At 72.8% G+C, this 48,074-nt stretch carries 49 protein-coding genes, 1 tRNA gene and 4 pseudogenes (1 of these 54 cut by a window edge); 25 read left to right on the forward strand and 29 right to left on the reverse strand.

Translation table 11 applies throughout. The features are described 5' to 3' along the window. From ACGFYY_RS21480 to ACGFYY_RS21500, 5 genes and pseudogenes are all read right to left on the reverse strand, one after another. Positions 1-12, reverse strand: partial view of a DUF4440 domain-containing protein gene (locus ACGFYY_RS21480; RefSeq protein ID WP_365273729.1) — the start only. Its footprint begins 393 nt before the window's first position; only the first 12 of its 405 coding nucleotides appear in the window; its start codon is at positions 10-12; the stop codon falls past the left edge of the window. Between the two features lie 52 nt (positions 13-64). Next, on the reverse strand, positions 65-856 hold the full coding sequence (locus ACGFYY_RS21485) for a class I SAM-dependent methyltransferase (protein WP_393711531.1): 792 nt from the start codon (positions 854-856) through the stop codon (positions 65-67). Positions 857-918: 62 nt separating this feature from the next. Then, positions 919-1,443: a GNAT family N-acetyltransferase gene (locus ACGFYY_RS21490; RefSeq protein WP_393711391.1), complete on the reverse strand. Its 525-nt coding sequence runs from the start codon at positions 1,441-1,443 to the stop codon at positions 919-921. A 241-nt stretch (positions 1,444-1,684) separates the two neighbouring features. Then, positions 1,685-1,870, reverse strand: a pseudogene (locus tag ACGFYY_RS21495) (methyltransferase domain-containing protein); the annotation flags it as partial. Positions 1,871-1,907: 37 nt separating this feature from the next. After that, complete coding sequence (locus ACGFYY_RS21500; RefSeq protein ID WP_393711392.1) at positions 1,908-4,007, reverse strand: SpoIIE family protein phosphatase; 2,100 nt, start codon at positions 4,005-4,007, stop codon at positions 1,908-1,910. A gap of 272 nt (positions 4,008-4,279) precedes the next feature. On the opposite strand from ACGFYY_RS21500, the pseudogene ACGFYY_RS21505 reads away from it, so the two are divergent. Then, positions 4,280-4,912, forward strand: a pseudogene (locus ACGFYY_RS21505) (phosphatase PAP2 family protein); the annotation flags it as partial. Positions 4,913-4,960: 48 nt separating this feature from the next. Here the strand turns inward: ACGFYY_RS21505 and ACGFYY_RS21510 are convergent. Together ACGFYY_RS21510 and ACGFYY_RS21515 are read right to left on the reverse strand one after the other, a co-directional pair. Then, positions 4,961-5,659, reverse strand: coding sequence for a response regulator (locus tag ACGFYY_RS21510; RefSeq protein ID WP_393711394.1), 699 nt, complete (start codon positions 5,657-5,659; stop codon positions 4,961-4,963). Continuing rightward, entirely contained in the window at positions 5,656-7,179 is a 1,524-nt protein-coding gene (locus tag ACGFYY_RS21515) for a sensor histidine kinase (protein WP_393711533.1), read from the reverse strand. Before ACGFYY_RS21515 ends, ACGFYY_RS21510 begins: the two co-directional genes overlap by 4 nt. A 154-nt stretch (positions 7,180-7,333) precedes the next feature. Between ACGFYY_RS21515 and ACGFYY_RS21520 the strand changes: the two genes are divergently transcribed. Beyond that, positions 7,334-7,954 (forward strand): L-threonylcarbamoyladenylate synthase, encoded by a 621-nt coding sequence (locus ACGFYY_RS21520; protein WP_365275912.1) that lies wholly within the window; start codon positions 7,334-7,336, stop codon positions 7,952-7,954. A 42-nt stretch (positions 7,955-7,996) separates the two neighbouring features. Here the strand turns inward: ACGFYY_RS21520 and ACGFYY_RS21525 are convergent, their stop codons facing one another. The 4 genes from ACGFYY_RS21525 to ACGFYY_RS21540 form a co-directional block, all read right to left on the reverse strand. Continuing rightward, complete coding sequence (locus ACGFYY_RS21525) at positions 7,997-10,150, reverse strand: bifunctional serine/threonine-protein kinase/ABC transporter substrate-binding protein (RefSeq protein WP_393711397.1); 2,154 nt, start codon at positions 10,148-10,150, stop codon at positions 7,997-7,999. Between the two features lie 6 nt (positions 10,151-10,156). After that, positions 10,157-12,319: a bifunctional serine/threonine-protein kinase/ABC transporter substrate-binding protein gene (locus tag ACGFYY_RS21530; protein ID WP_393711399.1), complete on the reverse strand. Its 2,163-nt coding sequence runs from the start codon at positions 12,317-12,319 to the stop codon at positions 10,157-10,159. Next, complete coding sequence (locus tag ACGFYY_RS21535; protein ID WP_393711401.1) at positions 12,319-13,197, reverse strand: hypothetical protein; 879 nt, start codon at positions 13,195-13,197, stop codon at positions 12,319-12,321. Before ACGFYY_RS21535 ends, ACGFYY_RS21530 begins: the two co-directional genes overlap by 1 nt. 73 nt (positions 13,198-13,270) lie before the next feature. After that, positions 13,271-13,678, reverse strand: coding sequence for a GNAT family N-acetyltransferase (locus ACGFYY_RS21540; RefSeq protein ID WP_365275923.1), 408 nt, complete (start codon positions 13,676-13,678; stop codon positions 13,271-13,273). A gap of 286 nt (positions 13,679-13,964) precedes the next feature. Here ACGFYY_RS21540 and ACGFYY_RS21545 point away from each other — a divergent pair, with 286 nt between their 5' ends. After that, positions 13,965-14,621, forward strand: a complete 657-nt coding sequence (locus ACGFYY_RS21545; protein WP_393711535.1) for a beta-glucanase — start codon at positions 13,965-13,967, stop codon at positions 14,619-14,621. Positions 14,622-14,796: 175 nt separating this feature from the next. Here the strand turns inward: ACGFYY_RS21545 and ACGFYY_RS21550 are convergent, their stop codons facing one another. Further along, the gene (locus ACGFYY_RS21550) at positions 14,797-15,498 is read right to left on the reverse strand and encodes a ribonuclease H (RefSeq protein WP_393711403.1); all 702 of its coding nucleotides are present in this window, start codon (positions 15,496-15,498) and stop codon (positions 14,797-14,799) included. 39 nt (positions 15,499-15,537) lie between these two features. Further along, positions 15,538-16,944, reverse strand: a complete 1,407-nt coding sequence (locus ACGFYY_RS21555) for a sensor histidine kinase (protein WP_393711405.1) — start codon at positions 16,942-16,944, stop codon at positions 15,538-15,540. Between ACGFYY_RS21555 and ACGFYY_RS21560 the strand changes: the two are divergent. Continuing rightward, positions 16,938-17,138, forward strand: a pseudogene (locus tag ACGFYY_RS21560) (response regulator transcription factor); the annotation flags it as partial. The gene ACGFYY_RS21555 and the pseudogene ACGFYY_RS21560 overlap by 7 nt on opposite strands. 59 nt (positions 17,139-17,197) lie before the next feature. On the opposite strand, the gene ACGFYY_RS21565 reads toward ACGFYY_RS21560, so the two are convergent. Further along, entirely contained in the window at positions 17,198-17,590 is a 393-nt protein-coding gene (locus ACGFYY_RS21565) for a MerR family transcriptional regulator (protein WP_365275937.1), read from the reverse strand. Between the two features lie 50 nt (positions 17,591-17,640). Here ACGFYY_RS21565 and ACGFYY_RS21570 point away from each other — a divergent pair, with 50 nt between their 5' ends. After that, positions 17,641-18,963 carry an MFS transporter gene (locus ACGFYY_RS21570; RefSeq protein ID WP_393711407.1) on the forward strand — a complete coding sequence of 441 codons (1,323 nt, stop codon included), beginning with the start codon at positions 17,641-17,643 and terminating at the stop codon, positions 18,961-18,963. 140 nt (positions 18,964-19,103) lie between these two features. Here the strand turns inward: ACGFYY_RS21570 and ACGFYY_RS21575 are convergent, their stop codons facing one another. Then, a complete protein-coding gene (locus ACGFYY_RS21575; protein ID WP_030384970.1) occupies positions 19,104-19,307 on the reverse strand; it encodes a cold-shock protein in 204 nt (67 codons plus the stop codon). A gap of 287 nt (positions 19,308-19,594) precedes the next feature. Between ACGFYY_RS21575 and ACGFYY_RS21580 the strand changes: the two genes are divergently transcribed. The 5 genes from ACGFYY_RS21580 (at position 19,595) to ACGFYY_RS21600 (ending at position 23,661) form a co-directional block, all read left to right on the forward strand. Then, a tRNA-Met gene (locus ACGFYY_RS21580) sits at positions 19,595-19,668 on the forward strand. Between the two features lie 333 nt (positions 19,669-20,001). Next, positions 20,002-20,499, forward strand: coding sequence for a SigE family RNA polymerase sigma factor (locus tag ACGFYY_RS21585; RefSeq protein ID WP_393711410.1), 498 nt, complete (start codon positions 20,002-20,004; stop codon positions 20,497-20,499). After that, positions 20,492-20,935 carry a hypothetical protein gene (locus ACGFYY_RS21590; RefSeq protein WP_393711412.1) on the forward strand — a complete coding sequence of 148 codons (444 nt, stop codon included), beginning with the start codon at positions 20,492-20,494 and terminating at the stop codon, positions 20,933-20,935. The genes ACGFYY_RS21585 and ACGFYY_RS21590 overlap by 8 nt, the downstream gene beginning before the upstream one ends. Positions 20,936-21,072: 137 nt before the next feature. Then, positions 21,073-22,311, forward strand: a complete 1,239-nt coding sequence (locus ACGFYY_RS21595) for a mannosyltransferase family protein (protein ID WP_393711414.1) — start codon at positions 21,073-21,075, stop codon at positions 22,309-22,311. A gap of 120 nt (positions 22,312-22,431) precedes the next feature. Next, positions 22,432-23,661, forward strand: a complete 1,230-nt coding sequence (locus tag ACGFYY_RS21600; RefSeq protein ID WP_393711416.1) for a serine hydrolase domain-containing protein — start codon at positions 22,432-22,434, stop codon at positions 23,659-23,661. A gap of 57 nt (positions 23,662-23,718) precedes the next feature. Here the strand turns inward: ACGFYY_RS21600 and ACGFYY_RS21605 are convergent, their stop codons facing one another. Next, positions 23,719-24,201 (reverse strand): barstar family protein, encoded by a 483-nt coding sequence (locus ACGFYY_RS21605; RefSeq protein WP_393711418.1) that lies wholly within the window; start codon positions 24,199-24,201, stop codon positions 23,719-23,721. A 196-nt stretch (positions 24,202-24,397) separates the two neighbouring features. On the opposite strand from ACGFYY_RS21605, the gene ACGFYY_RS21610 reads away from it, so the two are divergent. The 4 genes from ACGFYY_RS21610 to ACGFYY_RS21625 all read left to right on the forward strand — a co-directional run bounded on the left by ACGFYY_RS21610 (position 24,398) and on the right by ACGFYY_RS21625 (position 26,514). Beyond that, positions 24,398-24,706, forward strand: a complete 309-nt coding sequence (locus ACGFYY_RS21610) for a hypothetical protein (RefSeq protein ID WP_393711420.1) — start codon at positions 24,398-24,400, stop codon at positions 24,704-24,706. 83 nt (positions 24,707-24,789) lie between these two features. Then, positions 24,790-25,245 carry a hypothetical protein gene (locus ACGFYY_RS21615; protein WP_393711422.1) on the forward strand — a complete coding sequence of 152 codons (456 nt, stop codon included), beginning with the start codon at positions 24,790-24,792 and terminating at the stop codon, positions 25,243-25,245. Positions 25,246-25,356: 111 nt separating this feature from the next. Continuing rightward, on the forward strand, positions 25,357-25,587 hold the full coding sequence (locus ACGFYY_RS21620; RefSeq protein WP_365275958.1) for an antitoxin MazE7: 231 nt from the start codon (positions 25,357-25,359) through the stop codon (positions 25,585-25,587). 96 nt (positions 25,588-25,683) lie between these two features. Further along, entirely contained in the window at positions 25,684-26,514 is an 831-nt protein-coding gene (locus ACGFYY_RS21625; protein WP_365275961.1) for a class I SAM-dependent methyltransferase, read from the forward strand. 4 nt (positions 26,515-26,518) lie between these two features. Here ACGFYY_RS21625 and ACGFYY_RS21630 read toward each other — a convergent pair whose 3' ends face one another. Next, positions 26,519-27,478, reverse strand: coding sequence for a LysR family transcriptional regulator (locus tag ACGFYY_RS21630; protein WP_393711425.1), 960 nt, complete (start codon positions 27,476-27,478; stop codon positions 26,519-26,521). Between the two features lie 177 nt (positions 27,479-27,655). Between ACGFYY_RS21630 and ACGFYY_RS21635 the strand changes: the two genes are divergently transcribed. Beyond that, the gene (locus tag ACGFYY_RS21635) at positions 27,656-31,129 is read left to right on the forward strand and encodes a M28 family peptidase (RefSeq protein ID WP_393711537.1); all 3,474 of its coding nucleotides are present in this window, start codon (positions 27,656-27,658) and stop codon (positions 31,127-31,129) included. Positions 31,130-31,209: 80 nt separating this feature from the next. Here the strand turns inward: ACGFYY_RS21635 and ACGFYY_RS21640 are convergent, their stop codons facing one another. Together ACGFYY_RS21640 and ACGFYY_RS21645 are read right to left on the reverse strand one after the other, a co-directional pair. Next, positions 31,210-31,674 (reverse strand): hypothetical protein, encoded by a 465-nt coding sequence (locus tag ACGFYY_RS21640; RefSeq protein ID WP_393711427.1) that lies wholly within the window; start codon positions 31,672-31,674, stop codon positions 31,210-31,212. Between the two features lie 110 nt (positions 31,675-31,784). After that, positions 31,785-32,063 (reverse strand): hypothetical protein, encoded by a 279-nt coding sequence (locus tag ACGFYY_RS21645; RefSeq protein WP_365278196.1) that lies wholly within the window; start codon positions 32,061-32,063, stop codon positions 31,785-31,787. A 95-nt stretch (positions 32,064-32,158) separates the two neighbouring features. Between ACGFYY_RS21645 and ACGFYY_RS21650 the strand changes: the two genes are divergently transcribed. Both ACGFYY_RS21650 and ACGFYY_RS21655 read left to right on the forward strand, forming a co-directional pair. Then, a complete protein-coding gene (locus ACGFYY_RS21650) occupies positions 32,159-32,548 on the forward strand; it encodes a PleD family two-component system response regulator (RefSeq protein WP_393711429.1) in 390 nt (129 codons plus the stop codon). A 302-nt stretch (positions 32,549-32,850) separates the two neighbouring features. After that, complete coding sequence (locus ACGFYY_RS21655) at positions 32,851-33,501, forward strand: DUF4360 domain-containing protein (RefSeq protein WP_365278201.1); 651 nt, start codon at positions 32,851-32,853, stop codon at positions 33,499-33,501. On the opposite strand, the gene cynR is transcribed toward ACGFYY_RS21655, so the two are convergent. Beyond that, positions 33,468-34,436, reverse strand: coding sequence for a transcriptional regulator CynR (gene cynR / locus ACGFYY_RS21660; protein ID WP_393711432.1), 969 nt, complete (start codon positions 34,434-34,436; stop codon positions 33,468-33,470). The two genes, ACGFYY_RS21655 and cynR, sit on opposite strands and share 34 nt — an antisense overlap. Positions 34,437-34,562: 126 nt before the next feature. Between cynR and ACGFYY_RS21665 the strand changes: the two genes are divergently transcribed. Both ACGFYY_RS21665 and cynS read left to right on the forward strand, forming a co-directional pair. Then, on the forward strand, positions 34,563-35,183 hold the full coding sequence (locus ACGFYY_RS21665; RefSeq protein WP_393711434.1) for a carbonic anhydrase: 621 nt from the start codon (positions 34,563-34,565) through the stop codon (positions 35,181-35,183). Between the two features lie 76 nt (positions 35,184-35,259). Then, a complete protein-coding gene (gene cynS / locus ACGFYY_RS21670; protein ID WP_393711436.1) occupies positions 35,260-35,730 on the forward strand; it encodes a cyanase in 471 nt (156 codons plus the stop codon). A gap of 13 nt (positions 35,731-35,743) precedes the next feature. On the opposite strand, the gene ACGFYY_RS21675 is transcribed toward cynS, so the two are convergent. From ACGFYY_RS21675 to ACGFYY_RS21685, 3 genes are all read right to left on the reverse strand, one after another. Continuing rightward, the gene (locus ACGFYY_RS21675) at positions 35,744-37,003 is read right to left on the reverse strand and encodes a tryptophan 2,3-dioxygenase family protein (RefSeq protein ID WP_393711438.1); all 1,260 of its coding nucleotides are present in this window, start codon (positions 37,001-37,003) and stop codon (positions 35,744-35,746) included. 328 nt (positions 37,004-37,331) lie between these two features. After that, positions 37,332-37,745, reverse strand: a complete 414-nt coding sequence (locus tag ACGFYY_RS21680; protein WP_393711440.1) for a rodlin — start codon at positions 37,743-37,745, stop codon at positions 37,332-37,334. Between the two features lie 111 nt (positions 37,746-37,856). Continuing rightward, on the reverse strand, positions 37,857-38,603 hold the full coding sequence (locus ACGFYY_RS21685; protein ID WP_393711442.1) for a class I SAM-dependent methyltransferase: 747 nt from the start codon (positions 38,601-38,603) through the stop codon (positions 37,857-37,859). Positions 38,604-38,651: 48 nt separating this feature from the next. Here ACGFYY_RS21685 and ACGFYY_RS21690 point away from each other — a divergent pair, with 48 nt between their 5' ends. After that, positions 38,652-40,160, forward strand: a complete 1,509-nt coding sequence (locus ACGFYY_RS21690; RefSeq protein WP_393711444.1) for an AMP-binding protein — start codon at positions 38,652-38,654, stop codon at positions 40,158-40,160. 12 nt (positions 40,161-40,172) lie between these two features. Here the strand turns inward: ACGFYY_RS21690 and ACGFYY_RS21695 are convergent, their stop codons facing one another. The 4 genes from ACGFYY_RS21695 to ACGFYY_RS21710 form a co-directional block, all read right to left on the reverse strand. Continuing rightward, complete coding sequence (locus tag ACGFYY_RS21695) at positions 40,173-41,330, reverse strand: serine hydrolase domain-containing protein (RefSeq protein WP_393711446.1); 1,158 nt, start codon at positions 41,328-41,330, stop codon at positions 40,173-40,175. 122 nt (positions 41,331-41,452) lie between these two features. Then, the gene (locus tag ACGFYY_RS21700) at positions 41,453-41,608 is read right to left on the reverse strand and encodes a hypothetical protein (RefSeq protein ID WP_365278226.1); all 156 of its coding nucleotides are present in this window, start codon (positions 41,606-41,608) and stop codon (positions 41,453-41,455) included. A 108-nt stretch (positions 41,609-41,716) separates the two neighbouring features. Then, positions 41,717-43,066 (reverse strand): RNA polymerase sigma factor, encoded by a 1,350-nt coding sequence (locus ACGFYY_RS21705; protein ID WP_393711449.1) that lies wholly within the window; start codon positions 43,064-43,066, stop codon positions 41,717-41,719. Further along, complete coding sequence (locus ACGFYY_RS21710) at positions 43,060-43,479, reverse strand: YciI family protein (protein ID WP_393711451.1); 420 nt, start codon at positions 43,477-43,479, stop codon at positions 43,060-43,062. Before ACGFYY_RS21710 ends, ACGFYY_RS21705 begins: the two co-directional genes overlap by 7 nt. A gap of 166 nt (positions 43,480-43,645) precedes the next feature. Between ACGFYY_RS21710 and ACGFYY_RS21715 the strand changes: the two genes are divergently transcribed. The 4 genes from ACGFYY_RS21715 to ACGFYY_RS21730 all read left to right on the forward strand — a co-directional run bounded on the left by ACGFYY_RS21715 (position 43,646) and on the right by ACGFYY_RS21730 (position 46,326). Further along, complete coding sequence (locus ACGFYY_RS21715) at positions 43,646-44,077, forward strand: GNAT family N-acetyltransferase (protein WP_393711453.1); 432 nt, start codon at positions 43,646-43,648, stop codon at positions 44,075-44,077. A 45-nt stretch (positions 44,078-44,122) separates the two neighbouring features. Then, positions 44,123-44,476: a VOC family protein gene (locus ACGFYY_RS21720; protein ID WP_393711455.1), complete on the forward strand. Its 354-nt coding sequence runs from the start codon at positions 44,123-44,125 to the stop codon at positions 44,474-44,476. A 111-nt stretch (positions 44,477-44,587) separates the two neighbouring features. Continuing rightward, positions 44,588-45,490: a PhzF family phenazine biosynthesis protein gene (locus tag ACGFYY_RS21725; RefSeq protein ID WP_393711457.1), complete on the forward strand. Its 903-nt coding sequence runs from the start codon at positions 44,588-44,590 to the stop codon at positions 45,488-45,490. A gap of 116 nt (positions 45,491-45,606) precedes the next feature. Further along, on the forward strand, positions 45,607-46,326 hold the full coding sequence (locus ACGFYY_RS21730; RefSeq protein ID WP_393711459.1) for a hypothetical protein: 720 nt from the start codon (positions 45,607-45,609) through the stop codon (positions 46,324-46,326). Positions 46,327-46,332: 6 nt separating this feature from the next. Here the strand turns inward: ACGFYY_RS21730 and ACGFYY_RS21735 are convergent, their stop codons facing one another. Further along, entirely contained in the window at positions 46,333-46,572 is a 240-nt protein-coding gene (locus ACGFYY_RS21735; protein ID WP_393711461.1) for a hypothetical protein, read from the reverse strand. Between the two features lie 115 nt (positions 46,573-46,687). Further along, a complete protein-coding gene (locus ACGFYY_RS21740; RefSeq protein WP_393711463.1) occupies positions 46,688-47,350 on the reverse strand; it encodes a lysophospholipid acyltransferase family protein in 663 nt (220 codons plus the stop codon). Positions 47,351-47,580: 230 nt separating this feature from the next. Here ACGFYY_RS21740 and ACGFYY_RS21745 point away from each other — a divergent pair. Further along, positions 47,581-48,074: pseudogene (locus tag ACGFYY_RS21745) on the forward strand (hypothetical protein); the annotation flags it as partial.

Raw genomic sequence — 48,074 nt, forward strand, 5'->3', positions numbered from 1 at the left:
CTTGGACGACATGGCGCGACAGTAACACCGAGGCCCTTCACGGCGTGCCGCCGAGGGTGTCGGATCAGGCCGCGAGCGCTGTCGTGATCACCAGGGGTGGGGCGGCGCGCTCGGCCGACCACGCGCGGCCGGCGGCGAGGTCCGCGTCCGCCACGGTCAGGGCCTCGTCGACGGTGGGACGGTGCTGGACGACGTCCCGGAATCCCGCGCGTTCCAACAGGGGCGGGAGGAAGCCGACGGGCCACGCGTGGTTGCGTGCCTCCTGCCAGGAGCCGTCCGTGCGCCGTAGCCGTACGGTCAGCTCGTCGCCCGGCGCGTACACCTCGCCGGGGTCACCGATCCGCAGGGAGGCGTACTCGGTGCCGCTGCGGTCGGGATCGGTGACCAGCAGGACGAACGGGGCGCCCGGTCGGAGCAGTCGGCGGATCTCGGTGAACACCCCGAGCACGGCCGCCTCGGTCGGCAGGGAGGCCAGTACGTGGTTGCACATCACCGCGTCCGCGCAGGCGTCCGGCAGAGTGGTGACGCGGCCGTCCTCGACCAGGTGGTACTCGGCCACCGCGGTCGTCGAGCCGCGGGCCAGGGCCAACATCTCCGGGGAGGTGTCCACCCCCAGCACCCGCGCCCCCAGCCGCCCGGCCGCCTCGTCGGCCACCTTGCCCGGACCGCATCCGTAGTCCACGAGGACGTCACCGGCGCCGATCCGGCGGGCCAGGGCCCGGAAGACGAACGGATACCCGAGTAGCCGGTCCGTGGCCGCCTCCACCGCCGCGAACGCCCGCGCTCCGTCCCGTCCCGACCAGGCGGTGCCGTCCTCGGCTTCGCCCTGCCGGGGTCCTTCCGACCTGTCGCTCACCACCCCACTATCGACCCACCGCGGCCGTACCGCGGCGGACCGACACGTCCGAAAGAGACGGCCTAGAGGTCGATCCAGTAGCGCCGCTTGGGCCCGATCAGGGTGTCGCGGACGTCCTCCAGCCGACCGCCGTTGCCCTCGATCGTGCGGACCGATGCCTCGTTGTCCGGGTCGCAGGTCAGCAGCACCCGGTCCATGCCCAGGACGCGTGCCTCGTGCAGGACGGCTCCCAGGGCCCAGGTGGCCAGGCCCCGGCGACGTGCCGAGGGCCTCACGCTGTAGCCGATGTGGCCTCCCGCGTCGAGGAGGAAGCCGTTCAGGTAGTGCCGCAGGTCGATCGCGCCCAGGTAGGTGTCGCCGTCGGCGATCCACCAGTACGTGGCGTGGACCCGGCCGTGGTCGACCGGCAGGGTGCGGTCCGAGCAGCGGCGCAGCCGGTCCACCCAGGCCGCGAAGCCCTCCGAGGTGTCCACCTCGTCGTCGGAGCCGAGCCCACCGCCGTCCATGTGGGCGTCCGCCCCCCATTCCCGCTGCGCGTCGAGCCAGGAAGAGTGCAGGTGGGGGCTGGGGGCTATGAGCTCGGGCATATCCCGGACGATAACAGTCGGCCGGTCGGGTCGACGGTCTCCGCCCGCCGGAGGGCGCCGTGCCCAGGCGCGCGTGGAGCGCTGGAACGTGGCGCGGAATCCGCCGGACTCCGAGAGCTCCCGCTGTTCGCGGAGCAGGGCCTCGGCGCGCCCGCGCGCGAGCGGGCCGCCGGTCCACGCCGCGTGTACCGCCCGTTCCAAGGAGATGACGTGGGACAGCTCCGTGATGGACGAGCCTCCCGTCGGGTGCGAGGACCCGGCGCGCCTCCGCCAGGACGGCGGCGGGGTCGTCCAGGTGCTGGAGGAGCCGTTCGATCCGGCAGCCGTCGAAGGATGCCTCGGCGTACGGCAGCCGGTGGGCGTCGGCGCGCACGAGCCGGACCGGCAGTCCGAGGGCCTCCGACCGTCGCCGGCCGGCGTCCGGCATCGCCCGATCTCATCCGACAAGATCCGAAAGGGACGATCTAGGCGGAGCCGGTCGGGAGGGTGCGGGCGCGGGCGATGACCAGGGCGACGTCGTCGTGGTCGTCCGTGCGGCGCAGGGAGTCCAGGAGGCGGTCGCAGGTCTCCTCGAGCGGGCGTCCGGTGTCGGCGAGCAGGGTCAGCAGGAGGTCGAGGCGTTCGTCGATGGGTTGGTCGCGGGTTTCGACGAGGCCGTCGGTGTAGAGGACGAGTTGGTCTCCGGGGTCCATGGCGATGGCCGTGGATTCGAAGGGGATGCCACCCACGCCGAGCGGTGCGCCGGTGGGCAGGTCCAGGAGCCGGGGCCGGTGGCCGGCGCGGATGAGGACGGGGGGCAGGTGTCCGGCGAGGGCGACCCGGCACTCGGCGGCGTGCGGGTCGTAGACGACGTAGACGCACGTGGCGATGGTCTCCTCCAGTGCGGCGGTGGTGTGGTCCAGCTGGTGGAGCACCTGGGGCGGGTCGAGCGCGAGTTCGGCGAGGGTGCGGGTGGCCGTGCGCAGCTGTCCCATGCTGGCGGCGGCGTTGATGCCGCTGCCCATGACGTCCCCGACCACGAGGACGGTGGTGTCGTCCGGTCCGGCGATGGCGTCGAACCAGTCGCCCCCGATCTCGCTGCTGGCCGCGGCGGGCCGGTAGCGGTAGGCCACCTCCAGGCCGGGGGTGGGCGGCGGGTGGTGGGGCAGGAGGTGGTGCTGGAGGGCGAGGGCGGTGTGGTGCGCGTTGCGGTACCAGCGGGCGTTGTCGATGCACACGGCGGCGCGGGCGGCGAGTTCGCCGGCCAGCACGATGTCGTCGTCGTTGAACGGCAGCGGGTTGCGGGTGCGTTTGAGGTCGAGGGCGCCCAGGACCTCGCCGCGGGCGATGAGCGGCACGGCCAGGTAGGAGCGGAGCCCGGCACGGCTCAGGAGGTTGGCGGCGGTGCTGTCGCGGGCGATGCGTGAGATGTCCTGGGCCTGTACGTGGGCGACGAGCACGGGGTGGCCGGTCGTCACGGACTGGGTGACCAGCCGGTCCGCGGCGTAGCGGGCGATGTCGCCGGGCGGGTCGGCGGCGCGTACGGCGTCGCTGGGGTAGGCGGCCGCGAGGGCCAGGGCGCGGAACACCGCGGGCTCGTGGGCGGAGGACCGCAGGGTCGGCCGGCCTTCGAGGACGGAGTCGAGGATGTCGACGGCGGCGATGTCGGCGAGTTCGGGTACGACGACGTCGGCGAGCTCGCGGGCGGTCTGGTCGAGGTCGAGGGTGGTGCCGATGCGGACGGTGGCGTCCGCGATGAGGGCGAGGCGGCGGCGGCTGCGGGCGATCTCGATGGCCGCACGGTGACTCTGGGTGACGTCGACCACGGAGGTGGCGAGGCCCAGGACCCGGCCGGTGGCGTCCTCCAGCCGGTAGTACGACACCGACCAGGCGTGCTCGGTGCGGTCTCCGCCGTGGGTACGGCCGGCCGTGAACTGTTCGAGCAGCGGCGTGCCGGTGGCCAGGACCTGGCGCATCGCCGATTCGGCGGCCTCGGCGTCGTCGAGGAAGGCCAGGGCCTCGCGGACGCCTCGGCCGATGTGCTGTTCGGCGGGGAGACCGTTGATGCGCTCTAGGGTCGGGTTGACGAGCACGTACCGCAGCTCGGTGTCCAGGACGGCGAGGCCGATCGGGGACTGGGCCACCAGGCGCGCGGACAGGGCCAGGTCGCGCTCCAGCTGGCGCAGCCGGGTGCGGTCGGTCGCGATGCCCAGGGCGTACATGTCGCCGTGCTCGTCGAGCAGCCGCATGTTGCGGAACTCCACCAGGCGCGTGGTGCCGTCCCTGCGGCGTACCGGGAAGGCGCCCGCCCAGTCGCCCGCGCCGCCCATGACGCGTGCGAACAGTTCCGTGACCAGGCCCACGTGCTCCTTGGCGGCCAGCAGCCGGGCAGCGGGTTGTCCCAGTGCCTCCGCGGCCGTCCAGCCGAACAACTGCTCGGCCTGCGGGCTCCAGAGGGCGACCCGCCCTTCGGAGTCGAGGACGACCGCCGCGACGTTCAGGACGTCGAGCAATCCGCTCGGTGGGGTGACCCCGGCCATGCCGGGCCTGAGCCCACCGGTCCCCGGCCCGTCGATCGCTCCCATCGGCGACGCTCCTTCCGGCATCGTCGGCCCGACGCCGTCCGCCGCCACCCGCCCTGGGGCGGCCCGAGGCGTACGGCTTCCTCTCATCGTGCCCCCGAACCCGCCCGGCAGCGTCCGGAGCGTCCGCGCCGGGACCGCCGGGCGCCCGCCGCGGGCCGGCCACGCGCTCGCAGGCACGGAACGACGGACCTCGCAACCCTGACCTTCGGCGGGGTCCGGGGCAGCCGTTCGACCGGGGCGGAGAGGCCCCCGGCGTTTCTACGGTCGCCCCCATGGAATCGAACACCCGATACGGATGGGCCCGCCGGCTGTCGCTCGCCGCTGCGACGGCCGGGGCGGGCACGACTGCCGTCACCTGGGCCGCGCCCGGCGGCGCGCTGGGCACGAACGAGCCGGTACACGTCACGCGGGGCGTCTCGGCGACGGCCTACCGGTCGCTCGCCGGAAGCGTGGCGGGCGACCGGCCGACCTGGGTCGGGACGGCTCTGGAGGCGGCGAGCGAAGGCACCCTGGTGCTCCTGGGCCTGCTGCTGCTCCTGGCGGGCCTGTCCGCCCTGCGGCGCCGTAATGCGCCGGGTCTGGCCGGGGTGGCCCTGGCGGCCGCCGGGACCGTGACCGCCTACGTGCTCAGCGAGGCGTTGAAGCTCCTGGTCGACGAGGAACGGCCGTGCCGGGCCGTGGCCGGGGCTCTGGCGGTCGCGCCGTGTCCCGCGCCGGGTGACTGGTCGTTCCCGAGCAATCACGCCACTCTCGCCGCCGCGCTGGCGATCGGGGTGACCGTCCTACGCCCCCGGCTCGCGGCCCTGGCGCTGCCGGTGTGCGCGGCGGCCGCCCTGCTGCGGGTCCTGGTGGGCGTCCACTACCCGCACGACGTCCTCGCGGGCGCGGCGCTCGGGGCGAGCGCCGTGGTGACCGTACGGATCCTCCTGCTGCCCGTGGCCGCGCGCGCGGGGTCAGCTCTCCTGACGCGGCTCCCGGTCCCCGGACGGCACCGGGACCGCTCCGGCCTCGTGGGCCACGACCGCCGCGGCGGCCCGGTTGTCGACGTCGAGGCGGGCGAGGATCGAGCTGACGTGGGCCTTCACCGTTCCTTCGGCCAGGTGGAGCCGTCGCGCGATCTGCCCGTTGGACAGTCCGGCACCGAGGAGGCCCAGGACGTCGCGTTCGCGCGGGGTCAGGGCGTCGACGCGGGTCCGGGCGGCGTGGCGGCGGCCCGCCCGGGCACCCGCGCCGTCGGCCGCGAGATGGGCGACGACGCGGGCGGCGACCTTCGGTGACAGGTAGGCGGCGCCGTCGGCGACCGCCCGCACCCCGGCCTGCAGTTCCTCCGGATCGCCGGACTTCACGAGGAAGCCGGTGGCGCCCTCGCCGAGCGCGCGCAGGATGTAGTCGTCCTCGCCGAAGGTCGTCAGCATCACGACTCCCGTCGCCGGTACGGTCCTTCGTATCTCGGCGGCTGCCGTGATGCCGTCCGTCCCCGGCATCCGGATGTCCAGGACGGCCACGTCGGGGTGGTGGCGCTGTGCGAGCCGTACCGCCTCGTGCCCGTCGGCGGCCTCGGCGACGACGGTGATGCCGGGATCGGCGGCCAGGACGGCGCGGACGCCCGCCCGGATCATCGGCTCGTCGTCTGCGATCAGGATCCGGATCATCGGACTTCCTTCCCGGTGAAGGTGTCGGTGGAGACGAGTCGGCCGGCCCGGAAGCAGAGCCGGTAGATGTCCCCCGAGCGGTCGTCGAAGGGGTCTGCGGTCTGTACGTAGTACTCGCAGGCGGCGCCGGCCGGTCCGGGAACGGGGACGGCCGGCCGGCGGGTCGTCTGCCGTGACGGCAGATACGGCGCCACCTCGGCGCGGGTCTGCCCGACAGCGAGCCGGACGTGGTCCTGCGGGTCGAGGACCGACTGCCGGGCCGTCACGGTGTCCCAGGCCCGCACCCCGAGGATGAGCACGGCCGCGGTGCACAGCGGCACCAGCACGGCGGCGGTGGCGGTGCGTCGCAGTCGGCGGCGCGCGCCGCGGTGCTCCGCGGGCAGGGCGCCGGTGGCCCGGGCCGGGCCGGTGGGGCACGGTGGGGCCGCGCCGGGTCGGTGCGGGAGTTCGGCGCGGACGGCGAAGCCGTCGCCGTCGGGGCCCGCGGTGAAGGTGCCGCCGGCGAGCCGGACCCGTTCGTCCAGGCCGATGAGACCGAGTCGGTCGGTCTCGCCGGGGGCTCCGGGGGCTCCGGGAATCCCTGCGGGGACTGCAGGCCGGACCGGGCCGTTGGTCACGGCGACCTCGGTCCGGCCTGCCCGGTCCGCCGCGCCGGACGGGTCCGCCTCGTCCGCCGGGTCGGCCGGGTCCGCCGTGTGTCGGACGAGGACGGTGGCTCGGGAGTCGGGCGCGTGCTTGGCGATGTTCGTCAGCGCCTCCTGGACGACCCGGTACGCGTCCCGGTCGACGGCCCGTGGCGGCGCGCCGACCGCCGGTGCGCCCTCGACCCGCAACCGGACGTCGAGTCCCGCTCCCACGGCCCGCTCCACCAGGTCTTCGATCCCGCCGATCCCGGTCGCCGTGCCGCTGCCCGGCCCGGACTCCGGATCCGAGGGTTCGCGTAGGACGCCGATCACCTCGCCGAGTCGCTCCACGGCGGCACCCGCCCTGGACCGGATGTCCCGGGCGGCCGTGCGGTGGGCGTCGGGGAGGCCGGTGGCCAACTGCAACGCTCCCGCCGACAGGGCGATGAGGCTGAGTTCGTGACCGAGGAGGTCGTGCATGTCCTGCGCGATCCTGGTCCGTTCACGCAGCCGGGCCCGTTCGGCGAGGAGCCGCTGTTCCCGCTCCAGCCGAGCGGCCCGCTCCCACCCGGCGCGCACCAGTTCGCGGTACTGGCGCAGGAACCGGCCGGCGAACCACGGCAGCAGCGCCGTGCACAGCAGCATCAGGACGAACCGGTTCGCCCACCCGAGCCACTCGGGCACCACGACCAGGGCCGACGCGGCCGCCACGAGCAGCCCGGCCAGGGCCACCGCCGCGTCGCGACCCGGCCCCGGCCCGCGGCCGGCGACGTACGCGCAGAGCGCCGCCGGGACCCCCCACCACGGGTCGGTCACGCTCGCGCCGACCGCGGCGACCACCGCGCCGAACAGGCCCGCGGACACGACCGGTTGCGGCACCGACGTTTTGATGATCATTGATCTCACGCACCCGACCCTACGGAACTCCCGAGGCCGGGCGGCACTGCCGAAAGTCCACCTTCGCCCACTGGTCGAGTCCGGACCGCAGGGGCGGTGCCGACCGGACCCGGCACGTCACGGCGCAGGGGTCCCGACCGCGTACGCTCGGCGGATGGCGAAATACTTCGATGTTCACCCCGAGAATCCCCAGCGGCGCACGATCGACAGCGTGGTCGACATGATCCGCGGTGGGAAGCTCGTCGCGTACCCCACCGACTCCTGCTACGCGCTGGGCAGCCAGCTGGGCAACCGCGACGGCATCAGCCGGATCCGGTCGATCCGGAACCTGGACGACCGGCACCACTTCACCCTGGTGTGCCAGAACTTCGCGCAGCTGGGCCGGTTCGTCCAGATCGACAACGACGTGTTCCGCGCCATCAAGGCGGCGACCCCCGGCAGTTACACCTTCATCCTCCCCGCGACCTCGGAGGTGCCGCGCCAGCTGCTGCACCCGAAGAAGAAGACGGTCGGAGTCCGGATCCCCGACCACGTCGTCACGCAGGCCCTGCTCGCCGAGCTGGGGGAGCCGCTGCTCTCCAGCACTCTGCTGCTGCCCGACGAGCCCGAACCGATGACTCAGGGCTGGGAGATCAAGGAGCGGCTCGACCACGAGGTGGACGCCGTGCTGGACTCGGGTGACTGCGGTACCGAGCCGACCACCGTCATCGACTTCTCCGGCGGCGAGGCCGAGATCGTACGTCGGGGCGCGGGCGACACCACCCGGTTCGAGTAGCCGCCCCTGGCCTCTCCCCGGCCCCCGGGCCGAGGGCTCCGTTCACCGCGTGGACTCGGGTTTCACGTCCGGGTAGATGCCGAGATACCGGTACGCGCCGGACTCGACCCGGTAGAGGTGAGCGGTGCGGGCCCTGGTCAGCACGTGCGTGTTGGAGTCGAAGGACAGCGGCTTGGCCAGGCCCTCGTGGGCCGTCCGGAAGATCCGGCGGGTCAGGCCCGCCCGGTCGCGGCCCTCCTCCCCCAGGCCGGTCAGGGCCGCGGCCAGCAGCCCCACGGCGTCGTAGGCCTCGGTGGCCCAGCGGGCGGGCGGGTGGCCGTACGCGGCTCGGTGGGCGGAGACGAACTCGGCGGCCGCGGGGACGGCCGCCGGGTCGGTGAACAGCGAGCTGAACAGCCAGCCCTCGGCGGCGGGGCCGGCGTCCGTGAGGAAGGCCGGTTCCATCGCGTGCTGGATGCCCATCCGCGGGCCCTGGAATCCGCCCTCGGTCAGGGCGCGGGCCATCCGGGCCGCGCGCTGCGGTGAGGTGCCCGCGTAGACGACGCCCTCGGCCCCGGCCTCGGTCAGCGCACGGACGACGCCGGCGAAGTCGGAGCCGCCGGCCGGGATCCGGTGGACGCTGAGCGTGCCGTTCGACGGCGGATTCTGTTGCAGGGACCGGACGAGCGGGAAGGCGGGCTCGCCGCCTTCGGCGTCCTCGACCAGGCCCGTGCGTCGGACCGGGTGGATCCGGCTGAAGTAGTCGATCACCGGGAGGGCGAGCTGGTCGCCCGCCGGGCGGGTGGCGACCATCGTGCGCCAGTCCGTCCGGGAGGCGGCGGCCTCGGGGCTGTCGGCGGACACCAGGAGCAGCGCGAGTTCGGCCGCGTCGCAGGCGACGGCCAGCTCGGGCACGGCCGCGTCCCAGGTGGGGCCGATGAGGGCGACCACCGCGGGGTCGGCGGCCAGCTCCTTGACGACCTGCGCGGCGCGGGTGGCGTCCCCGCCGTCGTCGACGATGCGCAGGGCCAGCCGGAAGGCGGCGTCCGGCCGACCGTTGTGGCGCTCCACGGCCAGTTTCGTTCCGTGTTCGTGGGCCTGGCCGGTCTCCTTGCCGGGCCCGGTCAGGTCGGCCTGGAGGGCGAGGGTGTGGGTGGCGAGTTCGCGGGCGGGCGGCGCGGTGGTGCCGCGGGCCCGGCCGCGGGTGGTGAACCAGGCGACCGGCGCGCCGATGACGGCCAGGCCCGCGCCGGCCCCGAGCAGCCGTCTGCGCGTGAGGCCCCCGGCGGCCGCCTGCGGCGCGTCGATCCGGGTCGGTTCCGGCGCGGGCAGGCCCAGCGCCCTGGTGGAACGCTCGGCGATGAGGCGGGGCAGCGGGGGCGGCAGCCAGTCCTCGCCGTCCGGGCCGGGCAGTCCGTCGCCGAGTACGCGGCGCAGCGCGTCCGGGGTCGGGCGGGCCGCCGGGTCCTTCGCCAGACACGCCAGCACGGTGTCGAGCAACTCCGGGGGAAGGTCGGCGAGTTCGGGCTCGTCGTGCACCGTGCGGTAGACCACCGCGGCCGCGTGGCCGCCGCCGAACGGGCCGTGCCCGGTGGCCGCGTACGCCAGGACGCAGCCGAGGGAGAACACGTCGCTCGGGGCGCCGGCCGTGATGCCGTCCGTGCGGGCCTGCTCCGGTGCGAGGTAGCCCGGGGTGCCGAGGACGGCGTCCGCGGCGGTCAGCGTGAGCGCGCCCTCGGCTCGCGCGATCCCGAAGTCGATCAGCCGGGGGCCGTCCGGGGCGAGCAGGATGTTGCCCGGCTTGACGTCGCGGTGGACCAATCCCGCGGCGTGCACCTGGGCCAGGGCCTCGGCGAGCCGCGCGCCCAGGGTCCGTACCGACCGGACGGGCAGCGGGCCGTACCCTCCTACGGCCTCGGACAGGGCGGGGCCGGGGACGTAGGGGGTGGCCAGCCAGGGCTCGCGTGCCTGCGGGTCGGCGGCGACGACGGGGACCACCCAGCGCCCGGTCAGTTGCCCGGCGGCCTCCACCTCGCGCCGGAACCGGGCCCGGAAGTCCGGGTTCGCGGCGTGGTCGGCACGGATGACCTTGACGGCGACCAGCGTGCCGGCGGTGGAGCGGGCGAGGTACACGGTGCCCATGCCGCCCGAGCCGAGCCGCCCCAGCAGCCGGTTTCCGCCGATCGCGGCCGGATCGGCGGGGGTGAGGGGGCGCATGCGCGGCTATCCCGCCGCGGGTCGGAAGGCCGGGCCGACGTAGCGCATCAGGCCCCCTTCCACCGTGTGCGTGAAGTAGGTGTTGCCCGTGAGCTGTCCTCGCTCGTTGAAGGCGTATTCCTTGGTCAGGCCTTGGAAGGTGCCCTGGGCGAGCGCGGTCAGCAGGGCGGCGCGGGTCGGGCGGGCGCCGCCCGCCGCGGTGGCGACCAGCCGGTCGATGATCAGGCGGGTGGCGTCGAAGGCCTCCGCGGTCCAGATGTCGGGGGCGGACCCGTACGCCGCCCGGTGGGCGCGGGTCACCTCGGCGACCTCGGGGGCCTCCGGTCCGGTGTACGGCGTGAAGAACTGCCAGCCTTCGGCGGCCCGTCCGGCCGCGCCGAGGAACTCGGGGCCGGCGATGGTGTAGTCGGCCGCCCGAGGCCCCTTGAAACCGGCGGCGGCCAGCAGCCCGGCGACCTTGGCGCCGCCGGCCGGGGTGCCGGTGTAGAAGAAACCGTCGACGCCGTGCGCGAGCAGGTCGCCGACCACCGGGGCCAGATCGGTGGTTCCGCGGGGGACGACGCGACCGTAGGAGGTGGCCTCGGGGGCGAAGATGTCGATGGTGCGGCTCACGAGCTGGGCCGCTTGCCAGGTGTCCGTGTCTCCGCCGCGGTCGCTGAGGATGCCCATTTTCCGGACGCCCTGCTTCCCGGCGAGCTGCATGTTGATCGCGTGGGCCTGGGCCGAGGAGATCGGGCAGCTCTGGAAAAAGCTGCGCCGGTCGGTGATGCTGAAGGTGGTCGCGAGGGCGGACACGGTCACGAGGGGTACGGAGGCCTCGCCGTACAGTTCGAGGCACGGGATGACGGAGTCGTTGCCGGTGGGGCCGACCACGGCGAACAGGTCCCGGTCGGCGATGAGTCCGGTGGCGACGGCCGCCGACCGGTCGGCCTTCCCGGCGTCGTCGGCGGTGACGACGGTGAGGGTGAAGGGCTTGTCCTTGCGGGAGTTGAAGGCGTCGACGGCCAGGCGTACGCCGCGTTCCTGGGCCTGCCCGGCGGCCTTCTGCGGGCCGGAGAGGTCGGCGTGCACACCGATCGCCCATCGTCGCGGGGCGTCCGCGGCGGACTTGTCGGGCTGGTCCTGGTCGCGCAGGGCCAGCCAGGCGGCGAGCCCGCCGCCGGCCGCGAGCACGGCGCCGCCGGCGGCGAGGGCGAGGAACCGTCTGCGGGAGGGCGCCGGAGCGGCCGTGCCGGGCACGGGCGCGGCGTCCGGGTCGGCGACGGTTTCGTCGATGCCCGGCAGGGCGAGCAGTGCGGCGGCGCGCGCGGCGATCGTGGCGACGACCGGGTCGGGCAGCCAGTCGGTGCCCTCCCCCGGGGTGTCCTCGACCAGCGCCGCGTCCAGCTCGCTCGCGCTGGGGCGGATCTCGGGGTGTTTGGCGACGCAGGTGCGCAGCAGTGCGGTGAGTTCGGGGTCGGCGAGGACCTCGGGCCCGAAGTCGGGCTCGTCGTGGACCGTGCGGTAGAGCACCGCGTCCACGGTGCCGCTGCCGAAGGGCAGCCGTCCGGTGGCGGCGTACGCGAGGAGGCAGCCGAGCGAGAAGACGTCGCCGGCCGGTTCGGCGGGGCGGCCCTCGGCCTGCTCGGGCGGCAGGAAGCCGGGGGTGCCGAGTACCGCGTCGGCGGAGGTCAGGGCGGTGTGTTCGCCACCGCGGGCGATCCCGAAGTCGATGAGCCGGGGCCGGTCCATGCCGAGGAGGACGTTGCCGGGCTTCACGTCGCGGTGTACGAGGCCCTGCTCGTGCATCACTCCGAGGGCCTTGGCCAGGGCCTTGCCGAGGATGCGTACGGCGCGCGGCGGGAGCGGGCCGTGGGTGGCCACGGCCTCGGCGAGGGAGGGTCCGGCGACGAAGGAGGTGGCGAGCCATGGTTCGGCGGCGTCCGGGTCGGCGCCGGTGATCCGGACGGCCCACGGGCTGTCCACCTCGGCGGCGATCTCGGCCTCGCGGCGGAAGCGGGCCCGGAAGTCGGCTTCCTCGGCGTACTCGGCGCGGATGACCTTGACCGCGGCGAGCGCGCCGTCGTCGGTCCGGCCGAGGTAGACGACGCCCATGCCGCCGGCGCCGAGGCGTCCGAGGAGCCGGTGGCCGCCGATCCGGGACGGGTCGGAGGGGTGGAGCGGCTCCATCAGCCCGCCGCCTTTCCGAGCTGCTGCTTGGCCTGGATCATCATCACACTGGTGCCCTGGGCCACGAAGGCGGTCAGGTCGTCGTTGGTGACGCCCTTGGCGGCCTTGGCGGAGATGGCCATGGTGACGGGTCCGAACTGGGCCTGGGACCAGATGTAGGGGTGGGGACCGCCGTCCTGGGCGCTGACGTAGTCGCCGGATTCGGAGAAGGCGTCCTCGGTCCAGCCGTTCATCTGCTCGCCGAGGTAGAGGGCGCCGCCCCATAGTTTCTTGAGGTCCTCGCCCTCACGCAGCTTCTGGTCCGGGCACCGCAGCACCTCTTCCATGGCGCGGGCGGTCTCCCAGCCGGACTCCTCACGGTTGTGGTGGACGGTGACCGTGGCGCTGATCCGCACGCGGCCGCGGCCGTCCTTGGCCGGGATGTGGAAGTGGCGGGTGCTGGTGGCGAGCACGTCGTCCGGCAGGCCGTCGGTCTGCCAGACGCAGGCCTCGTCGAGCACGGGCCAGCGGCCGGGATCGCTCTCGAACGGGGTGCTGCGCACGACCTGGGGGCCGAGGTCCTGCTCGGCGATGATGACGCGGCCGAGCAGGGTGCGGGCCTCGGCGGCGGTCCTCGGCTGCTTGGACTCGTCGAGCGGGGGCATCGCGATGGCGGTGGCGGCGCCGGGTTTGTCGGCCGGGGCGCTCGCTCCGGTGCCGGCCGCGCCTGAACCACCCGTGCCCGACGGCGTGGCCGACGTGCCCGGGGTGCCGCTCGACGCGGCGCCCTTCGGCGTACCGTCGTCCGCGCACCCCGCGACGAGGATGAAGCCCACCATCGCGCAGCCGCAGGCGCGCAGGCCGGCCTTCCCTCTGCTCTGTCCCACCAGTCCCCCCACGGCACGGATGGTACCCCGCCGGAGAGGCGCTTAACTTGCTTACGGCAAAGCTGTGTTGGCGCCGCTCATCGGCTCACCGCAGGCGGTCGAGGGTCCAGGCGGACTCGTGGCGGGTGAAGCCGATGTGCGGGTAGTAGTCGACCGCGGCCGGCGCGGCGAGCAGGATCAGCTTGGCCTCGGGCGCCTCCTCCCGCGTGACGCGGATCAGTTCGCGTCCCACGCCCCGTCCCTGGTAGGCGACGTCGACGGCGAGATCGCCCAGGTAGGTCGAGTACGCGCCGTCGGTGATCGAGCGGGCGATGCCGATGAGGCGGCCGTCCTCGGCGCGCGCGACGACGACGAGGTTGGCTCCGGCCAGCATCCGGGCGAAGCGCTCGGTGTCGTGGACGGGACGTCGCTCGGCGAGGGTGGACGCACGGTAGAGGTCCAGGACCTCCTCGACGTCCAGGTCGGCGCCGATGACACGCTCGCACTTCCACATACCGGTGCAACTCCTCGTTCGGTTCTCCGAGTCGGCCACCCGGGCTCGGGCGGTCCCCCACGGAACCCACCCTCGATACGTAATAGGTAAATCCGCGCTGTGATTATTACATAGCAAGGAGAGTCAAAGACAAACCGGTCCACCGGTATGTAACGCATCGCATCCGGGCATGTTCAAAGAGGCGTCAACTCAGGGGAAGGAGCCGCTCGTGCTCACTCAGGTTCTCAACTGGCTCCGACGACTCACCGGACGTTCCACCCAGACCCCCGACGACGAGGCCACGCCGCTGAGCGCCCGGGCCCCGATCTTCACCGCGAACTTCCAGTCGACCTCCCAGTGGGTGGCCGGCCGGTCCTGGGCCTATCCCAACGGCGGCCCCACCAACACCGGCGACAACAAACTCGACCACCTGGTCGCGGACCCCTCCTACAGCCGCACCGGCACCTTCCGCGCCACCCGCCGCCCGGACGGCAAGTGGAACGCGGGTCTGCTGACCACCGAGGGCAGCGAGGAGGGGTTCATGGTGCGGGCCGGTGACGTGCTGGAGTCCCGGGTGCGGCTGCCCGCCGAGATCGGGGCCTGGCCGGCGATCTGGACCTGGCGGGACGGCGGCAACGAGATCGACATCTTCGAGTACCACCCCGACAACCCCGACCTGCTCGAACTCTCCAACCACGTCAAGGGCGGCTCGCGCTACCACCGGGACTCCGCCATCGCCCCCGGCGCCTGGGTGGACCTCAAGGTCGAATTCGGGACGCGCTCGGTGGTCTGGTGGGTCAACGGCACCCGGGTCTTCGCCGACCGCAGGGGCGTCGGACGCAACTGGCGGGCGTACCTCATCGTCAACCTGTCCGTATGCGCCGGCCGCTACCACCCGGCGCCCGAGCCGGGCGTCTCGCAGATGTCCTACGCGGTGGAGTACCTACGCGTCCACCGTCCCTAGTGCCGTGACCGGAAAGGTTTGCCGGGTCGCGTTGTCCGGTGCGGCGCATCTCCCCCAGCTACCGCTGGGAGGGGCCCCCGGGCGGAGGGCCACGGCTCGTACCGGACGTACCGCCGTGGTCCGACAACGCGGCGAGGTGCCGTGCCGGGCAGCGCGACCCGGTGAACCTTTCCGGTCACGGCACCAGGGAACCGCACGCCTGGTGACCCCACCGGCTGCCGTTCTTGGTGATCATGTCCCCGGCCGCGTAGGGCTTCCCGCAGGCGCAGCTGCCCGGGAACTTGGCCTTGATGGCCCGGGATCCGCCGCCGCCCGGCGTGGTGGCGGCGGACGTACGCTTCGCCGGCGCGCCCGACCTGCGGCGCGCGGGCGAGGCCGCGGCCGGGGCCGGTACCGGCATCTCCGGGTTGCCGAGGGCCGTACCGGCGGCCTCCTGCCTGACCGCCGCGTCACTGGCCGCCTGGTCGGCGATCGCGTTCAGGTGGTCGCCGTCCTCGCGGTGCGCGGGAACGTACTGGAAGGTCACGTCACGATCGGCCAGCAGCCGGTCGATCGCCTCGACGAGTTCACGGTTGGCGACCGGCCCGCCGGAGGCGGTCTTCCACCCGTTGCGCTTCCAGCCCGGCAGCCACTGGGTCACGGCCTTCATGGCGTACTGGGAGTCCATCCGCACCTCGACGGGCGTGCCCGGGTCCACGGCCTCCAGCAGCCGCTGGAGGGCGGTCAGCTCCCCGATGTTGTTGGTGGCCCGCCCCAGCGGGCCGGCCTCCCAACGCTCGGGGCGTCCCTGGGAGTCGGCGATGACCCAACCCCAGCCGGCCGGCCCGGGATTACCTTTGGCCGCTCCGTCACAGGCGGCGATGATGCGATCAGACATCCCCCGATCATGCCTCATCCCGCGGGGCTTCCCGATCGCTCACCCCGGCAGCACGTCCTTGGCCACCAGCCGGGAGCCCTCGTAGCAGAGTCGGTAGAGGTCGACCTGATCCAGGAGGTTGCCGTTCGAGCGGTAGTACGCGCAGTCGGTGCCCGGGAGTGCGGGCAGCGCCCGGACGGCTTCCGGTACGTACCGGAAGCCCCGCTCCGGAAGGAGCCGGGCCACCTCTCCGCGGTCCTGGCCCGGTCGGAGGGCGGCGAAGTCCACGGGGCGCAGCACGCAGGTGGTCAGCTGCTGGGCCAGGTAGGCACCGGAGACGAGGGTCACGAGACCGAGCCCGACCGGCGCGGCGAGGGCGGCGGCGAACCGGCGGCCGGTGCTACGCCGGACGGCGGTGAGCCGGAGCGCCGATTCCGAGGCTACGTCGGCCTCCTCCCGGTGCTCCCCGGTGCTTCTCGGGCACTTCGGGTCCACCTGGTCGGGCAGCGTGGCGAGGACCTCGAAGCCGCCTTCGCGCGGGGCGGCGTGCAGCGTTCCGCCGAGCAGTCGTACCCGTTCGCGCAGGCCGGTCAGGCCGCGGTGCCCGGTGGCCCGCCCCGCGCCGGGCGGCGGGACGGTCGGCTCGGCGGTCGCCGGCCTCACGGTCGGCGCGGCCGAGTTGGTCACCCGTATTTCGGTCCGGTCCTCCTGTCGCGCGATGCTGACGCGGACCGTGCTGCCGGGTGCGTGCTTGATGGCGTTGGTCAGCGACTCCTGGACCACGCGGTACGCGCCGCGGTCGACCAGCGAGGGGAGGGCCCGAGCCGTCCCTTCCCGCCGCAGGTGCACCGTGACCCCGGACTCCCGTGTCCGGGCGACGAGTTCCTCCACCGGTTCCACGGAGGAGGCCGAGGGTTCCTGCCCTTCGGAGCCGTCGCGCAGCACACCGATGGTGTCCCTCAGGTGGCCGACGGCGTCGGAGACGGCCGCGCGCAGCACGGCCAGATCCTCCCGGTCCTGGCCGGTCAGCGTGGGCGAGAGTTCCAGGGCCCCGGCGCGCAGGGCGATCAGGCTGAGTTCGTGGCCCAGGGAGTCGTGCATGTCGGCGGCGATCCGGGTCCGTTCCCTCAGCCGGGCCTGCTCGGCCACGGACCGCTGTCGCAGTTCGAGATCGTGGGCCCGCTGCCAGCCCTCGTGCACCAGGGTCAGCCGGGCCCGCCGGTAGCGACCGGCCAACCAGGGCAGGAGAAGGGCGGCCGGGATGTACGACAACGCGTAGAACCAGTGCACGGCGCCGACGCCCAGCACGGCGCAGAGCGCGAGGTCGGCGGCCGCGCAGGCCCCGAACAGCAGCAGCGCCGGCGCCGTACGGTCGGCCCGGAGGCCGAGGAGATAGCTCAGCACGGCCGACGCCGCCGAGTACGGGCTCGTGGTCGTGGTCGGGTCGGCCAGGCCCGAGGCGACCACCGCACGTGTTGGCGCTGCTCGGCGTCGGGTTGTCCAACGCCGAGATCGCCGCTCGTCTGCGGTTGGTCGAGGGGACGGTGAAGGCTCACGTCAGCGCGATCCTGGGGAAGCTCGGCGTACGGAACCGCGTGGAGGCGGCGATCGCCGCGCACGAGGCGCGGCTGACCGAAGAGGCCCGTCGAACCGAACGGTGAGCCGGGCCGTGAGCCGGCCGTGAGCCGGGGCCGGCGGTGAGCCGGCCTGGGCGCGCGGGTCAGGCGCCGGGCCCTTCGGCGGAGAGCAGCGCGCACTTCTCGAAGTTCATGCATCCGCAGGCCAGACAGTCGGCCACGGCGTTCCGCAGGATCTGCGTCTGCTCGATGAACCGGTCCAGTTCGGGCAGCTTGCTCTCGGCGAGGGCGCGCCACTGCCGGGTGGCGCCGCGCTCGGCGTCGCCGTCGAGCAGGCCACGGATCTCGGCCAGGGTGAATCCGGCCCGCTGGGCCATCTTGATCAGCGCGATCCGCCGGACGGTACCGGCCGGGTAGACGCGCCGGCCCGCGGCCCGTTCGGCGGGCGGCAGCAGGCCGACGCTCTCGTAGTAGCGCAGGCCCGAGGGGTTCATCCCCACGTGCCGAGCCAGCTCACCGATCCCTACCTGTCGCACCCGTCACTCCCCCTTGACTTCAAGTGCGCTTGAACCATGAGTCTGACCTGGTGACTCGCGCAAGGACAACTCGCCCCCTCCCCCAGGCCTATCGGCCACTGTTCGCCCATGCCGACTTCCGGCGGCTGTTGCCCGCGCTGGCAGCCTCCGATCTCGGTGACGGGATGAGCATGGTCGCCGTGGCGTGGCTGGCCATCGAGATCGCTCCCCCGGGGCAGTCCGGGATGCTCCTGGGTGCCGCGCTCGCCGCGTACGCGCTGCCGGGGGCCGCCGGAGCCCTGCTCTTCGGACGGTGGCTGCGCCGGCTTCCCGCCGGGCGGCTGCTGGCGGGCGACAGCCGGATCCGCGCGGTGCTCCTCGGGTGTGTGCCGCTGGCCTGGGCCGCGGGGGTGCTGCACCCGGTGCTGTACGTGGCCCTGCTCGCGGGCTCGTCCGTCCTGCACGCCTGGGGGAACGCGGGCAGGTACTCCCTGCTCGCGCAGATCCTTCCGCCCGAACAGCGGCTGGCCGCCAACGCGCTGGTCAGCTCCAGTGTCTCGGCCTCCATCGTGGTCGGCCCCGCCCTCGCAGGGTTCCTGGCGGTGGTGATCGGTCCGGCGTGGCTCATCGGCCTCGACGCCCTGTCCTTCGCCGTGCTCGCCGTCCAGGTCGGACGGTTGCGGGGGACGGCGGCCCGGCGGGACGGAACCGGCGAGAAGGGCACGACCGGTGAGGAGGACGGGAAGACGACGACGGCCGCGCCGGTCGACGCCGACCGCTCGGCGGCCGGCCTGCGCCTGCTGCGCAAGCAGCCCGAGCTCCTCGGTGTGCTCGCCCTGACCTGGTTCTTCAACTTCCTCTACGGGCCGGCGGAGGTCGCGCTCCCGTTGCACGTCACGGAAGACCTGCACGCCGGGGCCGGCCTGCTCGGGCTGTACTGGACGCTGTTCGGAGCGGGCGCGGTGCTGGGCGGCCTGACCGCGGGCGCCCTGCGGCGGTTCCCGCTCTGGCCGGTCACCCTGGGGATCGTCGCGGGGTGGGGGCTGGCGCTCGTACCCTTCGGTCTCGGTGCGCCCGCGGCCGTCACCCTGGCCTGCTTCACCCTCGGCGGCCTGATCTACGGTCCGTTCACGGCGCTGTCCTACACCCTCTTCCAGGAGCGCACCCCGGCCGCCGCGCTGACCACGGTCCTCGCCGCCCGCAGCGCCGCCCTCCTGACCGCCGGGCCGGTGGGCACCGCGCTCGGCGGCCCGCTGATCGCGCTGCTCGGGCCCCGGCAGGTGCTGGCCGCGTCGGGGCTGGCGACGATCGCGCTCGCCCTCGTCGGGGCGGCGATCCGGGTCCGGGGGCTGCGGCGCGTCGGAACCCCTTCGCCCCTGGGACGCCCCAGCTGATCCCGTCCCCGGGAAACGGATCAGGGCCGTGCGGCGTCGCCGCACGGCCCTGATCTTTCCCCGCGGCCCGTTCGGCGAAGGGGCGTGGCGGGGAAACGGTTCTCCGGAGCCCGGCGGTCAGGCCGGGCCGTCGTCCGGGATCAGGCGGGGGTGATGTTCTCCGCCTGCGGGCCCTTCTGGCCCTGCGTGATGTCGAAGGTCACGGCCTGACCCTCCTGGAGCTCACGGTAGCCGGAGGCGTTGATCGCCGAGTAGTGGGCGAAGACGTCCGGGCCGCCGCCGTCCTGGGCGATGAAGCCGAAGCCCTTTTCCGAGTTGAACCACTTCACAGTTCCCGTAGCCATGTTCATGCCTTCCGTTGACGTACGTCCTCCACACGGTGTGGAAGACGGAGGTGATCGCCCTGGTCCTACGGCACAACACAGCAAAACTGCCCACACCGAGAGGTACGGGCAAGGCACTTGGAACCACGACAGCTACCCGTGAAGGTACACGCCTGCACGCACTGTCACCAGGGGGAATGATCTCGCCTTCGGGGCGAGATTCAGCCCTTTCGCCCACACTCCGGGCGCGGCCGCACGTAAATGCGTCGAGTCCCGCCCCTGGGATGCCGTAGTGTGAGGTCTACCGACGCGGGGTGGAGCAGCTCGGTAGCTCGCTGGGCTCATAACCCAGAGGTCGCAGGTTCAAATCCTGTCCCCGCTACTGCTCGGAAGGGCCCGGATCCTCATGGATCCGGGCCCTTCTGCTGTGCCGGGCCCGTTTCCTCGCTCGGCCCGGCACGCTCCCTCCGGGTCCGGGACCCGTACCGCCCCCGGAAACGGACCCGCACCGCCCGTGGCCCGGCCCCGGGTCCGGGCCACGTCACCCGGTGGGCCGTGGCGCCGCCGCCCTGCCTCGCCGTGGCCGCCGCGACGATGAGTACCCCGCCGACCGTGTGACGGCACTCACACAACGATCTGTCGACCGGTGTCGACCGGACGGGGCGCGCGGGGCGTATGCCCGGTGAGAGGGACACATGGATTCAGGAGCGATTTTTTGACCATCGAGGAGTTCGAGGAGTTCTACGCGCAAGCGGCGGGACGGCTCACAGGACAGCTCTACGTGATGCTCGGCGACCACCACGAGGCGCAGGACGTGGTGCAGGAGGCCTTCGTCAGAGGATGGGGCCGCCGGCGTCAACTGGACCGCGACGGCCGGCCCGAGGCGTGGATCCGTACGGTCGCGTGGCGGCTCGCCGTCAGCCGCTGGCGGGGGCGTCGGCGCACCGCCGACGCCTGGCAGCGGACCGCCCCCGCGGGACACGTGGAGGGGCCCGGGCCGGAGGCGGTGGCACTCGTCGAGGCATTGCGGCAACTGCCCCTGAAGCAGCGCCGGACCATGGCGCTGCACTACGTGTGCGATCTGACGGTCGAACAGATCGCGGCCGAGACCTCGCTGTCCACGAGCACGGTCAAGACCCACCTGTCCCGGGGTCGGGTCTCGCTCTCCCGCCATCTGCAGGACCCCCGCACTGAGGAGGCTCCCGATGCCTGACTCCCACGACCCGCTGCGGTCCCTGTTCCGGGAGGCGGCCTCCGCCGGGCAGGCCGCGAGCACGCCCCCGCCCGTCGCCGTCATCGAACGGCGGGGCGAACGGCACCGCCGGCACCGGATCGTCGGTGTCGCCGCCGCCTGCCTGCTGCTCCTCGCCGGATCCGGTGCCGCCCTGTCCGCGCTCCTTCCGGGTGGGTCGGCTCCGACCCTTCCCGCGACCACGCCCTCTCCCGTGGCCCCGTCCCCGACGTACGCACCGCCCCCGCCGTCCAACTCCACGACACCGACGCTCAACTCCGCGCCGCCCCCGCGGAACACCACTCCGCCGCCGTTCAGCAGCATGACGCCTCCGCGCAACACGACGGCTCCGCCGGTCGATCCCACCGGGACCGTGAACCCGAGCATGTCCCAGACCGCCTCGCAGCCGCTCCGGTAGCCCCTCTCCCCCTCCCGCCGGCTCTCCCTCGCGCTCCCCTCCCCGACTCCCTCTCCCCGCAGCACATCGCCCGTGGACACCGGCCCGCACCAGGGCCGGTGACTCCGCACGCCTTCAGACGGCCAGGAGATACCGATATGTCCGTTTCAACCCCTCGGCGGCCGGTCGAGCTTCCCGACTCGCCCACCCCGTGGCCGCCGGTGCACGAGACCGGGCGCCGCCCCCGCCGCTCCCTTCCCCCGTTCCTACGGCTCGGGCCGGGCGAGCGCGAGGTGGTGTGGCTGTACCTGCTGACCCGTGTCGGCATCTGGGCCACCGCGGGCGCCGTCAGCTGGCTGTTCCCCGCCGACGGCGAGGCCCGTAGGCCGGCTTCGCTGCTCTCGCCCTGGCAGCAATGGGACTGGTGGTTCTACCTCCACATAGCCCAGGACGGATATTTCCCCGACCAGGCCGGACCCTGGACGGCCGGCTGGGACAATCGCGAGGCCTTTCTGCCCGGCTTCCCCCTCGTCCTGCGCGCCGTCCACACCGTGGTCCCCGACTGGGCCGCGGCGGGAGTCCTGATCTCGTTCGTCTCGGGCGGCATCGCCGCGCTCGCTCTCGCCCGGATCGCCCGTCATCACCTGGCCGACCTCGAAACAGGCCGCCGTGCGGTGACCTTCCTGCTGCTCTCGCCGTGCGCCGTGTTCCTCGCCGCCGGCTACACCGAAGCGCTCTTCCTGGCCCTGGCCCTGCCCGCGTGGCTGGCGGCGCAGCGCCAGAACTGGCCGGCGGCCGCGGTACTGACCTGTCTCGCCTGCTCGGTCCGCGTCACAGGTCTGTTCCTCGCGGCCGCCCTCGCCCTCCACTTCGTCCTCACCGCCCGCGGCCGCGTCGCCTGGCGTTCCGCACCGTGGCTCGTGCTGCCCGCCCTCGCCCCGGTGCTCTACAGCTGGTACCTGCAGACCCGGACCGGGGACTGGATGGCTTGGAAGCACTCCCAGGAACGCGGCTGGTACCGGGACTTCCACGCACCGTGGGACGCCTGGGCCAACACCTGGGACGCCGCCTTCCACCACACCCACCCCACCGGGTACGCGCTGATGTGGCAGGCGGAGCTCCTGGCCATGGTGGTCGGCGTCGTACTCCTGGCCCTGTTGCTCCGAGGCCGCCGCTGGCCCGAGGCTCTGTACCTCGGCCTCACCCTGTGGGCCCTGGGCACCTCGTACTGGTACACCTCCATCCCCCGCTCCACCCTCCTGTGGTGGCCGCTGTGGATCGGCCTGGCCTCCTGGAGCCTGAAGCGCCCCCGGATCCAGACCGCCTACGTGTACGTCGTGGCTCCCCTGTCCACCGCGGTCGCCATCACCTTCCTCACGGGCCGCTGGGCGGGCTAGGGCCTATCTTCCGGATCAGGCCGGGCCGTGCCGTGGCGCCGACTGGCCCATCTCGCGCGGTGGGCGTTCCATCGAAAGGTGGGCCTTGTCCCGAGGGGCTCTTCGCGGCAGGAGATCGCCATGATCGGAGTCAGGACCGCGCACCCGGGCAGGGCCCGGACGGCGCTCCTGTGCGCCACCGCGCTGCTCGGTACGGTCCTGCCGACCGGCGGTGCGTGGGCGGCGACCGGGGCGGGCTCCGCGGCCGCCTCGTGCGTGGCGTCCCCCGTGCCGTCCGGCGGCGAGGCGAAGCAGATCCTGGACATCGCCAAGGCGGCGCAGAAGGAGCTGGACCTGAACGCCGTCGTGCTGCGCGTCACGCGCGACGGGCGGGAGATCGTCACCGGGGCGCTGGGCGAGTCGATGACAGGGGTCCCGGCCACGGCGGACATGCACTTCCGGTCCGGGTCGGTGGCGATCGTCTACATGGGCATCGCCATGCTGCAACTCGTCGAGGACGGCAAGGCCGACCTCGACGACCCGATCTCGCGCTGGCTCCCCGACGCTCCGCACGCCGACAAGATCACCCTGCGGATGCTCGGTGCCTCCACCTCGGGCCTGCGTGACTACGTGCCGGATCCGAAGTTCCTGGCCGCCCTGTACGCCGACCCGTTCCGCCAGTGGACCCCCGACCAGCTCGTGGGCATCTCCGCCGCCCACCCCCTGCTGTACGAGCCGGGGACGAGCTGGAGCTACTCGCACGCGAACTTCGTGCTCCTCGGGCAGGCCCTGGAGAAGATCTCCGGCATGCCGCTGGCCCAGGTGATGGAGCGGCAGATCACGGGGCCCTCCGGGCTGGACAACACCCGCAACAGCTTCACGCCCCAGATCGAGGAGCCCGTGCTGCACTCCTTCGACGCGGAGCGCGGGAAGTACGAGGAGTCCACCTACTGGAATCCGTCCTGGACCACGGCTCCCGGCGCCGTTCTGAACACCCACATCTGCGACCTGGCCCGTTCGGCCGAGGTCGTGGGTACGGGTGAACTGCTCTCTCCGCAGAGTTTCAAGGTCCAGCTCGACCCGGGCACGGTGGGCCTGGGCGGCAAGACCCCCGGCTGCGCGCCCAAGGACTGCTTCCGCCAGCTCCCGGAGCGGCACTTCGGCTACGGCGTGATCGTCCAGAACGGTTGGATCCAGTCGAACCCGTCCTTCGCGGGGTACGCGGCGATCCAGGCGTACCTCCCGAGCGAGCACCTGGCCATCGCGGTGTCCACGACGGTCGGCCCCAAGGGCCCGGAGACCAACACGGCGCAAACCATCGCCGGCCGCATCGCCGCGGTTTTCGCGCCCGAGAACTCCCTGGCGGGATGAACGCGTCCATCTCGGCCGGGGCCCCGGACCGGCGGCCGATCGGTCGCCCCGCGAGCATCACCCGTCCCCGTCGCCGTCCCCGCTCCTTTCCTCGTCCTCACACCGTCGCAGCTGTTCCCACAGGTTCGGAACGGACGCCTCCGCGCAGGACATGACGAGCACGAGCCGGCTGAGATCGACGTCGTCGTACCGCCTGGTGTGGGACCACCGCCGCCCTGCCCTCAACAGGGTTCTGAAAAGCAGCCGTTGTCCGGCGGCGTCGCCCGGCAGTATCTCGTCCGCGGCCTCGATGATGAGGACGTAGTGCTCTGCGGGCAGCCAGTTCAGATCGCGCAGACAGTCGAAGAGGGCGTTCCAGTTCCACCCGAAGTAGTCCGGCAGCTTCATCCGGTCGTAGAACTGCAGGAAGACCCCGTCCGTGTCCCCCATCTCACGGCCGTCGAGACGTATCACGTACGTCCTGCCGGTCATGGGCAGCAACAGGTCCACGGGCACGGCGCCTTGCTCCGCGACGACATGGACCCAGGGCGCGATGTGCACGCCGTCACCTTCCCCTCCGTCGGTGCGGGCCTCACCGCCGTCGGATCCGAAGGCGGCTGTGGGCCGCAGCCTGGATCGTCCGTTCCGAGATCGCGGCGGCCGCCCGCGCGGTACGGTGCCGGGCAGCGCGGTCCTGACCGGATCCGAAGGAGACGGCCGGCCCGGATCCCACAGCGGAACGGCATCGGGGGGAGCCATGACGGAGGTCGCCGGTTGGATCTGGCAGCACAACCTGCGGTCCTTGCTGGAGTTGTTGTCCCCCTACGTGGGCTACGACTTCGACGGCACCGACTGGGACACCGTGGGACCGGCGGTCGCGGAGACCGACGACGAACGGGCCGATCGCTGGTACTCCTATCCCCTGGTCGGCGACACCCTGGAGGTCGAGGTACGGCTCGCCCGATCGGTCGGTGGGGAGGAGGTCTCCGTAGCCGTCCACGGCATCGCGACGGCCGAACTCGAACTCCGGGCCGACACCCTGTTGGCCGTCTTCGCGCACGGATGAGCCGAGCGGACACGGGGTGGGAACCGCACGGGATCGGACCGGTGGCTGGGCCGCGTCGGGGGGCGTGCGGGATGATCTGGATCATGACGCATCCCTCCCTGCCGACCACCGAGTCGGCCGTCGCCGCGATACGGGCCGTCGCGGCCGAGTACCGGCTGACCATCGCCGTCACCGACGACATCGGCGCCGACCGGACGTCGCGGCGGACCTCCGCGGCCCTGTTCAGCGTCGTGGACCCCGACGGGTCCCTGCCGCACGAGGCGTTCGTCGAGCTGGGCGGCAGCCCGGCCGTCCACGTGCGGATCTTCCCCGAGGACGACGCGAAGATCACCGTCGACGGGGTCGAGTTCCACGATGTCCCCCGGGACTCCGTCCCGGCCTTCCTGCGGTCCCTCTACGGCGGACTGGCCTTTGTGAAGGGCCGGTTCTTCCCGCCCGGCTACTGGCTCCACGTCCCTCTGCCCGGCGACGAGACGTACCGGGAGAGCGTCGGGGGCCCTTCGCTCACGCCGTGGCTCTCCGGACGCGTCCGCGCCTGAGGCGCCACCGCCGAACCACGACGACCGCACCGGCCCGGGCCCGTGCCCCTCAGGCAGCACGCCTGCGTCGAACGGGCCCCCGGCCGGTCACCGGGCGCGCATACTCGGAGCATGGCCGACACCACCACCGTCGAGGTCGACACCGATGTGCACGACCGCCTCGCCGCGCTCGCCGCGGACCGCGGACTGAGCCTGCGCGCGTACCTCGCCGAACTCGCCACCGCCCAGGAGAACGCCGCCGCGCTCGCCCGGGCCGCGCGCGCCTTCGAGAGGGCGCTGGAGCGGCCCGGCTTCCGCGAGGGCTTCGCCCGCGACTTCGGCCGTCTGTCGTCCCGCGACTGATCCGGCAGGCGCCGGCGCGGCCGCCGACGGGCCGGGTCCGTGAAACGTACCTATCCTCGGAGAAGGGGCTGCCCCGAGCGCTGGAGGACGGCTGTCATGACCGAGGCGAGCGACGCGGCCCAGGCGGACCGCACCCTGAAGGCCCGGCATCGTGCGATGTGGGCGTTGGGCGACTACCAGTCGGTGGCCTCCCACGTCATCCCGGAACTGGGGGCCGTGCTCGTGAAGGAGTGCGGCGTCCAGCGCGGCGACCGGGTGCTCGACGTCGCCGCGGGCTCGGGCAACGCCGCCATTCCGGCCGCCCTGGCCGGGGCCGATGTGGTGGCCTCCGACCTCACTCCCGAGCTGTTGGAGATCGGCCGACACCTGGCCGCCGTACGCGGGGCCACGTTGGAGTGGCGGGAGGCGGACGCCGAGCACCTGCCCTTCGCGGACGGTGAGTTCGACGTGGTGATGTCCTGCGTCGGCGTCATGTTCGCCCCGCACCACCGTCCCGCCGCCGAGGAGATGCTCCGCGTGTGCCGCGCCGGCGGCACCGTAGGGCTGATCAACTGGACTCCGCAGGGCTTCGTGGGCCGGATGTTCGCCACGATGAAGCCGTACGCGCCCCCGCCGCCGCCCGGGGCCCAGCCGCCCCCGCTGTGGGGGGACGAGGAACACGTGCACGAGCTGCTCGGCGACGCGGTCACCGACGTGGTCTCGAGCCGCCGGACGGTGCGTGTGGACCGCTTCACGGGGCCCACGGACTTCCGGGAGTTCTTCAAGGCCTGCTACGGGCCCACCGTCGCCGTCTACCGCGCCGTCGCCGATGACGCGGGCCGGGTCGCCGAGCTGGACGCCGCGCTCGACGCCCTCGCCGCCGAGCACACGGTGGACGGGGTCATGGAATGGGAGTACCTGCTGCTGACGGCCCATCGCCGGAGCTGACCGGTCAGTCGAGGACCGGGTGCACCTCCGGGTGGGCGTCCCACCACTCCTTGTGGAAGGGGTTGTTGTCCACATTGGCCAGGTAGGCACGGCCCGCGGCCCGGTAGAGCAGTTCCGCCTGCCCGGACGAGAGCGCGGCACGGCTCCAGGCGAGACGGATGCGGCCGATGATGGGGTTGCCGACGAGCGGGCGCATCACCGTGCCCTCGCCCGGCGGGGCCGTCGGCTGGCTCAGTGCCACCGCGCGGCCGGCGGCGATCAGGTCGTGCTGCATCTTGCGGTCGGTGATGCGGTAGCGCAGTGAAGGGCTGAATCCGGCCTTCGCGCAGGCGGCGACGAGCGCCTCGGGGCCACCGTCGTCGTCCTCCACCAGGGTCATCCACGACTCCCCGGCCAGGTCGGCCAGTTCGATGCGGTCCAGACCCGCAAGGGGGTGGCCGGAGGACAGCCGGATACAGAACGGCTCCTTGGGGATCAGTGTCCTGGCCAGGGTTCCTTCCGGCAGCGGCACCTCGTGGCCGTTGACCTCCCCGTACACGATGGCGTCGTAGCGTCCCGCGCCGAGCGTCCGCGCCAGTACGGTGACCGAATCCTCCAGGTCCACGGCTATCTCCCGGCCTGACATGGACAGGTCGGTCTGGGCGAGGAGGCCGTCGAGCAGGACGAGCATGATGCAGCCCAGCCTCAGCGGGCTGCCGGTGGACATGGCGCGTGCCTGCGCCCCCAGGGCGTCCATCTCGCTGAGTACGCGACGCGCCTTGGCCAGCACGAATTGCCCCAGGGCCGTGGGTTCCACCCCGCTGCGGCCCCGTACGAACAGCTCGCCCCCGGTGACCCGTTCGATGCGGCGGAGCTGGGCGGAGAGCGCGGGTTGGGACACTCCGAGCCGTCGCGCCGCGCCCCCCAGGCTGCCCGCCTCCGCGATCCGGCAGACGGCTTGCAGATGCCTCAACTCCAGCTGCATCCGGGCAGCGTACGAGTCGGGCCGTCGCGGCACCATAACGCGGACCTTATGCCTCACGAGATGTCCCAATCTCGTCATGTTCACGCTCATACTCGGCCGCGAACGACACTCATCCCCGACCCCCCACGATCGGAGTGGACGTTGCATCCCAGCAGATGGACGGCGGCCGTGGCAGCGATGGCGCTGACCGCGAGCCTCGCCGGCGCTCTGGCCGGGACGGCATCGGCGGCGCAGCAGGCGCAGCCCACCCCGTCCCAGAAGGACACCCCCGCCGCACGCGCGGTCGCGGCCGCCGACCAGGCCGTCGACAGCGGCCTGGACTCCCTGGTCAACTCCTCCCAGGAACAGTACGAACGACGACTCGTCACCCCTTGGGTGAAGGACCTCTACTCCGTCTCGTACGAGCGCAGCTACCGCGGCCTGCCGGTCGTCGGCGGCGACGCGGTCGTGCTCGCGGACGGTACCGGCAAGGTACGCGCCCTCCAGTCCGCCTCCTCCGTGCGCATCGACGTCTCCACACGGGCGTCGGTCTCCGCGAAGGACGCCGAGTCCACCTCGCGGGCCAAGCTGGTCTCCGTCGACAAGGTCGAAAGCAGCCGGCTCGTGGTCCGTCTCAAGGACGACAAGCCGGTGCTGGCCTGGGAGACCGTGCTCAGCGGCCGCACCAGGACCGCCCCCAGCAGGCTGCACGTCTTCGTGGACGCGCGGACCGGCGCCTTCGTCGACAGCTACGACGAGGTGGTCGCGGGCACCGGCAACAGCAAGTGGAACGGGCCGGGCCCGGTCACCATCGACACCACCAGCTCCGGCTCGACGTACACGCTGCGCGACCCGGTCCGGACCGGTCTGAGCTGTGCGGACTACAGCACGGGCACGGTCTTCTCGAAGTCCTCCGACTCCTGGGGCACCGGCAACCCCACGAGCAAGGAGACCGGCTGCGTCGACCTGATGTTCGCGGCGCAGAAGCAGTGGGACATGCTCTCCCAGTGGCTGGGCCGCAACGGCGTCAGCGGCAACGGTCGCAGCTTCCCGGCCAAGGTGGGCCTGAGCGATCTCAACGCCTACTGGGACGGCAGTTCGGTCACCATCGGGCGCAACAGCGCCAACGAGTGGATCGCCGGGATCGACGTGGTGGCCCACGAGTACGGGCACGCCATCGACTCCAACACCCCGGGCGGCACCAGCGGCCAGGAGTCCGGGCTAGGCGAGGCCACCGGCGACATCTTCGGCGCGCTGACCGAGGCCTTCGCCAACGAGCCGGCCCCGTACGACACCCCGGACTACACGGTCGGCGAGGTCATCAACCTCCAGGGCCGGGGCCCGATCCGGAACATGTACAACCCGGCGGCGGTCAACAACGACCCGGCCTGCTACAGCTCCGCGATACCCGGCACCGAGGTGCACGCGGCGGCCGGCCCGCTGAACCACTGGTTCTACCTGCTGGCCGAGGGCACCAGCCCGGGCGGCGGCAAGCCGAACAGCAGCACCTGCAACGGCACCTCGCTCACCGGTGTCGGAGTGCAGAACGCCGGCAAGATCTTCTACGGCGGCATGCTGCTCAAGACCAGCAGCATGTCCTACAAGAAGTACCGTACGGCGACGCTGAGTTCGGCCAAGTCGCTGGACACCACCTGTGACCTGTTCAACAAGACCAAGGCCGCCTGGGACGGCATCAGCGTGCCCGCCCAGACCGCCGACCCGACCTGTACCCCGAGCGGCCAGAACAACGACTTCTCGATGTCGCTGAGCCCCTCCTCCGGCACCGTCCAGCAGGGCGCTTCCGTCACCACCACGGTCGGCACCACGGTCACCACGGGCAACGCCCAGTCGGTGACGCTGACCGCCTCCGGCCTGCCGGCCGGCGTGAGTGCCTCCTTCAACCCGGCCACCGTGCAGTCCGGCCAGTCCTCGGTACTGACCCTGACGGCCACCGCCAACGCGGCGCCCGGTGGGTCCACGATCGTCGTCAAGGGGCAGGGCGCGAGCCTGTCCCACACCGTCGACTACGCGCTCAACGTGGGCGGGACCCAGCCCGGCAACGACCCGCCGGACATCGACGTCGCCAACGTGCAGGCGCACCTGACGCAGTTCAACACCATCGCGAGCCAGAACGGCGGCCACCGCCGGGCGGGCAGCGCCGGCTACACCCAGTCGCTGGCGTACGTGAAGGGCAAGCTGCAGGCGGCCGGTTACACCGTCAGCGAGCAGAACTGCACCTCCTGCACCTACCCGTCGAACAACCTGATCGCCGACTGGCCCGGCGGCCCCGCCGACCAGACCGTCATGTTCGGCGCCCACCTCGACGGCGTCTCGGCCGGCCCCGGCATCAACGACAACGGTTCGGGTTCCGCGACCCTGCTGGAGAACGCCCTGGTCCTCGCCCAGAAGAACCCGACGATGACCAAGCACGTGCGCTTCGCCTGGTGGACCGACGAGGAGCAGGGCCTCAACGGCTCCGAGTACTACGTGAACCAGCTGAGCAGCGCCCAGCGCAGCGCCATCAAGGGCTACTACAACTTCGACATGGTCGGCTCCACCAACGGTGGCTACTTCATCAACAACGTCAACTCCACCACCGCCGCACCGCTGAAGGCGTACTGGACCTCGCTGAACCTGGCACCCGAGGAGAACACCGAGGGCCAGGGCCGCAGCGACGACTACTCCTTCCAGCAGGCCGGCATCCCCACCTCCGGCTACGCGGCCGGTGCCAGCGCCCGCAAGACCTCGGCGCAGGCCACGAAGTGGGGCGGCACGGCCAACGCCGCCTACGACCCCTGCTACCACAGCTCCTGCGACACCACGAACAACATCAACGCCACGGTGCTGAACCGCAGTGCCGACGGTGTCGCCTACGCCGTCTGGAAGCAGGCGGTCGGCGGTGAGACCCCCGCGCAGGACTTCTCCGTCGCCGTCAGCCCGTCCGCGGGCAGCGCGGCCCCCGGCGGTTCCACCTCTGCCACCGTCAACACCGCCACCGTGAGCGGCGCCGCCCAAACCGTCGCGCTCTCCGTCTCCGGCGCGCCCGCCGGTGTCACCGCGACGCTCAACCCGACGTCCGTCCAGTCGGGCAGCTCCTCGGCGCTGTCCGTCCAGGTCGGCGCGAGCACCGCGCCCGGCAGCTACACCCTGACGGTCACCGGCTCGGGCACCGTCAGCCACACCAGCACCTACACGCTCACCGTCACCGGTGGCGGCAGCTGCACCCCGCGCCAGATCGTGACCAACGGCGGCTTCGAGACCGGCTCCAGCCCGTGGAGCGCCACCACCGGCGTCATCACCAACCAGTCCGGTCAGGCCCCGCACGGCGGCAGCTACAAGGCGTGGCTGGCCGGGTACGGGTCCACCCACACGGACAGCGCCGCCCAGACACTGACCATCCCGTCGGGCTGCTCCACGTACCGGCTGGGCTTCTTCCTCCACATCGACACGGACGAGGACGAGAACGTCGTCTACGACCGGTTCACCGTCTCGGTGGCCGGCCAGACCCTGGAGACCCTCTCCAACCTGAACGCGAACTCCGGCTACGTGGAGAAGTCGTACGACCTCTCGCAGTTCGCCGGCCAGACCGTCACCCTGAAGTTCAACGGCACGGAGGACCAGTCCCTCCAGACCTCCTTCGTCGTGGACGACGTCACCCTCCAGGTGAGCTGACGCCCACCTGAGCGACCGACCGCGACAAGCCCGGCCCGGCCCCCGCACCTCGGGGGCCGGGCCGGGCCCGTCACGTCCGACTACCGCGCTCGCGCGGACCGCGTGGCACCGACCGCGGCGACGGACCAGCCCGCCACCCAGAGCGCGCCGACCACCAGCGCCGCCAGGGCCGTGGCCATGTCCGGAGGCGTGTCCCCCAGGCTCGGGGCCACCCCGGCCGCCCGGGCTCCGAAGCCGACGACCCCGGCCCCGACCATCACGATGCCCAGCCAGGAGACACCGACCACGGACCACCGCAGCCACCGGGTGCCCGGCGGACGGAGCAGCAGCAGGGCGACGACCGCCATCAGCAGGCCCAGAGCGGCGTTGCCCAGTTGGGCGGCCGTGACATCGGTGACCTGGGCGTAGGCGTCCGGCGGCGCGGGAAAACCCGGCATGCCGAGTTCGCCGTCCCGCGCGAGGTCCACCTTGCTCACGGTGTACGCGAGCGCTCCGGCACAGGCGGTGAGCGCGGAGATCCGCCGGTTTCTCGGTGATCGGGTCATGGCCTCATCCTGCGGCCCGGTACACCCCCTCCACGTCCTTCGCATGGAGGGTCCGCCTCCCCCGTCCGGGGGAGGCCGGATCGCCCGGATCCGGCGCCCCGGAGGCTCGGTCAGTGCTTGCCGCCGCCCCGCTCGGGACCGATCATGGCGACCAGCCCGTAGTCCAGCTCCGCGCCGTCGACGAGCAGGGCCTCGACCGTACGTGTGCTCGGGTCGATGTCGGCCTCCACGCCCTGCCCGCGGTAGCGGGGGTAGCCGGAGGCGCCGGTCTCGCCGGTCGCCTCGACCGTGGCCACCCGCAGGGCCCGGTCGGCCGCGGACTCGCCACGCAGGTTCTCGATGTGCTCGGGCACCAGCAGGATCTCGAAGCTCTGCGGCTCTGTGCTCATGGATCGAAGCTACCGGATGAGGTGCCCCGGAGCAGGCGGGCACGCGCCCCGCCTCGTAGGCTCTGCGGGACCCCACCCGGATGAAGAGGAACGACATGAGCGGCGACACCCCCAGCAGGATCCTCCTCGTGGCGAGGGAGAGCACCCTCAAGGGTCTGCTGGAGCGCCTCCTCGTGGCCCGGGGGTTCGCCGTGGTCGACGGCGGAAGCGGAGTGGACATCGTCTCCCTGCTGGGCAGCGCCGGCCCGATCGATCTGGTGATCTGCGAGCGCACCGGGCCGGGACTGGACGAGGTGGCACTGTTCGAGGAGATCCGCCGGCACCCCGATCACGGACGGATGCCGATCCTCGCGCTGCCGCCCGCCGATCCGGAGTGCACGGTGCACGCGCTGGAGGCCGGTGTGAGCGACTGTCTCGCCAAGCCGTTCCATCCCACGGAGTTCATGGCCCGTGTCGAACGGCTGGCCCGGCCGGCCGCGGCCTGATTCCGCTCTTCGGGCTCCGGGCGGTGGTCCGGATCCGGCCGGTCCGGACCGGGAACACGATTGGCCGGACATCGCCCTGGTCCGGCCCGCTCCGGGTTCCTACGATTCGGTCACCGGTCCGCACCGACCGGGACTTGTCAGGGACATGCCCAGATTCCCCTTCCTGGGCCTGCCCCGTTCCACCCTGCACACCGGTCTGTGACGACCCGGCCCCGCTCTGGCCGGCCGCACCCCCCACCCTCCGGCACGCGGGCACCCCCGCCCGCGCGCCGCCCGGTACCGAAGCAGTGGATCGGAGAACCATGTCCGGTGGATTCCTCGTGAGCGGCGCGATCGGCGCCCTGCTCACCGCCACCCTGCCCACGCACGTCACCCCCTCCACGATCGTGGACCCGCCGCCCGACCGCATCGTGATCGAAGTCGCCACGGTCAACGGATCCGGGTGCCCCAAGGACACCGCGGAGGTCGCGGTGTCCCAGGACAACACCGCCTTCACCGTGACCTACAGCCAGTACCTCGCCCAGGTCGGCGGCGGCGCCCCGCCCACGGCGGCGCGCAAGAACTGCCAGCTCAGCCTGATCGTGCACGTGCCCAGCGGCTTCACCTACGCGATCGCCAGCGCCGACTACCGCGGCTACGCCTCGTTGGCGCCGGGGGCGAAGGCCACCGAGAAGGCCTCGTACTACTTCCAGGGCTCGCCGGACACCGCCGCGCGCACCCACAATTTCAGCGGCCCGCAGGAGGACAACTGGCAGGCCACGGACGTGACCGACTGGGCCCAACTGGTCTGGGCGCCGTGCGGGGTGCAGCGGAACTTCAACATCAACACCGAGCTGCGCGTGACCAGAGGCACCTCGTCCCCCTCGTCGACCAGCTACATGACGATGGACTCCACCGACGGCAGCATCAACACCATCTATCACCTGGCCTGGAAGGAGTGCCCCGGCAAGTGATCCGCCCCGCTCCCGGCCGCCTCCCGCCGCGCGTGCTCGCGCGGCGGGGGGTGGTAGCCCCGTTCCTGGACCAGGCGGACGGTGAGCTCGGTGAAGGCTCGGGCCGCGGCGCTCTCGTACGCCCTCTCCCGACGTAGCAGGGCCACCGTCCGGGACGGGAGGGCGGGGTCGAGCGGTACGGGGCGCAGGTACGGGTGGTCGTCGGTGACGGCGTCGGGCAGGACGGTGGCCAGGGTGGTGCGCCGGACGATCTCGGTGAGGGCCTGGACGGAGTTCGCCTCGACCGCGATGTGCGGCCGGACCCCGTGGTCCGCGAGGTAGGCGTCCACGTGCTCGCGGGTGGCGAAGTCCCCGCTGAGCAAGGCCAGTCGGAGCGTCGCGAGGTCCCGTACGGACAGCGGGCCGGGATCCACGTCGGCGGCGGTGACCAGCCCCAGGGTCTCAGCGAACAGCGCGGTCGCCGCGATCCCGGGCAGGTGCGGCCCCTCGAAGGCGAGACCGAGCTCGTGCTCGTCGGCGAGCAGCCCGGCCTCGATCCGGTCCTGGGGCATCTCCCGGATCTCCAGGGTGATGCCGGGGTGGGCGGTGTGGAACCCGGCGACGAGCGGGCCGACGAGGTACGCGGTGAAGGTCGGGGTCAGCGCGAGGCGCAGGTGGCCGCGGGAGAGGTCGGCCAGGTCCAGGACGGCGCGCTCGGCCGCGGCCAGGTCCCGTAGGGCACCGCGCGCGTGGTGGACGTACGTGGCACCGGCGTCGGTGAGTCGCACGGCGCGCCCGGTACGGTCCAACAGCTGCACGCCGACGGTGCGTTCGAGCTGCTTCACCTGCTGGGACAGGGTGGGCTGGGAGATCCGCAGTTCTTCGGCGGCGCGGGTGAAGCTGCCGTGTTCGGCCACGGCGATCAGATAGCGCAGGTGACGCAGTTCCAGAGCCATGCGATCAACTATAGATGGTATCGATGGCCGGCATGGATATTACGCCTTGGACACAATAGATGCAGGTCATGCATGGTGGAACACGTCGAGCCCCGCAGGGGGCGCATCCCACCGCAGGGAGTGACCATGCAACGAACCACGCACGCCTCGCCGCCGGCCCCGCGCGCTCTCGCGGACGGCGTGGCGCGATTCCGGCGCGAGGTGTTTCCGGCCAAGGCCGACCTCTTCGCCCACCTGGCCACCGTGCACCGGCCGACGACCCTGTTCGTCGGCTGTTCGGACGCCCGCGTGGTGCCGGAACTGATCACCCAGAGCGAGCCGGGCGAGTTGTTCGTCGTCCGCACCGCCGGAAATCTCGTGCCCGCCCACGCACCCGGCGCCGACGGGGTCGCGGCGAGCATCGAGTACGCCGTCGCCGTCCTGGGCGTCACCGACGTCGTGGTGTGCGGGCACTCCGCATGCGGCGCGATGACCGCCCTGGCCGAGGGTGCCGACCTGAGCGGCGCCGCCTCCGTCGCGGGCTGGCTGCGCCACGCGGACGCCTCGGTGGCCCGCACGGCCCGGGTGGCCGGTCCCGAGCGACTGTCCGCCCTGATCCGCGAGAACGTCCGCGCCCAGCTCGCCAACCTGGCCACCCACCCCTCGGTCGCCCGTGCGCTGACGGCGGGGACGCTCACGCTGCACGGCTGGGTCTACGACATCCGCTCCGGCGGTGTCACGGACGTCGGCCCCTGCGTGGCCGGCTGACCCCCACCGCGGCGCCGCCCCCTCGTCCCCGTCCGCACTCCCCTCCCCCGTCACCCGCTACCCGAAGGACATCTCGATGCCGCACGCCCAGTTCGATCCCACCGCCCGCCAGACCCTGGCCGTCATCGCCGTCGACGCCAAGACCCGCAAGGACCTGTCCTGGCAGCAGCTCGCCGACGCGGCCGGCCTCTCGGTCGCCTTCGTCACCGCCGCCCTGCTGGGCCAGCACGCCCTGCCCGAGGCCGCCGCGAAGGCGGTCGCCGACCTGCTGGAGCTGGACGAGGACGCGGTACGGCTCCTGCAGACCGTCCCGACCCGCGGATCGATCCCCGGCGGCATCCCGACCGATCCGACGATCTACCGCTTCCACGAGATGCTGCAGGTCTACGGGACCACTTTGAAGGCGTTGGTGCACGAGCAGTTCGGGGACGGCATCATCAGCGCGATCAACTTCGAGCTGGATGTCCGGAAGGTGGCCGACCCCGAGGGCGGGGAGCGCGCGGTCATCACGCTGGACGGCAAGTACCTGCCGACACGACCTTTCTGACGTTCCACCATATTCACTCGTCGGCGCTGCGCCGTTCGCCGAGCTGCCAGAAGAGCCGGTTGTCCAGGCACTCGGCCAGGTAGGGGACGCCCGCGGTGCCACCCGAGCCGTGTGCTCCGCCGAGCATGCGGGCGGCGAGGCTCCGGTGGGTGGACTTCCAGCGCTGGTGCCGCTCCTCCAGGGTGCCGAGCGCGCCGCGGAAACGGTTCCACTCGACCTCGTCGAAACGGGCCGAGCGGCGCAGGTCGAGGTAGGCACGGACCACCGTGTCGTGCCCCTCGCCCTCCGCCTCGGCCCGTACCGCGGGGACGTGGGTGAAGGCTTCGGACTCCAGCCGCGCGGCGGTCGGCAGACCGCACAGGATCTCGAAGCGCTTGTACTGATCGGACTGGATGGCGCTCGCACCCCCGGTGAACTGCCGGAAGGCGGAGAAGTGTCCGGGCCGCATGGTGGCCACCATGCGGAACAGTGCCGAGGCCCGATCGAAGAGGTCGCCGGCACGGTCGACGTGGTCGGCCGCGGCGGCCGGCCGGCCGGCGCGCAGCGCCCCGATCGTCTCCCGTACGTGCGCCGAGATCGCTGTGAAGATCATTTCGTGGGCCTGGAGAGCCCTGATGAAGAAGTACTCGTCGTGCAGCACGTACACGGGCTGGACCGTCATGTCGAACCAGTGGCCGGCCCCGGTGGCGGTGGGCCGAGGAAGCTGTTCGGCGACCTCCGCCCAGCGGGACCACGGCGCGTGGGCCGCCCGGGAGATCAGGTCATCGGCGGCCGGTACGGGGAGGTCGTGCGCCACGAACCGCAGCGCGTGGCGCAACCGCTTGCGCAGGGTCACCGCGTCCGGCGGATCACGGTCGACGGATTCCCGCGATTCGGGCAGGACCCACGCCGGTTCCTCCGCCCGGATCTCGAAGCGTATGACGTCGGCTATGAGCAGTGTGGCCATGCGGTTCGGGTCCGGCGCGTCATCGGTCCCGCCCAGGAGGAGCTCCAGCAGCGGCAGCGAAAGGTAGGTCCGGTTCCCGTAGCGCCCCTGGTGCTTGTCGAGCACGCAGTCGAGGAACGCCTGGAGGTGGGGTCGGCGGTCCGGGGCGTGGTGATCGTGGATCTCACCGAGGCGAAGCAGGAGGTTCCGCGGCAGGAAATGCTTCCCGGTCCGCCGTACCTCTCGTGTGACGGTACGGGCCAGGCGCGTTCCGTCCGGGTCGCCGTCGGCTCCGTCCATGTGCCCGACGGTCGCCCAGCGCTCCGTCCCTGCGGGTTCCGGGTTCATCGCCACTCGCCTCCTGGACCTGGTGGGCCTCACACCGTCCGGGTGAAGCGGGAGATTCCAGTGGGCATGATCGGAGCACAGCCCGTCATGTCTCGAACGTTCGTGTCTTGACAAGGGCGGAAGTGACACGCACAGAGCCTCCGGCCCGGTCGGGCGGAGGCTCTGTGGCGTACGGTTCGGTGCCCACCCGGCGGCCGGGAGACCGCCGCGCGCCGGTGGAGGAGGCGGATCCGTGGAACGTGGAACCGCGGATCCGGGTGGAACAAGCCGGGGCCCCGTGGGCACTCGCGCAGGCGTCGGAGGCCCCGGCTCGCACAAGGGGAGTGCGTCAGCTGCCCGACGAGACGTTGCCCGACAGGACCGGGATGTTGTCCAGGATGTGCGAGAGCGGCTCGTCGCCCTTGGCCTGGGTGGAGTTCTCGGTGCACTGCTGGTTCTGCGGGTTGGACAGGACGTTGATGTCCTGGACGCCGACGTTGGCGAGGACCGCGAGCAGCGACTGGGCGTTGACCTTCGCGGGCAGGCCGATGCAGGGCTTGTTCAGGGTGCCCTGGACGACGCCGAGCTGCGGGCTCAGGTCACCGCGGGTCTCCTGGTTGCCGTAGATCTGCTGGGCGTTGTTGCCGTTGACGGTGTTGATCCCGTTGTCGTTGCCGATGGCCATGGCCGGGGCGGCGAGGGCCGCGCCCGCGCCGACGATCGACGCGGTGGCGGCGGCGGTGGCCATGAACTTCTTGATCATCAGTGGTCCTTCTGTCGCACGAGTGCACGGTGACAAGCACCTTGATCAACGGTCGGGCGGACCCGAGGTTGCGACGCTTCACCCGAACAGCCCCTTGGTCCGCCCTTTGTCCTACCGGGTCTCGTGCCCCCGAACGGCCACGCTCAGCTCGGCGACGTAGTGCTCCTCCACCCATCCGTCCGGGAACCGGTCCATGAGGAGCGCGCGTTCGTCCTCCAGGAAGGCGTCCGTACCGGGCTCACCGATGAGGAACAGCGAGTGGGTGGACAGCTTGGCCAGGTGCGTGTCGACCGGGACGCGCCGCGACCACGCCATCCGGCGGTCGGTGAAGCGCAGCCCCTCCTGGGAGAGGGCGCGCTCGTTGATGTACCAGCCGGGGCCGAACCGCTCCTCGATCCGGTTCTGCTGATCGGCGATCCAGTCGACCTCGGTGTCGGGATCGTTCTGCCACACCGCCAGGGCCCCGCCGGGGCGCAGCACGCGCAGTGCCTCGGGGACGGCGTGCGCCGGATCCGTCCAGTGCCAGGACTGCGCGTACGTCAGCAGGTCCAGGCAGCCCGAGGCCAGCGGCAGCCGGTTGCCGTCCGCGCGGATCAGTGGGGTGCCGGGGTTGCGCCGCCGGAACTCCTGGGCCATGCCCTCGCCCGGTTCCACCCCGACCACCAGGGCCCCGCGGGCCGCCAGCAGAGCGGTGGCGATTCCCGTCCCCGCCCCGACGTCGGCGACCCGTGCTCCGGCCAGCGGAAAGCCGGCCATGTCGGCCAGCGTGTCGAAGAGCGCGGGCGGGTACGCGGGCCGATGGGCCGCGTAGCGTGCGGCCGCGGAGCTGAAGGAACGAGCACGGGATTCGTTCGTCATGGCGTCCATGATGCCGGTGTCCCGGACGGCGCGGAGAGGCAGTCCCCCATGGAGACCGCGCGGTATGTCACGTCCCTGGTAGGGGCGTTGGAGCGGTACGCCGGGCAGCCCGCGCTCGGAGTCGGCCCGGTCGTCCTCGGATTCCAGGAGGTCCTCGACGGGGCGGGCCGGCTGGCCGGGGTGCTCTCCGAGGCGGGGATCGGGCGGGGTTCGGGACTGGCCTGCGTCACGGGGACGAACCGGCCGGAGGTGCTCCTGGTACGGATCGCCGCGCACCTGCTGGGCGCCCGGCTGACCCAGGTGCTCGCCGGACCCGCCCTGTACGGGCTGGACTTCGTCCTGCGGGACTGCCGGCCGGACCTGGTCGTGCACGATGTGCCGGTGCCCGGGACCGGGGCGCCCCGGATCCGGTTGGTCGAGCTGCTGCGCCGGGCCGCCGAGCGCCGGCCGGGCGCGGTGCCGGTGCGGGCGCGGGAGGACGACGTGGCCCGGGTGACCTACACGGGTGGGACCACGGGCCGGCCCAAGGGGGTGGCCTCCACCTTCAGGGCGTTGGCGGCGCGGAACGCCGGGCGACCGGCGGCCTTCGCCGGGTCGGCGTACCTGTCGGTGACCTCGCTGGCGCAGCGGTCCGGTGGGCGGTGCCTGGAGCAGTGGCGGGGCGGGGGCCGGGTGGAGATCCTCGAACCCTTCACGCCCGAGGGGTTCGCGGCGGCCTGTCGGCGTCTGGGGCCGGTGGCCACCTACCTGACGACCTCGATGGTGTACCGGCTGCTGGACGACCCGACGACCGCCCACGGTGTGCCCGGGCTGGAGGCGGTCTCCTACGGCGATTCGCCCGTCCACCCCGAGCGGCTGCGCGAGGCGGTGACCCGCTGGGGCGGCCGGTGGCGACAGGGCTACGGCACGAACGAGGCGGCGGTGATCTGCCGGCTCTCCCCCGCCGACCACGAGGCGGCGGTGGGCGGACGACCTGAGCTGCTGTCGTCGGTGGGGCGTCCGGTGGCGGGGGTGGAGGTGGAGGTGCGCGACGAACGGGGCAGTGTGGTGGTGGCGGGCCGCACGGGCGAGGTGTGGACGCGGTCGGCGGCCATGATGACCGGGTACTGGCGCCGGCCCGAACTGACGGCGGGGGTGATGCGGGACGGCTGGCTCCGGACGGGGGACCTCGGGCACTTCGGGGTCGACGGCTACCTGTTCCTGGACGACCGGCTCCACGACGTGGTGATGGTCCACGGGGACAACGTGTACTGCGTGCCGGTCGAGGCGGCGCTGGCCCGGCATCCCGCGGTCGCCCAGGCCGTGGTGGTGGGGCGGCACAGTGACGTCACCGGCGAGGAGGTGTGCGCCTTCCTGGTGCCGGCGGCGGGGTACGAGCCCGACGCCGGGCTCGCCGCGGAGGCCTGCGACCTGGTGGAGAAGGACCTGGCACCGGCGCACCGCCCGACCGCCGTGTTCTGGGAACGGGCGATCCCGCTGACCGCGCGCGGCAAGCCCGACAAACGCCGGCTGCGCGAACGGGCGGCGGGCCGGTCGGGGGGCGTAGGTCGGCCGTGAGGGTTTCGCCGCTCAGCGGCGGGTGGCGGCGTAGGTCCAGAACTGCCGCATCACCTCGGGCGCGGCGGGGCCGGACAGCTCCCGCTGGGTGAGCAGCACGGTGACCGTGCCGGTGGCCGGGACGATGTGGGCGGCGGTACCGGTGCCACCGATCCAGCCGTAGCGGCCCGGTACGTTCCACGGGTCCAGGCGGGCCACGTCGACCGAGCCGCCGAAGCCCCAACCCTGCCCCTCCAGGAACAGGGCGCCCGCCTCGCGCTGCGCGGCGGTGAGGTGATCGGTGGTCATCCGGCGCACCGAGTCGGCCGAGAGCAGCCGCCGGCCGCCTCTGTAGGAGCCTCCCGCGAGGAGCATCCGGCCGAAGGAGTGCAGGTCGTCGACCGTGGACACCAGGCCGCCCGCGCCGGACGGGAAGGCGGGGAGGGTGCTCCACTCTCCGTCCGGAGCGTCCACGAGTTCCAACCCGCCGCCGTCCGGGGCGGCCCGGTAGTAGCCGGTGAACCGGTGGATCTCCCCCGGCGGTACGGCGAACGCGGTGTCCCGCATCCCGAGCGGCTCGAAGACGCGCTCGGCGAGAACGTCCTGGAAGGGTTGTCCGGTGGCACGGGCGATCAGCACCCCGAGGATGTCGGAGCAGGTGTTGTACAGCCATGCCTCGCCGGGCTGGTGGAGGAGCGGGATCCGCCCCAGGGCGGCCGTCCACGCGTCCGGCGCCGCCACCGCCTGCGGCCTGGGCGGCCCCTGCTTCAGCGCACCGAACAGCGGGGCCACGGCGGGCAGCGAGAAATCGGCGGGGAAGCCGTACCCGGCGCGGAAGGTGAGGAGGTCGGCGACGGTGATCGGGCGATCGGCGGGTACCACGTCGTCGAGCGGCGCGGCCGGGGTACGGACGACCGTCGGCGCCCCGAGCTCCGGCAGCCAGCGGGCCACGGGGACGTCGAGGGCCAGCAGTCCGTCCTCGATCAGCATCATCGTGACCGCGGCGGTCACGGGCTTGGTGACCGAGGCGATCCGGAAGAGGGAGTCGCGCGCCATGGGCGCGCTACCGGCCGTGTCGACGGAGCCGACGGCAGCGACCTCGACGTCCTCGCCATGTGCCACCAAGGCCACCGCGCCGGGCAGGGATCCGTCACCGACGTGCGTCTCCAGGAGACTGCGCAGGTCGCTCATCGTCCACCTTCTCGTACGTGCGAATGCTCGTAGGGAAGACTGCCGCCGGGCACCGACATCATCGGTCCGACACGACGGACGGGACACGACCGCGCCCGGCGGGGCCGCCGGGGGCGGGCCCGCTACGCGGCCGGGACCACCGACGCGCGTATCGCGGAGGCCCATTCGCCCAGCAGGGTGGCGTGGCGGATCCGCTCCGCGTCGGAGAGGCGGCCCTCGGCGCGCGCGAAGAGGCGGCGGATGTCGGCGTTGATCTCGGCGAGGGATCGTTCGGGCACGAGGCGATCGTCAGAGGTCGGGCTCACGTGATCAAGAGTAGGGGGCGCCCCTGACAACGGTGGACCATGTCCGTCATGCGGACGCCCGCGGTGCGATGCTCGTCCCTCTCATTCCGCGAGCCCGGCGGCCCGGAAGCGGAGGTAGCGGCGCTCCGGAACACTGAGCGTGAGCCCGGCCGCCTTCGCGTAGGCGGCCCTCGCCGCCGCCCGCTCGCCCGCCATCTCCAGCAGATGGGCCCGTACGGCTTCGAGCCGGTGGTGGCCCGCCAGGCGACCGTCCTGGTCCAGGTCGGCGAGCAGGGCCAGGGCTCGCCGCGGCCCGTGCACCATGGCCACGGCGACCACGTGGCCCAGGCGCTCCGCAGGGCCGGGGACCAGGCGGATCAGTACCTCGTACAGGGCGAGGATCTCCACCCAGTCGGTGTCCTCGTCGCTCGCCGCCTCGTCGTGCACGGCAGCGATCGCGGCGCGCAACTGGTACGGACCCAGCGGCGCGCGGGTGAGGGCGTCGCTGACCAGCGTGACCCCTTCGGCGATGGCGGCACGGTCCCAGCGCGTACGGTCCTGCTCGGCGAGGGGGACCAGGTCGCCGTCGGGCGTGGTGCGGGCGGCCCGGCGGGCGTCGGTGAGCAGCATCAGGGCCAGCAGGCCGGCGACCTCGCCGTCGGCCGGGAGGAGCGCGTGGACGGCGCGGGTGAGCCGGATCGCCTCGGCGGCGAGATCGGCGCGCTGCAGTTCGCGGCCCGAGGTGGCGGTGTAGCCCTCGTTGAAGATCAGGTAGAGCACGTGGAGCACGTCGGCGAGCCGTTCCGCACGGTTCTCGGCCGCTTCCGGGTCCCTCCCGTCGGTCCCGGCGGTCCCATCGGCGGTGTCGTCGGTGCCATCGGCGCCTCCCGGCCTGATGCCGAACGGGGCCCCGGAGGCCTTGATGCGTCGTTTCGCCCGGGTGATCCGCTGGGCCATCGTGGCCTCCGGCACCAGGAGCGCGCGGGCGATCTCCGCGGTGGTGAGGCCGCCGACCGCGCGCAGGGTGAGGGCGATCCGGCCGGCGGGAGGCAGTTCGGCGTGGCAGCAGAGGAAGAGCAGCGCGAGGGTGTCGTCCTCGGCGGGGGCTCGGCCCTCCCCCGGTGGCGGTGCCACGAACTCGTCGCGCGGGGTCAGCGCGGCGGCCGTCTCCTCGCGGCGCCGGCGCGCGTCCTCGCCGCGCAGCTGGTCGGTGAGCCGGCGGGAGGCGACACGGATGAGCCAGCCCCGGGGATTGGCCGGGCGACCCTCCTGAGGCCACTGCCGGGTGGCGGCGAGCAGGGCTTCCTGTACGGCGTCCTCGGCCGCGTCGAAGTGCCCGTAGCGGCGGACGAGCGCGCCGAGGACCTGCGGCGCCAGTCCGCGCAGCAGGTCCTCGCTCGCGGAAAGGCGCCCGGGCTCGGGGTCGGGGGCCGGGCCGGGATCGGTCAACACATCTCGGTCCCCGAGCGGCTGTCGACGGGGTGGACGACGACCGGGTAGCTGGGTGCGCCCGGCGGCACCGGACAGGCGTAGGCGCGGGCGGCGATCTCGGCGGCGCGGTCGAAGTCCGCGACGTCGACGATCCAGTACCCGGCGAGCACCTCCTTGGACTCCCCGTACGGTCCGTCGGAGACCACGGGGCTGCCGTCGGCGGCCGCCGTGACCAGGCGGGCGTGGCGGGGGTCGGCCAGGCCCTGTCCGTCGACCCATTCGCCCGACTCGGCGAGGTCGTCGTTGAGGGCGCCCATGTAGTCGAACATCGCCTTGAGGTCGGCTTCGGACCATCCGGGGCCGTCGCTGTTCGCGGCGCCGCCCATGGCGTCGTAGTCCGACCGCTTTCCGAGAACCATCAGCATGTACTTCATGGGGTGCCACTCCTTCTGTTCCGCGCGGCGGCTCCGGGATCGGGATCGGGATCGGGAGCCTTTCGTAGGGGACGTCGGAGCCGTCCTTCCCATTTCGACACGTCGGCCGCGGCCGCGCGACGGTTTCGGCCGCGGGGCGACCCGTACGGCCCAGTAGGCTCATCACATGAAGATCATCGACCTCGAGCCCGGCGACCTTCGGCTCACCACGGACCTCCTCCCCGTGCTGCTCGAACTGCGCCCCCACCTCACGGAGGAGCTGTTCCTCAGGATCCACACGGAGGCGCACGGCCAGGGGCTGCGCTTCACCGCCGCGTACGACGCGGACGGCGGGTGCGTGGGCGCGGCCGGTTGGCGGATCGTCGTCAACACCTCGCTGGTCCGCTCGCTCTACGTCGACGACCTGGTCACCGCCTCGGCCGCCCGTTCCACCGGTGTGGGCCACGAGCTGCTCGCACACCTGGAGCGGCACGCCCTGGCCGCCGGCTGCACCGCCCTCACGCTGGAATCCGGCACCCAGCGGACCGACGCGCACCGCTTCTACTTCCGCGAGCGGATGGCCGTGACCGCCTTCAGCTTCGAGAAACCGCTCGGCTGACGCGTCCACCCGCCCGTCCGGTCGCCGTCCTGGCACCATGGCCGCATGGAACGTGTACTGGGAATCGGTGGGTACTTCATGCGGGCGGCCGACCCGGCTGCCCTCGGCGCCTGGTACCGCGACTGCCTGGGCCTGGGCGCCGACGAACACGGCTTGTGGCAGCAGGGCGCCGGGCCGACGGTGTTCGCACCGTTCGAGTCCGGGACCGACTACTTCGGCTCCCGCACCCAGCAGACCATGCTCAACTTCCGGGTCCGCGACCTCGACGCGATGCTCGCGCAATTGCGCGCACAGGGAGCGGCCGTGGACGAGGAGACGCAGGACATGGAAGGTGTCGGTCGATTCGGCTGGGTCACCGATCCTGAAGGCAACCGGGTCGAACTGTGGCAGCCCGCCTGACCGCTGCCGCCCGTGGCCGGTCCCACCGCACCACCACCGGTACGAGGACGCAGGCCACTCTCCCGGAATTGGCCTTGCCCCGAGGCTGATCGGCCTCGATACGTTCGCGGCATGCGCATCCAGATCGTAGACGCCTTCACCAGCCGCCCCTTCACCGGGAACCCCGCCGGTGTCTGCCTGCTCCCGGCCGGGCCCTGGCCGGACGACGCGTGGTTGGGGCGGCTCGCCGCCGAGTTGAACCATCCCGAGACGGCCTTCGCGCTGCCGCTCCCGTCGGGGTCCGGGGCCGACTGGGAGATCCGCTGGTTCACCCCGCTCGTCGAAGCCGACCTGTGCGGCCACGCCACCTTGGCCACGGTACACACGCTGCGCCGCGAGGGGCTGCTGAGCGGCGGCCGGGTGCGGTTCCTGAGCCGGTCCGCCGGACCGCTCACCGCGTGGGCCGAGGAGGACGAAGAGAACGCGGGGAACGCAGGGAACGAGGGGGACGAGGGGGACGAGGGGGACGGGCGCGGGCACGGGAGGATCACCCTGGACTTCCCGGCCGCCCCCGCGACCGAGGTTCCGATCCCCACGGGGCTCGCCGACGCCCTGGGGGCCCGGCCCGAGGCCACGTTCCGTACGGGCGCGCTGGGCGATCTGCTCACCGTGCTGCCCGACGAGGCCACCGTGCGGGCGCTACGGCCCGACCTCACGGCGGTCGCGGCGCTGTCGCTGCGCGAGGAGGCGCGCGGGGTCATCGTCACCGCGGCGGCGGCCGACGGGGCGCGGTGCGACTACGACTTCGTCTCCCGGTTCTTCGCTCCCGCGCGGGGTATCCCCGAGGACCCGGTCACCGGCAGCGCGCACACCGCGCTGGCCCCCTACTGGGCGGCACGGCTGGGCCGCTTCGACGCCCTGACCGGTCTGCAGGCTTCGGGACGTCCCGGGCAGGTCGAGGTCGCGCTGCGCGGGGACCGGGTCCTCCTCACGGGGCGCGCGGTCACCGTCATGGAGGCCACGCTCCGCGTTTGACCGGTCCTCGGAGAACCGTGACCGAACCGTCGCCGCCTCGAAGCGTGATCGACCTCGTCGGCAGGGGTGCCCCCTTGCTAGCTTCCTGCCGAAGCCGACCCTGGAGGACCGATCCCATGCCAGTACCCCGAGGCCCCCGCCGCGCGCTGAGCGCGGCGGCCGTGGCCACCCTCCTGCTGGCGGGCGCCACCGGTTGTGGGGACGAGCACGGCACGACCCCGACGGCGGCCTCCGTCGCGGCGTCCGCGGAGGTGTCGCCGTCGACGTCGGAGACGGCTTCCGCTTCCGCGTCGCCGACGAACCCCGCCCCCTCACCGTCCGCGTCCTCCGCGCCGGCGTCCCCGACCCCGACCCCGACCGTGCCCCGCGTCGTGACGCCTCCCCCGGCTCCGACCCGACTCACGGTCGCCGTCGACACGCGGGGCGGCCGGCTCGCCCTCGTACGCGGCGGCGTTCCGCAGGAGTTCACCGTCACCCTGCGGAACGGCAACTCGGCCGAGTACCGGCACGTGCTGGTCGCTTTCCAGATGGAGATGCTGGTCGGCGCACCCGGCGCCACGGTGGGCAGCGGGCCGGGCTTCCTGCTGGAGCGCTTCGACCCGGCCTCGGGCAGTTGGCGCCCGGCGGACTTCCGTATCGCCAACGACACCAAGCCGCCGTCCATGTTCTCGGGCGGCAGCCCGCTCGCCCGCGAGGCCGTGCGCACCGAGCGCTACCGGTTGAGGGCCACGGCGGGCGGACCCACCGGCAGCAGCCCGGTCGTGGTGTCCTTCATCGACACGGACGCCGACGGTGAGGTCGCGGCCCATGTGGTCCTCGGGCACAGCACCCGCTGAGACGGCCTAGGGGTGGGCGGTCCAGGTGAACTTGCCTCCGCTGACCCAGTGGACCACGTCCAGGTCGTCGAGGTCGTGGATGGTGATCCCGGCCTCGGCGGCGATCAGCAGCACGTCCGTCATGGAGGTCGCCCGGCCGACGAACTCGCCGTCGACCTCCACGATGCGAAAGGGCGGGTTTCCGGGTTGCACCCCCCGTACGGTGATCCGTGCCGGGGACATGTGAGGTGTCGAGCCTTCGGTCATGCGGAGACGGTCGCACGCCGTGGCCGGTGACAGGCTCGGCGACACGTTCCGAGGGGCCGATCGGTTGCCTCCGCGCCTGTCCGCGGGTCCGCGGCGAGCCGCCGGGGAACCGGTGTCACGCCGCCTCCCCGCACGTCTCCCCGAGGGCGGACGCCGCGGTGCGCCAGGCGGCGGTGACCGCCTGACGGGCCCGGTCCGTGGCCTCCGGCACCCGGCCGGGCAGGTGCAGCGGCGATCCGATGTGGACGTGGAAGCAGGGGCGGCGCAGCGGGGCGGTGAAGACGCCGGCGAGCTGCTTCGCGCCGCTCCCGGAGCAGAGTCGGCGGGCACCCGCCTGGCCTACGGGCACCACCGGGGCACCGGTCGCGGCGGCGAGCCGGGCCAGGCCGCTACGGAAGGGGCCCGGGGCCGTCTCTCCCGCGTCGCGGCGCACGGGGAGGCCGCCTTCGCCGTAGAGCAGCACGCTGCGGCCCGACGCGAGGGCGACGGCCGCGGCGTCGAGGGAGTCGGCCGCGCGGGCGGTGCCGCGGTGGACCGCGATATGGCCTTCGCGGCGGAGCGCGGAGCCGAGCAGCGGCACCCGCCAGAGTCCACTGGTGGCCAGGATGACCGGCTCGATGCCGTGTCGGCGCAGGGCGGCGACCACGACGGCCGGGTCGGCGAGCGAGGTGTGGTTGGCGACCAGGATGGCGCCGGGGGCGGGCCGCGCTCCGGGGTCGGCGGTGACGGTCAGGCGCCCGAAGGCGGGTACGAGGGCGGCGGCGATTCGGCTGAGCATGGACGACCCCGTTCGGCTGGTGCGGTGGTGGTGGTGCGGTGTGTCGCCCCATCGTCGGGCAGTGGGGCGAGCGGGGTCATGAGTAGGCGTACTCAGCGAATATGACCGAACGGTCACAAGATCCAGCGCAGGGAACGAGCGGGGCGGCGGGGGTATCTAGCAGTGCGGCGAGGCCCCGTGGGGCCTCGCCGGTCGTATCGGCATGACGTGAGCAGCAAGGCGGGGCTGGGATGAAGGCGGTAACGGTGGCGGGCGGTTCCTCGGACGACCCGAAGATCGAGGCGGAGACCACCGTCCTGGAGGGGGAGCCCGAGGCGACGGCCGAGGCCGACGCCGCCGGTGAGGGCCGGGCGGAGCCGGGCGCGACGGCGGATGTTGTCGCGGCGGAAGCGGAGCCGGAGGTGGAGGCCTCCCTGACCGAGCCGAAGGACCAGGCCCATGCGGAGTCCCGGCCGGCGGCCGGGGCACAAGCGGTGCCCGAGGACACGGCCGACACCGAACCCGACACCGCGCCCGAGGGCGAAGCCGGCCCCCAGGCCGCCGGGGAGCCCGCGACCGCAGCTGAGTCGGACGCGGAGCCCGAGGGCGAGACCGCAGGCCAGGCCGAGCCCACGACACGGGCCGACGCCGAGTCCCGGCCGGCGGCCGGGGCACAAGCGGTGCCCGAGGACACGGCCGACACCGAACCCGACACCGCGCCCGAGGGCGAAGCCGGCCCCCAGGC

The sequence above is a fragment of the Streptomyces sp. NPDC048331 genome (assembly GCF_043201215.1).
Taxonomy (GTDB): domain Bacteria; phylum Actinomycetota; class Actinomycetes; order Streptomycetales; family Streptomycetaceae; genus Streptomyces.

Coding starts and splice junctions, on each gene's coding strand:
- ACGFYY_RS21620 (WP_365275958.1), top strand. CDS start 25,357: ATGGCCGACACCACCACCGTCGAGGTCGACACCGATGTGCACGACCGC.
- ACGFYY_RS21490 (WP_393711391.1), bottom strand. CDS start 1,443: ATGCCCGAGCTCATAGCCCCCAGCCCCCACCTGCACTCTTCCTGGCTC.
- ACGFYY_RS21520 (WP_365275912.1), top strand. CDS start 7,334: ATGGCGAAATACTTCGATGTTCACCCCGAGAATCCCCAGCGGCGCACG.
- ACGFYY_RS21715 (WP_393711453.1), top strand. CDS start 43,646: ATGAAGATCATCGACCTCGAGCCCGGCGACCTTCGGCTCACCACGGAC.
- ACGFYY_RS21525 (WP_393711397.1), bottom strand. CDS start 10,150: ATGCGCCCCCTCACCCCCGCCGATCCGGCCGCGATCGGCGGAAACCGG.
- ACGFYY_RS21510 (WP_393711394.1), bottom strand. CDS start 5,659: ATGATCCGGATCCTGATCGCAGACGACGAGCCGATGATCCGGGCGGGC.
- ACGFYY_RS21675 (WP_393711438.1), bottom strand. CDS start 37,003: ATGAACCCGGAACCCGCAGGGACGGAGCGCTGGGCGACCGTCGGGCAC.
- ACGFYY_RS21640 (WP_393711427.1), bottom strand. CDS start 31,674: ATGACCCGATCACCGAGAAACCGGCGGATCTCCGCGCTCACCGCCTGT.
- ACGFYY_RS21630 (WP_393711425.1), bottom strand. CDS start 27,478: ATGCAGCTGGAGTTGAGGCATCTGCAAGCCGTCTGCCGGATCGCGGAG.
- ACGFYY_RS21610 (WP_393711420.1), top strand. CDS start 24,398: ATGACGGAGGTCGCCGGTTGGATCTGGCAGCACAACCTGCGGTCCTTG.
- ACGFYY_RS21540 (WP_365275923.1), bottom strand. CDS start 13,678: ATGTGGAAGTGCGAGCGTGTCATCGGCGCCGACCTGGACGTCGAGGAG.
- ACGFYY_RS21590 (WP_393711412.1), top strand. CDS start 20,492: ATGCCTGACTCCCACGACCCGCTGCGGTCCCTGTTCCGGGAGGCGGCC.
- ACGFYY_RS21600 (WP_393711416.1), top strand. CDS start 22,432: ATGATCGGAGTCAGGACCGCGCACCCGGGCAGGGCCCGGACGGCGCTC.
- ACGFYY_RS21635 (WP_393711537.1), top strand. CDS start 27,656: ATGGCGCTGACCGCGAGCCTCGCCGGCGCTCTGGCCGGGACGGCATCG.
- ACGFYY_RS21500 (WP_393711392.1), bottom strand. CDS start 4,007: ATGGGAGCGATCGACGGGCCGGGGACCGGTGGGCTCAGGCCCGGCATG.
- ACGFYY_RS21725 (WP_393711457.1), top strand. CDS start 44,588: ATGCGCATCCAGATCGTAGACGCCTTCACCAGCCGCCCCTTCACCGGG.
- ACGFYY_RS21550 (WP_393711403.1), bottom strand. CDS start 15,498: ATGTCTGATCGCATCATCGCCGCCTGTGACGGAGCGGCCAAAGGTAAT.
- ACGFYY_RS21615 (WP_393711422.1), top strand. CDS start 24,790: ATGACGCATCCCTCCCTGCCGACCACCGAGTCGGCCGTCGCCGCGATA.
- ACGFYY_RS21710 (WP_393711451.1), bottom strand. CDS start 43,479: ATGAAGTACATGCTGATGGTTCTCGGAAAGCGGTCGGACTACGACGCC.
- ACGFYY_RS21735 (WP_393711461.1), bottom strand. CDS start 46,572: ATGACCGAAGGCTCGACACCTCACATGTCCCCGGCACGGATCACCGTA.
- ACGFYY_RS21645 (WP_365278196.1), bottom strand. CDS start 32,063: ATGAGCACAGAGCCGCAGAGCTTCGAGATCCTGCTGGTGCCCGAGCAC.
- cynR (WP_393711432.1), bottom strand. CDS start 34,436: ATGGCTCTGGAACTGCGTCACCTGCGCTATCTGATCGCCGTGGCCGAA.
- ACGFYY_RS21515 (WP_393711533.1), bottom strand. CDS start 7,179: ATGATCATCAAAACGTCGGTGCCGCAACCGGTCGTGTCCGCGGGCCTG.
- ACGFYY_RS21680 (WP_393711440.1), bottom strand. CDS start 37,745: ATGATCAAGAAGTTCATGGCCACCGCCGCCGCCACCGCGTCGATCGTC.
- ACGFYY_RS21595 (WP_393711414.1), top strand. CDS start 21,073: ATGTCCGTTTCAACCCCTCGGCGGCCGGTCGAGCTTCCCGACTCGCCC.
- ACGFYY_RS21740 (WP_393711463.1), bottom strand. CDS start 47,350: ATGCTCAGCCGAATCGCCGCCGCCCTCGTACCCGCCTTCGGGCGCCTG.
- ACGFYY_RS21575 (WP_030384970.1), bottom strand. CDS start 19,307: ATGGCTACGGGAACTGTGAAGTGGTTCAACTCGGAAAAGGGCTTCGGC.
- ACGFYY_RS21625 (WP_365275961.1), top strand. CDS start 25,684: ATGACCGAGGCGAGCGACGCGGCCCAGGCGGACCGCACCCTGAAGGCC.
- ACGFYY_RS21650 (WP_393711429.1), top strand. CDS start 32,159: ATGAGCGGCGACACCCCCAGCAGGATCCTCCTCGTGGCGAGGGAGAGC.
- ACGFYY_RS21695 (WP_393711446.1), bottom strand. CDS start 41,330: ATGAGCGACCTGCGCAGTCTCCTGGAGACGCACGTCGGTGACGGATCC.
- ACGFYY_RS21720 (WP_393711455.1), top strand. CDS start 44,123: ATGGAACGTGTACTGGGAATCGGTGGGTACTTCATGCGGGCGGCCGAC.
- ACGFYY_RS21665 (WP_393711434.1), top strand. CDS start 34,563: ATGCAACGAACCACGCACGCCTCGCCGCCGGCCCCGCGCGCTCTCGCG.
- ACGFYY_RS21530 (WP_393711399.1), bottom strand. CDS start 12,319: ATGGAGCCGCTCCACCCCTCCGACCCGTCCCGGATCGGCGGCCACCGG.
- ACGFYY_RS21655 (WP_365278201.1), top strand. CDS start 32,851: ATGTCCGGTGGATTCCTCGTGAGCGGCGCGATCGGCGCCCTGCTCACC.
- ACGFYY_RS21690 (WP_393711444.1), top strand. CDS start 38,652: ATGGAGACCGCGCGGTATGTCACGTCCCTGGTAGGGGCGTTGGAGCGG.
- ACGFYY_RS21685 (WP_393711442.1), bottom strand. CDS start 38,603: ATGACGAACGAATCCCGTGCTCGTTCCTTCAGCTCCGCGGCCGCACGC.
- ACGFYY_RS21730 (WP_393711459.1), top strand. CDS start 45,607: ATGCCAGTACCCCGAGGCCCCCGCCGCGCGCTGAGCGCGGCGGCCGTG.
- cynS (WP_393711436.1), top strand. CDS start 35,260: ATGCCGCACGCCCAGTTCGATCCCACCGCCCGCCAGACCCTGGCCGTC.